65 protein-coding genes (2 of these 65 only partly in view) are annotated in these 56,257 nt (G+C 48.4%); 57 read left to right on the top strand and 8 right to left on the bottom strand.

The window, feature by feature from the left end; all coding sequences use genetic code 11:
* The 32 genes from rpsL to rplQ form a co-directional block, all read left to right on the top strand.
* Positions 1-256 carry the 3' portion of a 30S ribosomal protein S12 gene (gene rpsL / locus ACR64Q_RS16880; RefSeq protein WP_013820393.1) on the top strand. The gene continues 119 nt to the left of window position 1, outside the view, so only the last 256 of its 375 coding nucleotides appear in the window; the start codon falls outside the window, past its left edge; the stop codon is at positions 254-256.
* A gap of 14 nt (positions 257-270) precedes the next feature.
* The gene (rpsG, locus tag ACR64Q_RS16875) at positions 271-741 is read left to right on the top strand and encodes a 30S ribosomal protein S7 (protein ID WP_020484799.1); all 471 of its coding nucleotides are present in this window, start codon (positions 271-273) and stop codon (positions 739-741) included.
* Positions 742-764: 23 nt separating this feature from the next.
* Positions 765-2,858, top strand: a complete 2,094-nt coding sequence (fusA, locus tag ACR64Q_RS16870) for an elongation factor G (protein WP_036275877.1) — start codon at positions 765-767, stop codon at positions 2,856-2,858.
* A 26-nt stretch (positions 2,859-2,884) separates the two neighbouring features.
* On the top strand, positions 2,885-4,075 hold the full coding sequence (gene tuf, locus ACR64Q_RS16865; RefSeq protein ID WP_020484790.1) for an elongation factor Tu: 1,191 nt from the start codon (positions 2,885-2,887) through the stop codon (positions 4,073-4,075).
* 5 nt (positions 4,076-4,080) lie between these two features.
* On the top strand, positions 4,081-4,392 hold the full coding sequence (gene rpsJ, locus ACR64Q_RS16860) for a 30S ribosomal protein S10 (protein ID WP_020484801.1): 312 nt from the start codon (positions 4,081-4,083) through the stop codon (positions 4,390-4,392).
* 30 nt (positions 4,393-4,422) lie between these two features.
* Entirely contained in the window at positions 4,423-5,073 is a 651-nt protein-coding gene (rplC, locus tag ACR64Q_RS16855; protein ID WP_020484802.1) for a 50S ribosomal protein L3, read from the top strand.
* Positions 5,074-5,076: 3 nt separating this feature from the next.
* Positions 5,077-5,697, top strand: a complete 621-nt coding sequence (rplD, locus tag ACR64Q_RS16850; RefSeq protein ID WP_020484803.1) for a 50S ribosomal protein L4 — start codon at positions 5,077-5,079, stop codon at positions 5,695-5,697.
* The gene (gene rplW / locus ACR64Q_RS16845) at positions 5,694-5,993 is read left to right on the top strand and encodes a 50S ribosomal protein L23 (protein WP_020484804.1); all 300 of its coding nucleotides are present in this window, start codon (positions 5,694-5,696) and stop codon (positions 5,991-5,993) included. Before rplD ends, rplW begins: the two co-directional genes overlap by 4 nt.
* Before the next feature lie 33 nt (positions 5,994-6,026).
* Positions 6,027-6,854, top strand: coding sequence for a 50S ribosomal protein L2 (gene rplB / locus ACR64Q_RS16840; protein WP_020484805.1), 828 nt, complete (start codon positions 6,027-6,029; stop codon positions 6,852-6,854).
* Between the two features lie 12 nt (positions 6,855-6,866).
* Positions 6,867-7,139 carry a 30S ribosomal protein S19 gene (rpsS, locus tag ACR64Q_RS16835; RefSeq protein WP_081607975.1) on the top strand — a complete coding sequence of 91 codons (273 nt, stop codon included), beginning with the start codon at positions 6,867-6,869 and terminating at the stop codon, positions 7,137-7,139.
* Between the two features lie 9 nt (positions 7,140-7,148).
* On the top strand, positions 7,149-7,481 hold the full coding sequence (rplV, locus tag ACR64Q_RS16830; RefSeq protein ID WP_036277365.1) for a 50S ribosomal protein L22: 333 nt from the start codon (positions 7,149-7,151) through the stop codon (positions 7,479-7,481).
* 9 nt (positions 7,482-7,490) lie between these two features.
* On the top strand, positions 7,491-8,162 hold the full coding sequence (rpsC, locus tag ACR64Q_RS16825) for a 30S ribosomal protein S3 (protein ID WP_026602119.1): 672 nt from the start codon (positions 7,491-7,493) through the stop codon (positions 8,160-8,162).
* A 19-nt stretch (positions 8,163-8,181) separates the two neighbouring features.
* Positions 8,182-8,595, top strand: coding sequence for a 50S ribosomal protein L16 (gene rplP / locus ACR64Q_RS16820; protein ID WP_026602118.1), 414 nt, complete (start codon positions 8,182-8,184; stop codon positions 8,593-8,595).
* Positions 8,595-8,786 carry a 50S ribosomal protein L29 gene (gene rpmC / locus ACR64Q_RS16815; protein WP_020484809.1) on the top strand — a complete coding sequence of 64 codons (192 nt, stop codon included), beginning with the start codon at positions 8,595-8,597 and terminating at the stop codon, positions 8,784-8,786. Before rplP ends, rpmC begins: the two co-directional genes overlap by 1 nt.
* 2 nt (positions 8,787-8,788) lie before the next feature.
* Positions 8,789-9,052, top strand: coding sequence for a 30S ribosomal protein S17 (rpsQ, locus tag ACR64Q_RS16810; RefSeq protein ID WP_020484810.1), 264 nt, complete (start codon positions 8,789-8,791; stop codon positions 9,050-9,052).
* Between the two features lie 28 nt (positions 9,053-9,080).
* The gene (gene rplN / locus ACR64Q_RS16805) at positions 9,081-9,449 is read left to right on the top strand and encodes a 50S ribosomal protein L14 (RefSeq protein WP_013820378.1); all 369 of its coding nucleotides are present in this window, start codon (positions 9,081-9,083) and stop codon (positions 9,447-9,449) included.
* A 10-nt stretch (positions 9,450-9,459) separates the two neighbouring features.
* Complete coding sequence (rplX, locus tag ACR64Q_RS16800; protein WP_020484811.1) at positions 9,460-9,777, top strand: 50S ribosomal protein L24; 318 nt, start codon at positions 9,460-9,462, stop codon at positions 9,775-9,777.
* Positions 9,778-9,789: 12 nt separating this feature from the next.
* Entirely contained in the window at positions 9,790-10,329 is a 540-nt protein-coding gene (gene rplE / locus ACR64Q_RS16795) for a 50S ribosomal protein L5 (protein WP_026602117.1), read from the top strand.
* A gap of 11 nt (positions 10,330-10,340) precedes the next feature.
* On the top strand, positions 10,341-10,646 hold the full coding sequence (rpsN, locus tag ACR64Q_RS16790) for a 30S ribosomal protein S14 (protein ID WP_026602116.1): 306 nt from the start codon (positions 10,341-10,343) through the stop codon (positions 10,644-10,646).
* Positions 10,647-10,674: 28 nt separating this feature from the next.
* Entirely contained in the window at positions 10,675-11,070 is a 396-nt protein-coding gene (gene rpsH / locus ACR64Q_RS16785; protein WP_020484814.1) for a 30S ribosomal protein S8, read from the top strand.
* Between the two features lie 15 nt (positions 11,071-11,085).
* Positions 11,086-11,619: a 50S ribosomal protein L6 gene (rplF, locus tag ACR64Q_RS16780; protein ID WP_026147172.1), complete on the top strand. Its 534-nt coding sequence runs from the start codon at positions 11,086-11,088 to the stop codon at positions 11,617-11,619.
* Between the two features lie 8 nt (positions 11,620-11,627).
* Complete coding sequence (gene rplR, locus ACR64Q_RS16775) at positions 11,628-11,981, top strand: 50S ribosomal protein L18 (RefSeq protein WP_020484816.1); 354 nt, start codon at positions 11,628-11,630, stop codon at positions 11,979-11,981.
* Between the two features lie 9 nt (positions 11,982-11,990).
* A complete protein-coding gene (gene rpsE / locus ACR64Q_RS16770; RefSeq protein ID WP_020484817.1) occupies positions 11,991-12,497 on the top strand; it encodes a 30S ribosomal protein S5 in 507 nt (168 codons plus the stop codon).
* 6 nt (positions 12,498-12,503) lie between these two features.
* Complete coding sequence (gene rpmD / locus ACR64Q_RS16765; RefSeq protein WP_020484818.1) at positions 12,504-12,689, top strand: 50S ribosomal protein L30; 186 nt, start codon at positions 12,504-12,506, stop codon at positions 12,687-12,689.
* Positions 12,689-13,123: a 50S ribosomal protein L15 gene (rplO, locus tag ACR64Q_RS16760; protein WP_026602114.1), complete on the top strand. Its 435-nt coding sequence runs from the start codon at positions 12,689-12,691 to the stop codon at positions 13,121-13,123. The genes rpmD and rplO overlap by 1 nt, the downstream gene beginning before the upstream one ends.
* Positions 13,124-14,449, top strand: a complete 1,326-nt coding sequence (secY, locus tag ACR64Q_RS16755) for a preprotein translocase subunit SecY (RefSeq protein WP_026602113.1) — start codon at positions 13,124-13,126, stop codon at positions 14,447-14,449. It abuts the gene before it with no gap.
* An 18-nt stretch (positions 14,450-14,467) separates the two neighbouring features.
* Positions 14,468-14,581 (top strand): 50S ribosomal protein L36, encoded by a 114-nt coding sequence (rpmJ, locus tag ACR64Q_RS16750; protein WP_081607976.1) that lies wholly within the window; start codon positions 14,468-14,470, stop codon positions 14,579-14,581.
* Between the two features lie 76 nt (positions 14,582-14,657).
* On the top strand, positions 14,658-15,014 hold the full coding sequence (rpsM, locus tag ACR64Q_RS16745; RefSeq protein ID WP_020484821.1) for a 30S ribosomal protein S13: 357 nt from the start codon (positions 14,658-14,660) through the stop codon (positions 15,012-15,014).
* Between the two features lie 23 nt (positions 15,015-15,037).
* Positions 15,038-15,424 (top strand): 30S ribosomal protein S11, encoded by a 387-nt coding sequence (gene rpsK, locus ACR64Q_RS16740; RefSeq protein ID WP_020484822.1) that lies wholly within the window; start codon positions 15,038-15,040, stop codon positions 15,422-15,424.
* 18 nt (positions 15,425-15,442) lie between these two features.
* Positions 15,443-16,063 (top strand): 30S ribosomal protein S4, encoded by a 621-nt coding sequence (rpsD, locus tag ACR64Q_RS16735; protein WP_026602112.1) that lies wholly within the window; start codon positions 15,443-15,445, stop codon positions 16,061-16,063.
* A gap of 23 nt (positions 16,064-16,086) precedes the next feature.
* Positions 16,087-17,097, top strand: coding sequence for a DNA-directed RNA polymerase subunit alpha (locus tag ACR64Q_RS16730; RefSeq protein ID WP_026602111.1), 1,011 nt, complete (start codon positions 16,087-16,089; stop codon positions 17,095-17,097).
* Between the two features lie 18 nt (positions 17,098-17,115).
* The gene (gene rplQ, locus ACR64Q_RS16725; protein ID WP_020484825.1) at positions 17,116-17,496 is read left to right on the top strand and encodes a 50S ribosomal protein L17; all 381 of its coding nucleotides are present in this window, start codon (positions 17,116-17,118) and stop codon (positions 17,494-17,496) included.
* Positions 17,497-17,645: 149 nt separating this feature from the next.
* Here rplQ and ACR64Q_RS16720 read toward each other — a convergent pair whose 3' ends face one another.
* The 3 genes from ACR64Q_RS16720 to ACR64Q_RS16710 form a co-directional block, all read right to left on the bottom strand.
* Positions 17,646-18,176, bottom strand: coding sequence for a DNA-deoxyinosine glycosylase (locus ACR64Q_RS16720; protein ID WP_081733790.1), 531 nt, complete (start codon positions 18,174-18,176; stop codon positions 17,646-17,648).
* A gap of 51 nt (positions 18,177-18,227) precedes the next feature.
* Positions 18,228-19,268, bottom strand: a complete 1,041-nt coding sequence (locus ACR64Q_RS16715) for a glyceraldehyde 3-phosphate dehydrogenase NAD-binding domain-containing protein (RefSeq protein WP_026602109.1) — start codon at positions 19,266-19,268, stop codon at positions 18,228-18,230.
* A 250-nt stretch (positions 19,269-19,518) separates the two neighbouring features.
* Positions 19,519-20,088 carry a Smr/MutS family protein gene (locus tag ACR64Q_RS16710; RefSeq protein WP_026602108.1) on the bottom strand — a complete coding sequence of 190 codons (570 nt, stop codon included), beginning with the start codon at positions 20,086-20,088 and terminating at the stop codon, positions 19,519-19,521.
* A 64-nt stretch (positions 20,089-20,152) separates the two neighbouring features.
* On the opposite strand from ACR64Q_RS16710, the gene surE reads away from it, so the two are divergent.
* Both surE and ACR64Q_RS16700 read left to right on the top strand, forming a co-directional pair.
* Positions 20,153-20,908: a 5'/3'-nucleotidase SurE gene (surE, locus tag ACR64Q_RS16705; RefSeq protein ID WP_026602107.1), complete on the top strand. Its 756-nt coding sequence runs from the start codon at positions 20,153-20,155 to the stop codon at positions 20,906-20,908.
* A complete protein-coding gene (locus ACR64Q_RS16700; RefSeq protein ID WP_036275871.1) occupies positions 20,905-21,567 on the top strand; it encodes a protein-L-isoaspartate(D-aspartate) O-methyltransferase in 663 nt (220 codons plus the stop codon). Before surE ends, ACR64Q_RS16700 begins: the two co-directional genes overlap by 4 nt.
* A gap of 69 nt (positions 21,568-21,636) precedes the next feature.
* Here ACR64Q_RS16700 and ACR64Q_RS16695 read toward each other — a convergent pair whose 3' ends face one another.
* Positions 21,637-22,563, bottom strand: a complete 927-nt coding sequence (locus tag ACR64Q_RS16695; RefSeq protein WP_026602105.1) for a matrixin family metalloprotease — start codon at positions 22,561-22,563, stop codon at positions 21,637-21,639.
* A 367-nt stretch (positions 22,564-22,930) separates the two neighbouring features.
* Here ACR64Q_RS16695 and ACR64Q_RS16690 point away from each other — a divergent pair, with 367 nt between their 5' ends.
* The 13 genes from ACR64Q_RS16690 to ACR64Q_RS16630 all read left to right on the top strand — a co-directional run bounded on the left by ACR64Q_RS16690 (position 22,931) and on the right by ACR64Q_RS16630 (position 41,833).
* Positions 22,931-25,699, top strand: a complete 2,769-nt coding sequence (locus tag ACR64Q_RS16690; RefSeq protein ID WP_313732485.1) for an Hsp70 family protein — start codon at positions 22,931-22,933, stop codon at positions 25,697-25,699.
* A 130-nt stretch (positions 25,700-25,829) separates the two neighbouring features.
* Positions 25,830-26,930 carry a radical SAM protein gene (locus ACR64Q_RS16685; RefSeq protein ID WP_313732484.1) on the top strand — a complete coding sequence of 367 codons (1,101 nt, stop codon included), beginning with the start codon at positions 25,830-25,832 and terminating at the stop codon, positions 26,928-26,930.
* A gap of 9 nt (positions 26,931-26,939) precedes the next feature.
* Positions 26,940-27,926, top strand: a complete 987-nt coding sequence (locus ACR64Q_RS16680) for an SDR family oxidoreductase (protein WP_313732483.1) — start codon at positions 26,940-26,942, stop codon at positions 27,924-27,926.
* A gap of 10 nt (positions 27,927-27,936) precedes the next feature.
* Entirely contained in the window at positions 27,937-28,500 is a 564-nt protein-coding gene (locus ACR64Q_RS16675; RefSeq protein WP_313732482.1) for an SIS domain-containing protein, read from the top strand.
* A 4-nt stretch (positions 28,501-28,504) separates the two neighbouring features.
* Complete coding sequence (locus ACR64Q_RS16670; RefSeq protein ID WP_313732481.1) at positions 28,505-30,025, top strand: PfkB family carbohydrate kinase; 1,521 nt, start codon at positions 28,505-28,507, stop codon at positions 30,023-30,025.
* 5 nt (positions 30,026-30,030) lie between these two features.
* The gene (locus ACR64Q_RS16665; RefSeq protein WP_313732480.1) at positions 30,031-31,050 is read left to right on the top strand and encodes a thiamine pyrophosphate-dependent dehydrogenase E1 component subunit alpha; all 1,020 of its coding nucleotides are present in this window, start codon (positions 30,031-30,033) and stop codon (positions 31,048-31,050) included.
* Positions 31,043-32,116 (top strand): alpha-ketoacid dehydrogenase subunit beta, encoded by a 1,074-nt coding sequence (locus ACR64Q_RS16660; RefSeq protein ID WP_313732479.1) that lies wholly within the window; start codon positions 31,043-31,045, stop codon positions 32,114-32,116. Before ACR64Q_RS16665 ends, ACR64Q_RS16660 begins: the two co-directional genes overlap by 8 nt.
* A 19-nt stretch (positions 32,117-32,135) precedes the next feature.
* Positions 32,136-33,527, top strand: a complete 1,392-nt coding sequence (locus tag ACR64Q_RS16655) for a radical SAM/SPASM domain-containing protein (protein WP_313732478.1) — start codon at positions 32,136-32,138, stop codon at positions 33,525-33,527.
* Positions 33,528-33,544: 17 nt separating this feature from the next.
* Positions 33,545-37,369 carry a glycosyltransferase family protein gene (locus ACR64Q_RS16650; RefSeq protein WP_313732477.1) on the top strand — a complete coding sequence of 1,275 codons (3,825 nt, stop codon included), beginning with the start codon at positions 33,545-33,547 and terminating at the stop codon, positions 37,367-37,369.
* 35 nt (positions 37,370-37,404) lie between these two features.
* Positions 37,405-38,508 carry a radical SAM protein gene (locus ACR64Q_RS16645; RefSeq protein WP_313732476.1) on the top strand — a complete coding sequence of 368 codons (1,104 nt, stop codon included), beginning with the start codon at positions 37,405-37,407 and terminating at the stop codon, positions 38,506-38,508.
* Positions 38,509-38,572: 64 nt separating this feature from the next.
* Entirely contained in the window at positions 38,573-39,745 is a 1,173-nt protein-coding gene (locus ACR64Q_RS16640; RefSeq protein WP_483823348.1) for a glycosyltransferase family protein, read from the top strand.
* Positions 39,746-39,789: 44 nt separating this feature from the next.
* Entirely contained in the window at positions 39,790-40,938 is a 1,149-nt protein-coding gene (locus ACR64Q_RS16635; RefSeq protein ID WP_313732474.1) for a DegT/DnrJ/EryC1/StrS family aminotransferase, read from the top strand.
* Entirely contained in the window at positions 40,928-41,833 is a 906-nt protein-coding gene (locus ACR64Q_RS16630) for an NAD-dependent epimerase/dehydratase family protein (RefSeq protein ID WP_313732473.1), read from the top strand. Before ACR64Q_RS16635 ends, ACR64Q_RS16630 begins: the two co-directional genes overlap by 11 nt.
* On the opposite strand, the gene ACR64Q_RS16625 is transcribed toward ACR64Q_RS16630, so the two are convergent.
* Genes ACR64Q_RS16625 through ACR64Q_RS16610 form a run of 4 tightly spaced genes read right to left on the bottom strand, consistent with a single transcriptional unit; the run spans position 41,830 to position 46,841 of the window.
* Positions 41,830-42,954 carry a radical SAM/SPASM domain-containing protein gene (locus tag ACR64Q_RS16625; RefSeq protein WP_313732472.1) on the bottom strand — a complete coding sequence of 375 codons (1,125 nt, stop codon included), beginning with the start codon at positions 42,952-42,954 and terminating at the stop codon, positions 41,830-41,832. The two genes, ACR64Q_RS16630 and ACR64Q_RS16625, sit on opposite strands and share 4 nt — an antisense overlap.
* Entirely contained in the window at positions 42,951-44,651 is a 1,701-nt protein-coding gene (locus ACR64Q_RS16620) for a carbamoyltransferase C-terminal domain-containing protein (RefSeq protein ID WP_313732471.1), read from the bottom strand. The genes ACR64Q_RS16625 and ACR64Q_RS16620 overlap by 4 nt, the downstream gene beginning before the upstream one ends.
* Entirely contained in the window at positions 44,648-45,733 is a 1,086-nt protein-coding gene (locus ACR64Q_RS16615; protein WP_313732470.1) for a class I SAM-dependent methyltransferase, read from the bottom strand. The genes ACR64Q_RS16620 and ACR64Q_RS16615 overlap by 4 nt, the downstream gene beginning before the upstream one ends.
* Positions 45,723-46,841 (bottom strand): glycosyltransferase, encoded by a 1,119-nt coding sequence (locus ACR64Q_RS16610; RefSeq protein WP_313732469.1) that lies wholly within the window; start codon positions 46,839-46,841, stop codon positions 45,723-45,725. The genes ACR64Q_RS16615 and ACR64Q_RS16610 overlap by 11 nt, the downstream gene beginning before the upstream one ends.
* A 149-nt stretch (positions 46,842-46,990) precedes the next feature.
* On the opposite strand from ACR64Q_RS16610, the gene ACR64Q_RS16605 reads away from it, so the two are divergent.
* The 10 genes from ACR64Q_RS16605 to fliD form a co-directional block, all read left to right on the top strand.
* Positions 46,991-47,692 (top strand): acylneuraminate cytidylyltransferase family protein, encoded by a 702-nt coding sequence (locus ACR64Q_RS16605; protein WP_026602087.1) that lies wholly within the window; start codon positions 46,991-46,993, stop codon positions 47,690-47,692.
* Positions 47,689-48,669 carry an NAD-dependent 4,6-dehydratase LegB gene (locus tag ACR64Q_RS16600; RefSeq protein ID WP_313732468.1) on the top strand — a complete coding sequence of 327 codons (981 nt, stop codon included), beginning with the start codon at positions 47,689-47,691 and terminating at the stop codon, positions 48,667-48,669. The genes ACR64Q_RS16605 and ACR64Q_RS16600 overlap by 4 nt, the downstream gene beginning before the upstream one ends.
* Positions 48,662-49,801, top strand: coding sequence for a LegC family aminotransferase (locus ACR64Q_RS16595; protein ID WP_026602085.1), 1,140 nt, complete (start codon positions 48,662-48,664; stop codon positions 49,799-49,801). The genes ACR64Q_RS16600 and ACR64Q_RS16595 overlap by 8 nt, the downstream gene beginning before the upstream one ends.
* A complete protein-coding gene (neuC, locus tag ACR64Q_RS16590; RefSeq protein WP_026602084.1) occupies positions 49,801-50,979 on the top strand; it encodes a UDP-N-acetylglucosamine 2-epimerase in 1,179 nt (392 codons plus the stop codon). Before ACR64Q_RS16595 ends, neuC begins: the two co-directional genes overlap by 1 nt.
* Positions 50,976-52,043, top strand: a complete 1,068-nt coding sequence (neuB, locus tag ACR64Q_RS16585; RefSeq protein ID WP_313732467.1) for an N-acetylneuraminate synthase — start codon at positions 50,976-50,978, stop codon at positions 52,041-52,043. Before neuC ends, neuB begins: the two co-directional genes overlap by 4 nt.
* Positions 52,040-52,678 carry an acetyltransferase gene (locus ACR64Q_RS16580; protein ID WP_026602082.1) on the top strand — a complete coding sequence of 213 codons (639 nt, stop codon included), beginning with the start codon at positions 52,040-52,042 and terminating at the stop codon, positions 52,676-52,678. Before neuB ends, ACR64Q_RS16580 begins: the two co-directional genes overlap by 4 nt.
* A gap of 12 nt (positions 52,679-52,690) precedes the next feature.
* Positions 52,691-53,743: a nucleotidyltransferase family protein gene (locus ACR64Q_RS16575; RefSeq protein WP_026602081.1), complete on the top strand. Its 1,053-nt coding sequence runs from the start codon at positions 52,691-52,693 to the stop codon at positions 53,741-53,743.
* A gap of 127 nt (positions 53,744-53,870) precedes the next feature.
* Positions 53,871-54,722: a flagellin domain-containing protein gene (locus tag ACR64Q_RS16570; RefSeq protein ID WP_020484854.1), complete on the top strand. Its 852-nt coding sequence runs from the start codon at positions 53,871-53,873 to the stop codon at positions 54,720-54,722.
* 63 nt (positions 54,723-54,785) lie between these two features.
* Positions 54,786-55,223 carry a flagellar protein FlaG gene (locus ACR64Q_RS16565; protein WP_020484855.1) on the top strand — a complete coding sequence of 146 codons (438 nt, stop codon included), beginning with the start codon at positions 54,786-54,788 and terminating at the stop codon, positions 55,221-55,223.
* A 26-nt stretch (positions 55,224-55,249) separates the two neighbouring features.
* Positions 55,250-56,257 carry the 5' portion of a flagellar filament capping protein FliD gene (gene fliD, locus ACR64Q_RS16560; RefSeq protein WP_026602080.1) on the top strand. The gene runs 390 nt beyond the window's last position, so only the first 1,008 of its 1,398 coding nucleotides appear in the window; its start codon is at positions 55,250-55,252; its stop codon lies beyond the right edge, outside the window.

Raw genomic sequence — 56,257 nt, 5'->3', positions numbered from 1 at the left:
AACCCCTAAAAAGCCGAACTCGGCTCTGCGTAAAGTTGCAAGGGTGAGGTTGACCAATGGTGCCGAGGTAAGTAGTTACATCGGTGGTGAGGGTCATAATCTTCAGGAGCATTCCGTGGTGTTGATCCGGGGTGGTCGTGTAAAAGATTTACCTGGTGTTCGCTATCACGTGGTTCGGGGAAGTCTCGATACTTCTGGTGTTAAGGATAGAAAATGTGGTCGCTCCAAATATGGCGCGAAAAGACCTAAGAAATAAAAGGTTGATAACAGATGTCAAGAAGAAGAGTTGCTGCAAAAAGAGTCATTAATCCGGATCCGCGTTTTGGTAGCGATATGTTGTCAAAATTCATGAATATGATCATGGAGGATGGTAAGAAGTCTGTCGCTGAGAAAATTGTTTACGGTGCGTTGGATGTCATTGAAGGTAAAGGCCATAAAGAGTCTTTAGATTTGGTTGCAAAAGCACTGGAAAATGTCCAGCCACGGGTTGAGGTTAAATCCCGCCGGGTTGGTGGTGCGACTTATCAGGTGCCTGTAGAGGTGCGTCCTGCTAGAAGGTTGGCGTTGTCGATGCGGTGGTTAATTGATGCTGCGCGCAAGCGCAACGAAAGAACAATGGCTGCTAAGTTGGCAGGTGAGTTGTTGGATGCATCGGAAGGTCGTGGAGCGGCAGCAAAGAAACGCGAAGATACGCATAGAATGGCGGAAGCGAATAAAGCGTTTGCTCATTATCGCTGGTAATAAAGTTACATTGGATTGTTGTTGTGGCTCGTAAGACGCCTATAGAGCGTTACCGTAATATAGGCATCATGGCTCATATCGATGCTGGAAAGACAACAACAACCGAGAGAATTCTGTTTTATACGGGTGTTTCTCACAAGATGGGCGAGGTTCATGATGGCGCCGCTACTATGGACTGGATGGAGCAAGAACAAGAAAGAGGGATAACAATCACCTCTGCGGCGACTACGTGCTTTTGGTTGGGTATGGAAAAGCAATATCCAGAGCATCGGATCAACATAATTGATACGCCAGGGCATGTTGATTTCACGATAGAAGTGGAGCGGTCGTTGCGTGTGTTGGACGGTGCGTGCGCTGTTTTTTGTGCTGTAGGTGGGGTAGAGCCGCAGTCGGAAACAGTGTGGCGTCAAGCGAACAAGTATCATGTGCCTAGACTGGCTTTTGTGAACAAAATGGATCGTTCCGGGGCTGATTTTTTGCGCGTCGTTGAGCAAATTAAGGTGCGACTAGGTGGTGTCGTAGTGCCGATGCAGCTGCCGATTGGGGCAGAAGAAGGTTTTAAAGGTGTTGTAGATTTGCTGAAAATGAAGGCTATCTACTGGGAAGATGCCAACATGGGTGTAGGCTTTACGGAAATGGAAATTCCAGCAGAACTGCAAGATCGCGCAAGAGAGTGGCGTGAACGTATGGTTGAGGCCGCCGCTGACGCATCTGAAGAATTGATGGATAAATACCTTGAAAAAGGTGTTTTGACAAACGAAGAAGTAAAGCAGGGTATAAGAGCGCAGGTTCTGCAGAATAAGTTGGTCCCGGCTTATTGCGGGTCGGCGTTTAAGAACAAAGGTGTGCAGTGTATTCTCGATGGCGTGATAGATTTTCTGCCGTCTCCTCTCGATATAAAGCCCGTAGAAGGTCTATCGGATGCGGAGAGTAATGCCGTTCGCAGTGCCTCTGATGATGAGCCTTTCTCAGCCTTGGCATTTAAAATAGCCACAGATCCATTTGTTGGAACACTGACTTTTTTCAGGGTTTATTCCGGATTGGTCAAGTCTGGAGATGTGGTTTTAAATGCTGGTAAGGGTAAAAAGGAAAGGGTTGGACGTATTGTGCAGATGCATGCCAACAGTCGCGTTGAAATCAGTGAAGTAAGGGCGGGTGAAATCGCGGCGTTTATTGGGCTGAAAGACGTAACAACCGGGGATACGCTTTGTGATATTGAAAAGCCGATTTTGCTCGAGAAAATGGAATTCCCTGAGCCGGTTATTGCCGTGGCTGTAGAGCCAAGAACAAAAGCAGATCAAGATAAAATGGGAGCTGCGCTAGCCAAGTTAGCCCAAGAAGATCCGTCCTTTAGAGTCGGTAGTGACCCGGAATCGGGTCAAATAATAATTTCGGGCATGGGTGAATTGCATCTTGAAATTATCGTTGACCGAATGAAAAGAGAGTTTAACGTTGCGGCAAATGTGGGCGCGCCGCAAGTTGCATACAGGGAAACAATTAAGAGCGTCGTAGAGTGTGAAGGGAAGTTTATAAGGCAGTCAGGAGGCAAGGGTCAATATGGACATGTGTGGCTCAGGTTAGAACCAAAGGAGCGTGGTTCGGGCTATGAATTTGTGAGTGAAGTGGTTGGTGGCGCTATTCCAAAGGAATATATTCCAGCTATAGATAAAGGTGTGCAAGAGCAAATGGAGAACGGCGTTTTAGCTGGTTTTCCGGTTGTTGATGTAAAGGTTAGTTTATTCGATGGTTCATATCATGATGTCGATTCGAATGAAATGGCTTTCAAGATAGCAGGATCTATGTGCTTCAGGGATGGGGCTAAGACTGCAAATCCTGCGTTGCTGGAGCCCATTATGAAAGTCGAGGTAGTAACCCCCGAGGACTATATGGGTGAGGTAGTGGGTGACATTAATCGACGGAGAGGTGTTATTCATGGAATGGAAGATGTTCCGGCCGGAAAAGTAATAGAGTGCGAAGTGCCTCTTGCTGAAATGTTCGGTTATGCCACGGATCTAAGGTCGGCGACTCAGGGTAGGGCAACGTACAGTATGCAGTTTGAAAGATATAACGAAGCACCTGCAAATATTGCGGAAGCGATTATTAGAAAAGTATCTTAAATTTTTTACATATCAGGTATTGAATCATGGCTAAAGAAAAATTTGAAAGAAAGAAACCGCACGTAAACGTTGGCACCATTGGTCACGTTGACCATGGTAAAACCACATTGACAGCGGCATTAACAAAAGTAATGGCGGAGCTGCAAGGCGGCGAGGTCAAGGCTTTTGATCAAATCGACAACGCCCCAGAAGAACGTGCGCGCGGTATCACTATTTCTACCTCACACGTAGAGTATGAGTCAGCCAACCGCCACTATGCCCACGTTGACTGCCCTGGTCACGCTGACTACGTTAAAAACATGATTACCGGTGCGGCCCAAATGGACGGAGCCATCTTGGTTTGCTCGGCTGCGGACGGTCCTATGCCGCAAACGCGCGAACACATCCTGTTGTCACGTCAAGTTGGTGTGCCTTACATTGTCGTGTTCTTGAACAAAGCAGATATGGTAGACGACGCCGAGCTGATTGAGCTTGTCGAAATGGAAATTCGTGAGCTGTTGAACCAATATGAATTCCCTGGTGACGATACCCCTATTATTGTGGGTTCTGCATTGAAAGCTTTAGAAGGCGAGCAAAGCGAAATTGGTGTACAATCCGTAGTCCGCTTGGTTGAAGCTCTGGATAGTTACATTCCTGAGCCAGAGCGTGCGATCGACGGCAAGTTCTTGATGCCCATCGAAGACGTGTTCTCAATTTCAGGTCGCGGTACCGTAGTAACCGGTCGTGTTGAGCGTGGCATCATCAAAGTGGGCGAAGCAGTTGAAATCGTCGGCATTAAAGACACCGTTCAAACGACCTGCACCGGTGTGGAAATGTTCCGCAAGCTGCTTGATCAAGGTCAAGCGGGTGATAACGTCGGTGTCCTGTTGCGTGGTACCAAAAGAGAAGATGTTGAACGTGGTCAAGTATTGGCGCATGTTAACTCCATCAAGCCACACGCTCACTTTAAAGCAGAGATTTATGTGCTGTCCAAAGAAGAGGGTGGCCGTCATACCCCGTTCTTCAATGGCTACCGTCCGCAGTTCTACTTTAGAACAACCGACGTAACCGGTGCGGTTGATTTGCCAGAAGGTGTGGAAATGGTGATGCCTGGTGATAACATCGCTGTTACCGTAAAACTAATCTCACCGATTGCGATGGAAGACGGCTTACGTTTTGCGATTCGCGAAGGTGGTCGCACCGTTGGTGCGGGTGTTGTTGCTTCTATTATCGAGTAATCAAGATGGCCAATCAAACTATCAGAATCCAATTAAAAGCGTTTGATCATAAATTGATTGATCAGTCAGCGGGTGAGATAGTAGAAACAGCGAAGAGAACAGGCGCCCAAGTTAAGGGGCCTATTCCTTTGCCTACTAGAAAAGAACGTTTTACTGTATTGATTTCACCGCATGTCAATAAAGATGCTCGTGATCAATATGAACTGAGAACTTACAAAAGGTTGCTTGATATCGTTGAGCCAACCGATAAGACTGTTGACGCCTTGATGAAGTTGGATCTGGCGGCTGGGGTCGATGTTCAAATTAAGCTTAAATAGCAGCAAGTAATAATTTAGAGGGATTGGCAGATGTCAATAGGTCTTATTGGTCGTAAATGTGGTATGACCAGAATTTTTTGCGAAGATGGCTCTTCGGTACCTGTTACCGTACTTCATATAGACTCTAACAGAGTTATACAGGTGAAGAGCATTGAAACTGATGGTTATCGCGCTATTCAGGTAGCGGCGGGTGATGTTAAGTCTTCAAAAGTCAACAAAGCAATGGCTGGGCATTACGCATCTGCCAATGTCACCGCAGGTCGTGGTCTGTGGGAATTTAGGCTAAGTGAGAGCGAGGCTGGCGAGTTTTCTGCAGGGACGGAGTTAAAAGTTAATGTGTTTGAAGCTGGGCAGGTCGTCGATGTGTCCGGTACTAGCATTGGTAAAGGTTTTGCCGGTACAGTTAAGCGCCATAATTTCAGAACGCAAGATGCGACGCACGGTAACTCACGTTCCCATCGGGTTCCCGGTTCTAGCGGTATGAATCAAACTCCGGGCCGAGTATTTAAAGGTAAGAAAATGTGCGGACACATGGGGGCGGTCAAAACTACAATACAGAATTTGACTATCCATGCTGTAGATGCTGAGCGGAGCCTGATTTTAGTCAGAGGCGCTGTGCCTGGTGCCAAGGGTGGTGATGTAGTGATCACCCCTGCAGTAAAAATGTTAAATAAAGGTTAATTTATGACTTTGCAAATACCTGCAATCAATAATCAAGATTCAGCACAGGCGCTCGATGTCTCCGAGGCGGTATTCGGACAGGATTTTAACGAAACGTTGGTGCATCAACTGGTAACCAAATATCTTTCAGCAGCAAGAGCGGGCACTAAAGGCCAAAAAAACCGCGCGGCGGTAAGTGGTGGTGGTGCTAAGCCTTTCCGTCAAAAAGGTACTGGTCGTGCGCGCGCAGGAACAACCAGGAGCCCGGTATGGCGTACAGGCGGTGTTACATTTGCAGCTCAACCAAGATCTTTTGATCAGAAGTTGAACAAGAAGATGTATAAGGTCGGTATTAGGTCTATTTTTTCTGAGTTGTTGAGACAGGGTAGGTTGGCCGTATGCAACGACATAACGCCGGCAACACCAAAAACAAAAGACTTTTTGAGCAAGATAAAAGGTATCGATGCGAAAAGATTGTTAGTGGTTGCGGATGACTTAAATGAAAATTTAATTCTGGCGGCTAGAAACATCCCTTATATAGCCGTAGTTACTCCAAGTAGTGTGGACCCAGTGTCCTTGGTTTCTGCGGATAAGGTAATTGCGACAGCAGCAGCGCTGAAACAGATTGAGGAGCGTTTGGCATGAGCATTGAAAAAATCAAACTAGCAAGCGTTCTGTATGCGCCAATTGTGTCGGAGAAAAGCTCCAACGCTGCTGACCAAAGTAATCAGTTTGTATTCAAAGTAAAAAAGTCTGCAACTAAATTGCAGATTAAAAATGCAGTTGAATTGATGTTTGGTGTTGAAGTAGCTGCCGTTCGTGTTCTGAATGTTAAAGGAAAAATTAAACGATTCGGACGTACATTGGGTAAGCGATCCGACTGGAAAAAAGCTTATGTTAAGCTTCAGCCCGGTCATAACATTGAATTAGCGACAGCATAATACTTTAAAGCAAATAAGGAGCGGTAGAAGAGCATGGCTATTCTAAAATCAAAACCGACATCTCCGGGTTCTCGGTTTGTAGTGCGTGTACAAAATAATGATTTGCATAAGGGTAAGCCATTTGCACAACTACTTGACAAAAAGAACAATACCGGTGGTCGTAACAATCTAGGTAGAATAACGACTCGCCATATTGGCGGTGGACACAAAAAATTCTATCGGATAGTAGACTTTAAACGCGACAAAACCGATATTCCCGCGCTAGTTGAGCGTATTGAATACGATCCGAACAGAACTGCGAATATAGCGCTGATTCTTTTTAAAGATGGCGAGCGCAAATATATAATTGCGCCAAAAGGCATCGAGATAGGCCAAGAGATATTGAGTGCTGAAACGACTCCGGTTAAGCCTGGAAATTGTATGCCTCTGCGGAATATGCCTTTGGGCACCACAATTCATTGTATCGAACTGAAGCCAGGAAAGGGCGCTCAAATTGCAAGAAGCGCAGGAACCTCTGTTCAATTGGTTGCTAAAGATGGCGCATACGTCACCATCCGGCTTCGTTCTGGAGAGATGAGGAAAGTCCCGTCAGATTGCAGAGGTGTAGTTGGCGAAGTCTCCAACTCTGAGCACAATCTTATTTCGTTAGGAAAAGCTGGTGCAAAAAGATGGCGCGGTGTCAGACCTACTGTTAGAGGTGTAGCGATGAACCCTGTAGACCATCCACATGGTGGTGGTGAAGGTAGAACATCGGGTGGTAGACATCCTGTGTCTCCTTGGGGAACGCCGACAAAAGGCTATAAAACTCGAAAAAACAAACGTACTGACAACATGATTGTCAGACGCCGTAAGCAAAAATAAGAGGTATTTGACGTGCCACGTTCAATTAAAAAAGGTCCATTTATAGATCATCACTTGCTTAAGAAAGTAGAGGAAGCGGTGAGAGCGAATAATAGGAAACCGATTAAAACCTGGTCTAGAAGGTCAATGATCAGCCCAGATATGCTGGGATTGACTATTGCCGTGCATAATGGCAAACAGCATGTGCCGGTATTGATTTCAGAAAATATGGTCGGGCATAAGCTGGGTGAGTTCTCGCCTACAAGGACTTATAAAGGTCATATAGCAGACAAGAAATCAAGATAAGGAGTGAATGTGGAAGTTTCGGCTAAATTAAGTAACGCTCCTCTTTCTGCGCAAAAAGCACGGCTTGTAGGGGATCAAATACGCGGGTTACCTGTTGAAAAAGCATTGAATTTGCTGAGTTTCAGCTCTAAGAAAGCTGCTGCGATAATCAAAAAAGTTCTTGAGTCGGCAATAGCTAACGCAGAACATAACGAAAGTGCTGATGTAGATGAATTAAGGGTTTCGACCATATTCGTTAACGAAGGCAGAACGTTAAAGAGAGTTAGCGCAAGGGCGAAAGGGCGTGCGAATCACATCCTAAAAAGAACTTGTCACATAACAATTAAAGTAGCAGAGAAATAGAGGTAGCAAATGGGACAAAAGGTACATCCCACTGGGATTCGTCTCGGGATAGTAAAAGATTGGACTTCGAGATGGTATGCAAATAGCCAGAATTACCCTGTGTTTCTGTTGCAGGATTTGAAGGTTAGAGAATACATCAAACAAAAGTTAGCTCACGCATCTGTCAGCAGGGTGCAAATAAATCGTCCTGCGAATAATGCCAATATTACTGTGCACACCGCTCGTCCTGGGATTGTGATAGGTAAGAAAGGTGAAGATATAGATGTGTTAAGGCAGAGTATATCTGTAATGATGGGAGTTCCTGTCCAATTAAATGTCGAAGAGATTCGCAAGCCAGAACTTGACGCGTATTTAGTGGCTGAAAGCATAGCTCAACAGCTTGAAAAACGGATTATGTACCGTCGTGCGATGAAGCGAGCTGTTACTAACACGATGCGTTTAGGTGCTGAGGGTATAAAAATCACCGTAGCAGGTAGACTGAACGGAGCTGAGATTGCTAGAACGGAATGGTATCGCGAAGGCCGTGTGCCGCTTCATACTTTGCGGGCAGATATTGATTACGGAACTGCTGAAGCCAAAACCACTTATGGAATTATCGGTATAAAGGTTTGGATATTTAAGGGTGAGGTGTTTGATATGGATGCTCATGCAGCGTCATTAAACGCCGACTCAAAAAAATAGTTGAAGGAGTATATAAGAGATGCTTCAGCCAAAAAGAACAAAATTCCGCAAACAACATACCGGTAGAAATAACGGTACGGCGTTGCGCGGTTCGTCAGTAAGCTTCGGCGAGTATGGTTTAAAATCAATTAGCCGTGGTAGAATGACCGCCCGCCAAATTGAGGCGGCCAGGAGAGCTATTAGTCGTCACGTAAAGCGTGGTGGTAAAATCTGGATCAGAATTTTTCCAGACAAGCCTATCACGAAAAAACCATTAGAAGTTCGTATGGGTAAAGGTAAAGGTAGTGTAGAATACTGGGTTGCTCAAATTAAACCCGGCACGATGCTGTTTGAAATTGAGGGTGTTTCTGAGGAATTAGCAAGAGAAGCCTTTGAATTGGCCGCAGCTAAATTGCCTGTGAAAACTACGTTCTCTGCACGGACAATAATGTAATGAAAGCGAAAGATTTAAGAAGCAAAACAAAAGAAGAGTTGAATTCCAGTCTTTTGGAGTTGTCTCGCGAACAATTCAACTTGAGAATGCAAAAGGGAACTGGGCAACTTAGCAAGCCGAGTCAAATTAAGCAGGTGAGGCGAGATATTGCTCGCATTAATACTATTCTAAGTGAAATGGTAAGAGTATAGATATGAGCGAAAATCTAGATACTGTACGTAAGGTAACTGGTCGGGTAGTTAGCAATAAAATGGATAAGACCGCTTCTGTTTTGGTTGAGCGCCTGGTAAAGCACCCTGTATACGGAAAGTATATAAAGCGATCCACCAAGCTTCTCGTTCACGACGAAAACAATATATGCCAAGAGGGCGACGTGGTTTCAATTACCTCTTGCCGTCCTATTTCTAAGAATAAGGCGTTCAAACTGTTGGAAGTATTAGAAACTGCCAATAGATAATCAATAATTTTAGTTGGGATTTTAAAAAATGATTCAGATGCAAACTAGCCTTGACGTCGCCGATAACAGTGGCGCAAAAAAGGTCATGTGTATCAAGGTCCTTGGAGGTTCGCACCGCCGCTATGCTGGCATCGGTGACATCATCAAGGTAAGCGTCAAAGACGCTATGCCGCGTACAAGAGTTAAAAAAGGCGACGTATATAACGCATTAGTTGTAAGGACTCGTAAAGGCGTTCGTAGGGCTGATGGTTCAGTTATACGCTTTGACGGCAATGCCGCGGTAATTTTAAATAACCAACTACAACCAATTGGTACTCGTATCTTTGGGCCGGTTACTCGTGAATTAAGAGGCGATAAATTCATGAAGATTATCTCTCTAGCGCCAGAAGTATTGTAGAGGTCCAAAGATGCAAAAGATTAAACAAGGCGATGAGGTCATCGTAATAGTAGGAAAAGATAAGGGTAAGCTAGGGAAGGTAAGTAAAGTACTTGAAGACCAAAAACTATTAGTCGAAGGTATTAACTTAGTAAAGAAGCATCAAAGAGGTAATCCGAACCTAGGTGTTTCTGGTGGTATTGTTGATAAAAACATGCCAATCGACATTTCGAATGTTGCCTTATTTAACCCAAAAACGAAAAAAGGCGACAGAGTGGGTTTTAGAATTCTAGATGATGGAAAAAAAGTCAGATATTTTAAATCTACTAACGAAAACGTTGGTCTCTAAGGTAATAACGCTATGGCTAGACTACAAAGTAAATACAAAACTGAAATTGTTCCCGCGATGCAGGAGCAATTTGGCTACAAAACAATAATGCAAGTGCCAAAGCTCACAAAAATAACACTTAATATGGGTGTTGGTGGAGCTATTGCAGATAAAAAAGTTCTGCAATCTGCGGTTTCTGATATGGAAAAAATATCAGGGCAGAAAGCTGTGATTACGTTGGCTAGAAAATCAATTGCAGGATTTAAGATTCGCGACGACATGCCGATTGGTTGCAAGGTTACGTTGCGCGCCGATAAAATGTATGAATTTCTGGATAGGCTAATTACCATTTCTATACCTAGAATACGCGATTTTAGGGGTATGAGTTCTAAGGGTTTCGACGGTCGTGGTAACTATTCAATGGGAATTAAAGAGCAAATTATTTTCCCTGAAATAGATTATGACAAGATTGATGCGCTCCGTGGTATGGATATTTGTATCACAACAACTGCTAAAACAGATGAAGAAGGTTTAGCGCTGTTGAAGTTATTCAATTTTCCATTTAAAAACTAGGGCGTATCGACATGGCAAAAAAATCAATGATTGCTCGCGAAGTAAAGCGCGAAGGACTGATAAAAAAATATCAGGCAAAAAGAAGCGAATTGAAGGGAATAATTAGATCTCCGAATGCCTCCTTCGAAGAGAAAGAGAGCGCTCAAATTCAACTTCAAAAATTACCCAGAGACTCCAGTAAATCCCGGTTGCGCAATAGATGTAATCTGACGGGGCGCCCGCATGGATATTACAGAAAATTTGGTCTTAGCAGAAATAAATTGAGGGAGGCCACCATGCGTGGTGACGTTCCAGGTTTATCAAAGGCTAGCTGGTAGTTCTGTTTAAGTTTTGGAGAATTGAAAAATGAGTATGACAGATCCAATAGCAGATATGCTAACCAGAATTAGAAATGGTCAATCTGCTGGCAAAAAAAGTGTAAAAATCCCTTCATCTAAGCTAAAGCTGGCTATCGCGAAGGTTTTGAAAGAAGAGGGATATATTACCGATTTTAAAACTGAAGTTACCGGTTGCCATACAGAAATGACTGTTGAGCTGAAGTATTACAACGGGGTTCCTGTTATCGAGAGCGTTAAGCGAGTTAGCCGTCCAGGTCTTAGAATATACAAGTCTAAAGACGAGTTGCCTAAAGTGCTAGGTGGTTTAGGTATAGCTATAGTGTCAACCTCTAATGGTGTGATGACTGATCGCGCTGCGCGTGCTATAGGGCACGGCGGCGAAGTCATTTGCACTGTCTGCTAATTTAAGAGGTATATCATGTCTAGAGTAGCTAATGCGCCTATAACTTTGCCATCAGGCGTTGATGTAAGAGTTGACGGCAAGCAAATGATAGTTAACGGTAAACTAGGTCAGCTTGCGTTTGATCTTTGTGATGCTGTTGATCTTGAAATCGAATCTAACGTAATTAGAGTTAAATGGGACGATAGTGTGAAAGGTGCTAAGGCTCACGCTGGTACTGCTAGAGCTTCAATTAACAACATGGTGAAAGGAGTCTCTGAGGGCTTCGTAAAAAAAATGTTGTTGGTTGGAGTCGGGTACAGGGCGCAAGTTAAAGATAATCTTTTAACGCTCTCCTTGGGTTATTCAAATCCTGTCGAATATCTAATTCCCGACGGTGTAACTGTTGAAGCGCCAACGCAAACAGAATTGCATGTGAAGAGCAATGATAAACAGAAAGTCGGCCAAGTCGCATCTGAAATCAGAGCTTTTCGTCCGCCCGAGCCTTATAAAGGTAAGGGTGTGAGAATCGCTGACGAATACGTGGCTAGAAAAGAAGCCAAAAAGAAATAGGTGAAGTGATGGATAAGAAGTCTTCAAGATTAAAAAGGGCGTTAAGACTACGCTGCAAAATAAAAAAGTTAAATGTAAATAGACTTACCATACATAGAACTTCCCAGCATATTTATGCGCAGGTTCTTAGTGCTGACGGCACGGCTACTCTTGCGGCGGCGTCTACATTGCAAGCTGACGTAAAGGCTGGTCTTAGTAATACAAGTAATATTAAGGCTGCTACCGAGGTGGGGCGTATTGTTGCTGAAAGAGCTATTGCAGCTGGTGTAACAGAGGTTGCATTTGATCGCTCTGGTTTTAAATATCATGGCCGCGTAAAAGCGTTAGCAGACGCTGCACGTGAAGCTGGCTTGAAGTTTTAGGGGAATAGCATGGCAACAGCACCATCTCAAGGTAGTACAGACGGATTGCAGGAAAAATTGGTTTCAGTAAGACGCGTTGCAAAAGTAGTAAAAGGCGGTCGGGTTTTTGGTTTCGCTGCGCTTACGGTCGTTGGCGATGGCGACGGGCGTGTTGGTTATGGCGTGTCCAAGGCGAGGGAAGTGCCTGTAGCGATTCAAAAGTCGCTTGAGCAAGCTAGAAAAAATATGCGAAAAGTAGCGTTAAAAGAAGGTACTTTACAATATTCAATTATGTCGAATACCGGTGCCGCTAAGGTTTATATGCAGCCTGCTTCAGAGGGTACCGGTATTATCGCGGGTGGCGCTATGCGTGCCGTATTTGAGGTCGTTGGCGTGCATAATGTGCTGGCTAAGTGTATCGGTACAAGTAACCCGATCAATGTTGTGCGTGCCACAATTAACGGTTTGACCGCAATGCATGATGCTAAGAAAATCGCAGCAAAGCGCGGTTTATCTGTTGATCAAATAACAGGGTAAAACGATATGAGTGGCAAAAAATTAAGCGTAATGATGACTAAAAGTAAAAATGGTCGCTTAAAGAGTCATCAGCAATGTTTGAAAGGATTGGGTCTGAGCAGAATAAGGCAGGTCGTTGAGGTTATCGATACGCCTGAAAATCGCGGAATGATCAATAAGATCGCGTACATGCTAAAAGTTGAGGAAGTTTAATGTATCTAAACACAATACAAGCTGCATGCGGCGCACGAAAAAAAGCGAAACGCGTTGGGCGGGGCATAGGATCTACTGATGGTAAAACTTGCGGTAGAGGTCATAAAGGTCAAAAGGCGCGGTCTGGAGGTTTTCATAAAGTCGGCTTTGAGGGTGGTCAGATGCCCTTACAGCGGAGACTTCCTAAAGTGGGCTTTACCTCCAGAACTAAAAAATTTACCGCTGAAGTTCGTCTAGCTGAAATTGATGTTCTTCAGGCTGATGTTGTTGATATTCAATTATTGATTAGTAATAACATCATTCCTGCATTTTCGAAAAAAGTTAAAGTAGTGAATACTGGAACTGTTTCAAGGTCTTTAATTTTAAAAGGACTCGGTGTGACGGCTGGTGCAAAATTAACTATTGAAGCTGCTGGTGGCAAAGTCGAGGCTTAAGTGAGTGCTAAAGGAGTTGATGTTTCTGCAGGCACATTTCGGTTTGGTGAGCTCAAGTCAAGATTGTTGTTTGTTTTAGGCGCATTTGTCGTATATAGAATTGGCGCTCATATCCCTGTTCCAGGGATAGATCCAAAAGCCTTATCAATAATGTTCGAGCAGCAGTCCGGTTCCATCCTAAACATGTTTAACATGTTTTCGGGGGGGGCTTTGATGCGTTTGAGCCTCTTTGCGCTAGGTATAATGCCTTACATTTCGGCTTCTATCATTATGCAGCTTATGACTATAGTCATTCCTGCTATGGAGCAGCTTAAAAAAGAGGGTGAGTCCGGGCGTAGAAAGATTTCTCAGTACACCCGTTACGGTACCGTTGTATTGGCCATGTTCCAATCGATTGGTATTTCAGTGGCCTTGCAAAACCAAACAGCCGGTGGGCTAGCTGTTGTTATCCAGCCAGGTGTTAGTTTTGTCCTTATAACCACCATAACGTTGGTTACCGGGACAATATTCCTAATGTGGCTTGGAGAGCAGGTTACGGAGAGGGGAATTGGTAATGGTATATCGCTAATTATCTTTGCCGGCATCGTGTCCGGGTTGCCTTCCGCAATCGGTGGAACACTGGAGCTTGCTCGTACTGGTGAAATGAATGGTGCGTTTATTGTTGTGTTGTTCGCGTTATCTATAGTTGTAACGGGTATTGTGGTTTTTGTTGAAAGAGGGCAAAGACGGATAACAATTAATTATCCAAAGAGACAGCAAGGCAATAAGGTGTATTCAGGACAGAGTTCGTTTCTGCCCCTTAAGTTAAATATGGCTGGCGTGATTCCACCTATTTTTGCATCGAGCATTATATTATTTCCTGCGACAATAGCGGGATGGTTCGGGAATGTCGATGGCTTTTCATGGCTTCAGGATATTTCGTCTGTGCTTTCCCCAGGTCAGCCAGTGTACGTTTTGTGTTATGCTTTGGCCATTGTGTTCTTTTGTTTCTTTTATACCGCTCTGGTCTTTAACTCAAAAGAAACCGCCGAAAACCTGAAGAAGTCAGGTGCCTATCTGCCTGGTATTAGGCCGGGTGCTCATACCACCAGTTATATCGATAAGGTAATGACTCGGCTGACGTTGATAGGTGCAGTTTACATCACGCTGATCTGTTTGTTGCCCGAGTTTTTAATTGTTTATTGGAACGTGCCGTTTTCTTTTGGTGGTACCTCTTTGCTGATTATTGTGGTTGTTGTGATGGACTTTATTTCGCAAATGCAGACGCATTTGATGTCGCAACAATATGAAGGCTTGATGAAAAAAGCTAATTTGAAAAAATCTTAAAAATTCGAGGAGTTTGCCGTGAAAGTACGAGCTTCAATAAAAGCTATATGCAAAAGTTGTAAAGTAATTAAAAGAAACGGCGTTGTGCGGGTTATCTGCAAAGATGGCAGGCATAAACAGCGTCAAGGCTAACTTGTTTTTGTGATTTATTTTGCAGGGTGATATAATTCCCTGTTTAACCTTATAGTACTGTTTTTGGAGTATTTGAATGGCTCGTATTGCCGGTATAAACGTGGCTGACCATAAGCATGCGGAGATAGCGTTGACTGCTATCTATGGAATTGGCAGGCAAACTGCTAGAAATATCTGCGATGAAGTTGGGGTTCAGCCAACCGTCAAGATTCGAGACCTTTCCGAGGATCAAGTGGAATCGATACGTAAGGTTATTTCAGCGATGACTGTCGAAGGTGATCTTCGCAGAGAAGTTTCGATGAATATAAAAAGATTAATGGATCTGGGTTGCTATCGTGGTATCAGGCACCGTCGTGGCTTGCCATTGAGAGGGCAAAGAACCAGAACAAATGCTCGGACTCGAAAAGGTCCGCGTAAGTCAGTTACTAAATAAATACATCTAGATAGGCATTTTTGATGGCAACCCAGAATCGAGTTAAAAAACGTATTAAGAAAGAAGTGGCGGACGGTATCGTTCACGTCCACGCTTCCTTTAACAATACAATCGTTACTATCACAGACAGAAAAGGTAACGCGTTATCTTGGGCAACATCTGGCGGATCCGGTTTTCGTGGCTCGCGCAAAAGCACGCCTTTCGCAGCTCAGGTAGCTGCTGAGAAAGCTGGAGCCGTGGCCCAGGAATATGGCATGAAGAATCTAGATGTTATGATAAAAGGGCCTGGCCCTGGTAGAGAATCTGCTGTTCGCTCCTTGAACAGTATGGGGTTCAAAATTTCAAATATCGTGGACGTTACTCCCATACCTCATAATGGTTGTCGCCCACCCAAAAAACGTCGTGTTTAGGATAGTGGAGTAAATTTAATGGCAAGATATCTTGGTCCTGCTTGCAAGCTGAGTCGTAGGGAAGGTACTGATTTATTTTTGAAAAGCAGAGGCAAGTCTCTGGAAAGCAAATGTAAATTGGAACAAAGACCTGGTCAACATGGTGCTAAGCGTACAAGGAATTCTGATTATGCTATGCAGCTCCGCGCCAAACAGCGCTTGCGTCGCATATACGGAGTGTTAGAAAAACAGTTCCGAAACTATTACAAAGCTGCAGATCTACAAAAGGGTGCTACCGGCCAGAACCTGCTCGATTTTTTAGAGTCTCGTTTGGATAACGTTGTTTACCGGATGGGCTACGCTGCTACTCGAGCGGAAGCTAGGCAGTTAGTCTCTCACAAAGCGATTTTGGTAAATGATAGGTTAATTAATATCCCTTCTTACCAAGTTGCTGCCGGCGACGTAATTAAGATTAGAGAAAAAGCTAAGAGCCAACAACGCATTAAAGACTCGCTGGTCGTTACTGAACAGTATGGTTTTCCGGTTTGGGTTGAAGTAAATTCGAAAGAGATGAGTGGAACATTCAAGTCTGTTCCTGACCGCGTAGATTTAGGCTCTGACATCAACGAACAGCTGGTTGTTGAGCTTTATTCTAAGTAATAAATAAGTCCAGGATTTAAATTATGCAGAGTTCTATTGTTGGCCTACTAAAGCCTAGACTTGTCGAGGTGATTAACGAATCGGCCAACCACTCGAGAATCGTTATCGAACCTCTGGAGCGCGGCTTTGGGCATTCTTTGGGCAATGCTTTGAGGCGGGTCATGCTGTCTTCAATTCCAGGTTGCGCAGTTACAGAAATTTCTATTGAGGGTGTATTGCATGAATTCACCACGATAGAGGGAGTTCAGGAGGATGTTATAGACATCATACTGAACCTTAAAAAACTAGCTGTTGTCGTTCATTCTAAGGACGAAGTAACTCTTACACTGTCAAAATCTGGCGTCGGTGTGGTAACTGCTCGGGATATTGACCTACCTCATAACGTAGAGTTGGTAAACCCCGATCTGATAATAGCTAACATCAATAATCAAGATTGTTCGCTCAACGTTAAGATTAAAGTCGAGCGAGGTAGAGGATATGTCCCTGCCAGTCTGAGGAAGGAAATGCACGACGACGCTCCTGTAGGAGTGTTAATGGTCGACGCGGCTTTTAGTCCTATAGTAAAAGTTGCTTATCATGTAGAAAGCACACGTGTCGAACAGCGCACTAACCTGGACAGGCTTGTTATCGAATTGGAGACAAACGGCACAGTCGATCCCGAACAGGCAATCAAGCTGGCTGCTTCTATTCTTCATGATCAATTATCAGTTTTTGTTGATTTCGAGAAAGTTAATGAGCAGATACATGAAGAGGTGGCGATTGAAGAAGAGTCTTTCGATCCTGTGTTGTTACGTCCTGTAGACGATTTGGAGTTGACGGTTCGTTCTGCCAACTGCCTAAAGGCAGAAAACATCTTCTATATCGGTGATCTTATTCAGCGGACTGAGGTAGAGTTGTTGAGAACACCGAATCTAGGTAAGAAATCGTTAACGGAAATTAAAGATATTCTTGCAATTAAAGGTCTGTCATTGGGTATGCGGTTGGAAAACTGGCCACCTGAAAATCTGGCTGATCAATCGCAAGCTGGAATTTGAATATAAGGCATTTGAAAAATGAGACACCGTAAATCTGGAAGACAGTTAAATAAAAATAGTAGCCACAGAAAAGCGCTATTTAGTAACATGGCTTGCTCTTTGTTTAGACACGAGTTAATCAAAACTACGTTACCAAAAGCAAAAGAGTTGCGTGTAATCGCTGAACCTTTGATTACACTATCTAAAGTCGATTCTGTTGCGAAACGTCGTCAGGCGTTCTCTAAGTTGCGTGATAGAGATGTTGTAACGAAGTTATTTAACGAGCTTGGTCCAAGATACCAATCCAGAAACGGTGGGTATTTAAGGATTATTAAATGCGGATTTCGATCTGGTGATGACGCACCTATGGCTTACGTTGAGTTGGTAGATAGGCCGGAGCCCGTTAAAACCGAGGAATAAGTACCATTAGGTATTTAAATCTATCGTTTTAGACGGCAGATTAGCTAAACAGCTAATCTGCCGTTTTTGTTTTTGTGCCCTCCGGTGTCATCTAGATTCCTAAAATACATTCCTTGGGCTGATTATTTTGTTTCTTTCTGATGTAGCTCTCATTTTTCGCTGTGCGAGGTTTTTGCTATTATCCTTGTTAATATGCGCCAACTTTCCAGTTTTTTTTGGAATGGCATTGTTGCATGCGCTGGGCTTGTGGACGGTAATCGGTGGTATATTAATCCATCTGTGGAAATATAAGGTTGAACAAGCTTTTGAAAGGTTTTTTCTGCCGTTAACCCGTTAAAGAATAAATGCGTAATACTAGGGTGAGCTAGGAAAAAGTCTGGAAAATCATTCGTAACAATACTGTTTTTGTCTATTTTCGTATCCAGACTGCTATTGTGCCTATGGCATGACTTGACTACATCCCATAGTGCTATGCCAGCTAATTTTAATGATTCGATTCTCGCTGAGTATGGGCTGGCGGGATCGATTGCCAGGAGCTCAGTTATGATAGGCCAAAAATGATTACGTGGATGTGCGTAATATTGACCAGCCTCCAGTGAAGCTTTTCCCGGAATGCTGCCAAGAATCAAAACTGTTGCATCCGGTGATGACTCCGCTGAGAAGCTTGTTATGTGGTTCATTCAGCCGGAATTTGATGGGGTCGCATTAGGCGTTTTGCAAACTTGCTAGCACTAGTTTTGTAAAATGCCCAATACGTCTAATACTCGGCAGCAATATGCGTGCTCATTGTCATGCATCAAAGATAGGCCGAGCTGGCGGCCTTGGCTGACAGTTAGATGATGCATCAATAATATAGAAGAATATTGGGTTTCCATATAATCTATGCTGGCCTTTTGATGTCCCCATGCGCCATAGTCACAATGAATAAGTCCCGCTAATTGTTTGTTGGCGTAATCTTCAAACAGTTCTACGCATTCTTCTAACGACGTTTTCCGCGAAAGATTGGCCGTTAAATCAATGACTGAGACAATTGCTGTTGGCACTCTGTAAGACATAGCTACCAGTTTGCCTTCGAGTCTCGGTAATACCAATGTCGTGGATTTACCTACGTTCGTGCTAGTTGGGATAATGGAAGACGCACATCCGCGGCCAAGTTGGGATGATGCGTGATATCCATCCAATACGCGTTGATCTGAAAGTTGCGGATGGATAGTGATGGCTCTGGCGTAATCGATGCCGATATGCTTATCAAGCACATGACAGATAGGAACCATCGCATTACCCGTGCAAGTACTGGCTGAGATGACATCATGGTGCAATGGATCGTATGCCGAATGATTTACTCCGAATACCACGCTGATGTCGCAACCGCTCACATTCCAGGTACAAAGGACTTTTTTAGCGACTTCCTGCTTTATCAAGGAACGGAAATCATGGATCGTGGCGGTGCCCGTGGCGTCAAATAATACATCAAGATCAAATTGGCGCAATACGCCGAAGCTGTCGTCATCGGGTGAGCTACGGCGCCTGTCTACCTTCTGATAGCGAACTCTTTTGCCGTCTATGATCAGGTCGTTGCCATCACAGTCCACGTTAAACGGTGGGCGGCCATAGGTGCTATCGTTTGCTAATAGGTAAGCAACGTGATCGATAGCCATTACGTCGCAGACTACGCGTATATCGAATCTGCCGCCTTTTTCTTGCGCGAAATTTCCCCTTAATACCCCGCGACCAATTCTGCCTAAACCGACGATCCCTATGTTAAGGCCCATTGTTTAAAGTCTCCGCTTTGATAGTGCTTTGCGTTAAAACGCCAATAGCGCCAGTGGTTTGGAGAGGTCGCAGGTGTTGATTTATGGTCATGGCGTTGGTTTATGTTTTTGTTTGTCAAGATTGGGAATAGCAATGCTTGAAAAACTAGAGCAACAAGCCGCCCAAGTCAAGGCAAAGTAAAATATAACGGAGGGGCTGCTTCTGTTTCGGGTGCGGTAGATTGGAGAGTCTAGCCAAATGGGCTTATTCTTATTGAGGCTCGTCTTCGGATGTCACAAATTTTTCTGATAAGCGTAACAGCACGAACAAGGCACCTGTACCGCCAGCTTTGGGAGGGGCTGAGCAAAACGCCAGGACATCTTTATGTTGGCGTAGCCAGAGATTAATATCATTTTTTAAGACTGGCTGATTGTCCGTAGAGTTGTACCCCTTGCCGTGAATGATTTGTACGCAGCGATAACCGTCTTCAACGCAATAGTGTAAAAATCGTAATAGCTGCTGTTGCGCATCGCGGCTACTTAAGCCATGTAGATCGATATCGGCATCCACGCCGTAATATCCCTTACGAAGCTTTTTGATGACGCTTTTTTGCATGCCTGGTACCAGGAAGGCTATCTTGTCTTCTTGGAACAGGGTCTCCAAACTGCCCTCAACATCTTTTTGTAAAGGATCAACCTGCTCCAGCGGCTTAAATAAGGGTATAGGCCGCGGTTTCTTGTCTGGCTTAAGAATAACGGTATTGGTGTCTATGGTCTGGACTTTACCGATCGAGTTTCGAAACAAGAGGGCATCGTCTGCGGAAGTGGTTTTTTTTGTCACGTAAGCTGCTGGTTTTGCGGTTTTTTTGCTACTATGCGGGAATTTTAAAGCGTTTCACGGCAGTATGCACATACTAATCAGCAACGACGACGGTTATTTAGCGCAAGGCATCAACACACTGGCCGAAGCTCTGCGTCAATACGCCAACGTGTCAGTTGTGGCGCCCGATAAAAACCGGAGTGCCGCAAGCAATTCTTTAACCCTGGATATGCCTTTGCGTGCTACACAATGCGAAAACGGTTTTGTCAGGGTGGATGGTACACCGACGGATTGCGTTCATCTGGCCATTACCGGGCTATTAGCGCACGAGCCCGATATGGTATTCGCCGGTATCAATCATGGCGCCAATCTCGGCGACGATGTGCTTTATTCTGGCACTGTGGCTGCGGCTACAGAAGGGCGTTTTCTTGGACTGCCTGCGGTAGCTATATCTTTGGCATCCAGCGATCCTAAACATTTCGATACGGCGGCACATGTGGCTGTGACATTAATGCAAAAAATCCTCGCTCATCCATTGCCCGAAGACACTTTGTTAAACGTCAACGTGCCTGATTTGCCGATCGCTGAATTAAAAGGTTATCAATCTACCCGACTCGGACAGCGGCACAAGGCGGAAGCAGTGATACGCTCCAAGGATCCGCGCGGGCACATTATTTATTGGGTTGGACCGCCAGGTAGCGAACAAGACGCCGGGCCGGGTACCGATTTTGATGCGATAAGAAACGGGTACGTGTCCGTAACGCCGTTACAGCTGGATTTGACGCGTTACGAACGACTAGAGGGATTGCGCGATTGGCTGGCAATGGAGGCGCGCTTATGAGTAGACGCATCCAGGGTATAGGCATGACTTCTCGGCGGACCAGAGAGCGGATGATTTCTCGGCTACGCGAGCAAGGTATCTATAACAGCAAAGTCTTGGCGGTAATGTCTGACACACCGAGGCATATTTTTGTCGACGAAGCTTTGGAGAGTCGCGCTTATGAAGATACCGCTTTGCCAATCGGCCACAATCAAACTATATCTCAGCCGTATATTGTCGCCAAAATGACGGAATTGCTATTGGAAAAAGGTCCGCTGCATAAGGTACTGGAAATTGGTACGGGTTGCGGATATCAAACCGCAATATTGTCGAAGTTGGTAGAGCAAGTATATTCGGTGGAACGGATTGCGCCGTTGATGAAAAAAGCCCGAGATACCCTATGGGAGTTGGATATTAAGACCGTGGGTTTTAAGCATAGCGATGGCGGTTGGGGTTGGCCGGAGCATGCGCCATACGATGGGATTTTAGCTGCTGCCGCGCCGGTCGAAATTCCGGAAGCCCTACTTGAGCAAATGGCGCTGGGAGGCGTGATGGTGATTCCAGTCGGGCTGGAAGGGATGCAGGAATTGCATCGGGTAACCCGCACAGAGCATGGCTTTGAGGATGAAGTGATTGAGCGCGTCAGTTTTGTGCCGTTTTTATCAGGTGTCAGTCAATAAGTTTTAATCGTTTTATCGCGCCGGTTTTGTTAGCCAATTGGCGTGTCCGGCGCGACGGTGATGAATTTGCTAGAAATTCAAATGCTGCTTACGTTTGCTGGCTATAAATCCTAATAAAGCAGAGCCGAATAACCAAACGGCGGAAGGAACCGGCACCGCGGTTACCGAAACTTGCCAGCCCACATCTTTCAGAGCGGCGAGATCGAGTTGCGTAAACACTTTGCGCGTACCGATGCGTATAGTAGGGTCCATTGCGGTTTCTTGCTCAATGCCGTTTACCGTGCTTTTGGTACCGTCTAACCAATGAACCTTATCTCCTTCCAGCGGCACATTGCTGCCATAAGCCGCTACTGCATTGGCACCGGTAAAGCCGGAGCCAGAGGCTTGATTATCCCAAGAGTCGGAACTGCCTAGACCTAATAAGTGGCCTAACTCATGCAGAGCCACCGAATAAAAATCGTTGCCGCTAAAGGCTTCTGTGGTTGAAAGATCGGCGTCGAAATACCAGTTTGCCGAACTGCTGAAGGTCAATTGGCCGCCCCATGGTGCAAAATCAGTTGCCAATGGGCCGGAGGTAGGATTTGATTGGCCGCGTTGTGCTGCATTGGTCAAAAAATCTTGGGTACCGCTGACGTTGTAACCGCCGTAGCCGCCATAGCCCAAGTTGCCGGCGCCCATGGTCTGTCCGCCGACAAACACCGTGAGTGTGTCGGCTGCTACACTGAAATTGCTTAATGTAGTCTCGGCGCCAGTATCCGGGCGATTAAATACCGCGCTGAAATTATTGGCACCGCCGGATGATATAGCTGTCAAGCTGTCGGTCAAGATGCTTCCCAAAAAGCCGCCGGCGGCGTCCAGGATGTCTCGTCTACTTGTGTTGCTGCCGGAGAAAAAGCCGCCATCGTAGGTATAGTCAAAATTGATGACGACAGCGTCAGCTGATTGGCTGGCGGCCAGCAACAAGACGCCGGCGAATGCGGATGGTTTAATAAGCATGAATTTAACTCGCTCAAGTTGGTTAATAATTGCTGCGGTTAGCTCGGTCTTGATTTAGATTCGAGCACTGTGCAGCGCTAGTTCTTGTTCTCGGTGGGCGCATTCAGTAATGCAATGCACTGATGATTGCCGTAGGCGAAAAGTAACATCGCAAATATTCGCCAGGCAAGCATTTTATTCGAAACACGTCGAAAAATTGTTCTTTGCTGAAATTTATTACACTTGGCAACCGCTGCTTGAATAGTGCTAACTAGAAAAACGAGAGTGTTCGATCAGAAAGCCGACTAAAATAGGCGCGCCGCTAGCTAGCTTGCTTGAATACTTGGCAGGCTGCTCTTCATAATTAGAATAAACATACTAAGTACTTTTGAAAAACAACGCTGCTACTTATTCGGTCGGAATCGACCTAGGCACGACCCATACCGTGGTCGCCTACTCCGACATCCACGATCCTGCGAAAGCAATTCACTTGTTCGAGATTCCTCAGCTGATCGCGCCAGGGGAGGTGAATGCCAAGCCGTTATTACCATCGGTCCGTTACCATCCTGCGCCTGGCGAAATCACGGTCGAGGACGGATTTTTGACTCAGGAAAATGGCGCCGTGCTTGGTGAAGCGGCGCGCTTGCTGGGAGCCAAGTCGCAAGGCCGTTTGGTTACCAGCGCCAAGAGTTGGTTGTCGCACACCGCCGTCGATCACAGTGCGGCTATTTTGCCTTGGGGGAGCGACGAATCGGTTTTTAAAGTCTCGCCGCTGGAAGCCAGTGCTAGTTACTTGCGACATGTCTGTTCCGTTTGGGAGCAGCGTTTTCCCTCTGCGCCACTTGCTCAGCAGGAAGTTGTGATTACGGTGCCGGCGTCCTTCGACGAGTCCGCGCGATCCTTGACCCTGGAAGCTGCAAAGATGGCCGGTTTGAACGGCGTTAGGTTGCTGGAAGAGCCGCAAGCAGTTTGTTACGACTGGCTGCGCCGGCATGCCGGTACCATCAAATCCAGTCTGGCCGATAGTCGGTTATTGCTGGTTTGCGATGTCGGTGGTGGTACTACCGATTTGACGTTGATCAAGATTGAGCAGGGTCTAGATGAGCCGCGGCTGACGCGCATAGGTGTCGGCGACCACTTGATGTTGGGTGGCGACAATATTGATCTGGCTCTGGCGCATTTAGCGGAAAGCCGCTTGCGAGCCGGGGACAAAAAACTCTCTACCGCTGATTTATCGCAATTGCTGGAGCAATGTCGGATTGCCAAGGAATTGCTATTGGCTGAAGATGCACCGGAACACGTTGCTGTAACCTTATTGGGCGGCGGTTCCAGGTTGATTGGCGGCACTAAAAGCACCACGCTAAGCAAAGAGGAGGTTAAGCAAATTGCCTTGGATGGCTTTTTGCCCCTATCCGGTTTGCAAGAACTGCCGGATAGGAAACGTAGCGGCGTAGTGGAGTTTGGTTTGCCATACGCGGCGGAGCCGGCTATCAGTAAGCATATAGCCGCCTTTTTGCAGTTGCATGCGCAAGCGGCACAAACTGCGTTGGGTAGCACGGGCGCAGAGCATCAAATAGTTCCCGATGCATTATTGTTGAACGGCGGCGTGTTTCGTAGTTCGGCCATGGTGCAACGTCTAATCGATTTATTAGCTGGGTGGCGTTGCGGGCAAGCGCCATTATTGCTGGAAAATAGTCATCCGGAATTGGCGGTGGCTTACGGTGCGGTAAGTTATGCAGTTGCCCGCCGCGAGAAGAAGTTGAAAATCGGCGGCGGTGCGGCGCGTAGTTATTTTCTGCTTGTTGATGCCACGGTCAAAAGTAGTGACGGTAAGCAAGGCGGTCGTGGCGTTTGTATCCTGCCGAAAGGTAGCGAGGAAGGCCATGAGATTTTGTTAAGTGATCGGCAATTCGCTCTCCGAGTGGGACAACCGGTACGGTTTCATTTGTTATCCAGTAGCGGAGACGGTACTTACCAGCCAGGCGAAATAGTCGAACTCGATGACGAGCGGTTTCACAGTCTGCCGCCGCTGGCAGTGGCATTCGAAGGCCAGCTGAAAACCGAAATTGCGGTGCAATTGCTGGCGACATATACCGAAGTCGGTACTTTGCAATTGCAGTGCGTCGCGGTGGCAGACTCCAACCAGCGTTGGGATGTAGAGTTTCAAATTCGCAAAAAAAACCAGACATCCATCAATGCCGAATTACCGAGTCAATTGCCACAAGCGCTGGAGAAAGTCCAGGCCGTATTCGGTGCCAAATCCAAACAAGTCGACCCGCATGCGGTAAAAACCTTACGCGCCGAGTTGGAAAAAGTTCTCGCCGCACCGCGCGGCGACTGGCAAACCCCGCTGTTGCGCGAGTTGTTTACGGCCTTATTGGAAGGCAGTAAATATCGGCGGCGGAGCGAACAGCACGAACGCCTCTGGTTAAGTCTGGCCGGCTTTTGCCTGCGGCCCGGTTTCGGTTATCCACTCGACGACTGGCGGGTAGAGCAACTCTGGAAGCTGTATTCGGAAGGGCTGCAATTCGTTAACGAAAAGCAAAACTGGGCCGAGTGGTGGACTTTATGGCGGCGCGTTGCCGGTGGCCTGGGTGCGGATGCTCAACATCGTATCTTTAACGACATCGCCAAATTCATCAATCCGGCTGCCGCGCGCCAGCCGGGTGTCGGCAAGCAACTGGCGACACGCGGTTACGAAGATATGGTGCGACTGGCGGCGGCACTAGAGCGGTTGAGCCTTGTCGATAAAATTCAATTGGGCAATTGGCTGTTAAAGCGCCTGGAAAAAGCCGGAGAGCCTGAGCAGAGTTGGTGGGCGGTCGGACGTATCGGTGGGCGGATTCTGTTTCACGGCAACAATCATCAGGTCATTCCAGCGGAGACTGCCGAAATCTGGCTGAAACAGCTATTGAAAGCTGATTGGAAAAAGCTAACCCAGGCCGGCTTTGCCGCCACCTTGTTGGCTAGACGCTGCGACGACCGGGCTCGGGATATCGACGATAGCCTGAGAGCGCAGGTGATCGACAAGCTAAAACAAGCTAAATCCCCTGTGTCGTGGATAGACATGGTTGCCGAATTCAAACAACTGGATGAACAACAGGAAAAGCAAGTCTTCGGCGAAGCGCTGCCGCCGGGCTTGAAACTAATTGTTTAATGCTAAGCTTTGTGATGCCGATATAACAATCAATAGCGGCACGTTACCTGAACCGGTTATTGGCATAGAAATCGCTTTATCCAGTTCAATAGCGGTTTTTCACTCTGAAAGCACATTAAACGACAAAAACATGGCAGACAAATACGGCATAGACAGTCATAAACTGGTGTATCACCCGCAGCGGGTGGCGCAATGGTTGGATGGCAGGCACGATTGGCAGCAAGCGAAAGCCGTGTATCCTATCTACATGGAGGTCTCTCCGGTAGGTGCCTGTAATCACCGCTGCACGTTTTGCGCAGTGGATTACATCGGTTATAAAGCGCAGCGTCTGGATGTCAAAATTTTGGCGGAGCGTTTGACTGAGATGGGTAGGCTTGGTGTGAAAAGCATCATGTACGCCGGCGAAGGCGAGCCTATGCTGCACAAGGAGATTAATGACATCGTCAAATGGACTTTCGACGCCGGTATCGATGTGTCTTTCACCACCAACGGCACCTTGATGAATCAACGTTTTGTCGAGCAATCCTTGCCGCTGGTGTCATGGATTAAAGTATCGCTAAATGCCGGTAGTGCTGAAAATTACGCGGCCATCCATCAAACCAAGGCATCCGATTTTGACCTGGTGCTCAATAATCTACGCCGCGCGGTCGAACACAAAAAAGCCCAGCAATTATCCTGCGCTCTGGGAGCACAAATTTTATTGTTGCCGGAAAATCAACATGAAGTGACCACGCTGGCAAGCATTTGCCGCGAAATCGGTTTGGATTATCTGGTCGTCAAACCGTACTCCCAGCATTTATTCAGCGAAACCCGCCGCTACGAAAGCCTGCGTTACGACAATCTGTTAGGAATGGCCGAGGAACTGGCCCAATTCAACGGCGACGACTTTAACGTGGTATTTCGGGAACAGACCATGAAAAACTACAGCCAGTCGGAAACCGAGCGTTACAAAACCTGCCACGCCACGCCTTATTTTTGGGGCTATATCATGGCTGACGGCGAAGTCTACGGCTGCAGTGCCTATCTCACCGATCAACGCTTTGCTTACGGCAATATCCATCAGCAGTCCTTCCAGGACATCTGGCAAGGCGACAAACGCCGGCAAAACTGGCAATACATCACCCAGGAACTGGATATCAGCCAATGCCGCAAAAACTGCCGGATGGAATCGGTGAATCAATATTTGGACAAACTCACGGCAAACCAGCCGGCCCACATCAACTTTATCTAGGACAGACGCATGAAAGTATTGGTTACCGGCGGCGCGGGATTCATCGGCAGTCATTTGAGTCGTGAGCTATGGCGGCAAGGCCACCAGGTCAACGTGATCGACAGTCTGGTGGGCGGTCGCAAAGAAACCATCGCTGATTTACTCGGTCAGGAGCGTTTTGAATTTCATCAGGCCGATATTCGTGACGCCGAAACCATCGCGCCATTATTTGCAGGCATCGACTGGGTGTTCCACTTAGCCGGTCTAGCCGACATCGTGCCGTCCATCGAGCAGCCGCGCGCCTACTACGAAACCAATGTCAGCGGCACTTTCAATGTGTTGGAAGCGGCGCGTGCCGCCGGTATCAAGCGATTTATCTATGCGGCTTCGTCGTCCTGTTACGGCATCCCAGATCAATTTCCCACGCCGGAATCCGCGCCAGTTCAGCCACAGTATCCTTACGCTTTAACCAAATACTTGGGTGAGGAGCTAGTGATGCACTGGGCACAGCTCTATGACTTGCCTGCTGTGTCGCTGCGCTTATTCAACGTCTACGGCCCGCATGCTCGCACTACCGGCGCTTACGGCGCTGTGTTCGGGGTGTTTCTGGCGCAAAAGATTAACGGTAAACCCTTTACCGTGGTCGGCGACGGCAGCCAGACCCGTGATTTTACTTATGTCACCGATGTCGCCAACGCCTTTATCGCCGCAGCGGAATCCGAACTGCGCGGTGAGATCATGAATGTTGGTAGCGGCGGTACCTACAGTGTCAATCAATTGGTGGGACTGCTGGGCGGCGTTATCGAATATATTCCCAAACGGCCCGGCGAGCCCGATTGTACCTTTGCCGATACCCGTAAAATCAAGGCAAAACTTGGTTGGCAACCGCTGGTTAGTTTCGAGCAGGGCGTGGCTAATATGCTGGCGCACATCGATTACTGGCAAAACGCGCCACTGTGGACCTCGGCTTCTATCGCTGACGCTACTGCGGGCTGGTTTAAGTACTTGGACAAATAGGGAGAAGCCCATGGCTATCGGACAAGCGGCAGCGGATTTTGCAAACTTGCTGGATCACAGCATATTTACCAGCGCTGACGGTAATTCGTTGGATGGAGAATCGGTGATACAGCAATTGCTTGCCGAGTTTGCCAGAGTCCGCGACCAGCAGGCTAAGATCATGGTGCTGGGCAACGGTGGCAGCGCGGCGATTGCCAGTCATGTGATTACCGACTTGCGGAATGTTGGCGGCTTGTGCGCCTTGACCTTGCACGAAGCCGCGCCTTTGACTTGTTTTACCAATGATTTCGGTTACGAGCAGGCCTTCGCCAAACAAATTACCGCATTCGCGAATCCGGACGATTTATTGATCGCAATCAGCAGTTCCGGGCAATCCTTGAATATCGTCAATGCGGTGCAGGCTGCCAATGCCAAAGGCTTGCCGGTCATGACCCTAAGTGGTTTTAAGGCCGATAATCCTTTGCGTAAGCTTGGCCGCTGGAATTGCTGGCTGGATAGCAGTCATTACGGCATGGTCGAGTTGGGGCATCTCTTCGTGTTGCACCATATTACCGATCATCTGCTCAGGAAATAAGCTCATGTCCACGGAAAAAATTGTCTCCATCGAACAACTGGCAAAACGTGCCGCCGAGTTGAAAGGCCAAGGCAAAACGGTGGCTTTATGTCACGGCACCTTCGATTTATTGCATATCGGCCATATTCGCCACCTGCAAAGTGGCGCGCGGCAGGCTGATGCCTTGCTGGTTAGTGTTACTGCCGACGAATACGTCAATAAAGGCCCTGGGCGGCCGGTGTTCAACCAGTATTTGCGTGCTGAAAACATAGCGGCACTGGCTTGCGTCGATAGTGTGGCGATCAACCATGCGATTACCGCCGTGGAAGTATTGGATCAGGTGAAGCCTGATTTATATGTGAAGGGTAGCGATTACAAAAGCACCAGCGACGATCTGACCGGCAATATCCAGCACGAAAAAGACGCTGTGGAACGGCACGGCGGCAAGATCTACTTTACCGATGAACTGACATCCAGTTCGACGCGATTATTGAACGAATATTTTGAGGTGTTTTCCCCGGAAATCTCCGCGTACCTGGATCAATTCAAGGAAACTGTCGGCGCCAACGAGATTATCGATAAACTCAAGGCCTTGAGCGGATTGAACGTATTGGTGGTGGGCGAAGCGATAGTCGACGAATACCATTACACCTCGCCCCTGGGGCAGACCGGCAAGGGCAATGTGTTTTCGGTGAAATACAACGACTACGAACGCTTTGCCGGTGGCGCGATAGCGGTGGCGAATCACGTCGCGGAATTTGCCCACAACGTCACTTTGCTGTCGGGTTTGGGCGCCACCAAAAGTCACGAAGATTTCATCCGTACCAATCTGAACCCGGCGATTGATCCGGTGTTCTTCTTCAGTCAGGATCGGCCGACGATCGTGAAGCGACGTTATGTCGATGCCGACATCGCTAAGTTATTTGAAGTGTATTTTTATAACGATGCGCCCTTGCCGGAGGAAACCAATCGCAAGATCGTGGCTTGGCTGGAAAAGCATTTGCGCGATTACGATGTGGTGATCGTGCCGGATTTTGGGAATGGCTTCATCTCCAATCAAATGGTGGCGGCCTTGTCCAAAGGCGCTAAATATTTGGCGGTGAACGCGCAGGTCAATAGTGGCAATCGGGGTTACCACTTAATCACGCGTTATCCGAACGCGGATTTCTTGTCGTTAAACGAACCGGAATTACGATTGGCGAGCCACGATAGAGGTGGGGCCATCGAGGAATTGGCCAGCCAGTTGGCCGACAAATTAAACGCCAACCACATCGCCATCACCCGCGGTACTAAAGGCGCGTTAATGCTGGATCACGCTAAAACGGCATACAAGATTCCCGCTTTGTCGTCCAAAGTGGTGGATCGGATCGGTGCCGGCGATGCTTTTCTGTCCGTGGCGGGTTTATGTTTGGGTGGCGGACTGTCGCCGGAGCAAGCCTTGTTTGCCGGCAGTGCCGCCGCCGCGCTGGATGTGCAAATTGTCTGTAACCGCGAACCGGTGCGGGCAGTGGCTTTATTCAAATACATTACCACCTTGTTGAAATGACAGTTATGAGTCCCGCATCGGCCGACTTGAAGCACCTGTATTATCAAATGCTGCGCATCCGCCGCGCTGAGGAAGCGATTGCTCGGCGCTATGCCGAGCAGCAAATGCGTTGTCCCACCCATCTATGTATTGGCGAAGAAGCGATTGCAGTGGGGGTTTGCGCGCATTTGACGGTTCAAGACAAGGTGTTCAGCAATCATCGCGGCCATGGTCACTATTTGGCCAAAGGCGGCGATCTGCCGCGCCTGTTGGCGGAGTTGTACGGTTTTGCCGAAGGCTGCTGTGGTGGCCGGGGTGGCTCCATGCATCTGACCGACCTGGACGCCGGCTTTGTTGCGTCCACGCCTATCGTCGGTGGCACCGTCCCATTGGCCGCCGGTTATGCCTGGGCCGAGCAGATCAAAAAATCCGGCGCCGCACAGGGATGTGCCAGGGTCGCGGGAGGCAGGACGCCGGAAGCGACCAACGTGGTGGTGATTTTCTTCGGCGATGGTTGCTTTGAAGAAGGGGTGATGCACGAAACCCTGAATTTTGCGGTGCTTAAACAACTGCCCTTGCTATTTATCTGCGAGAACAACCAATATTCGGTGATGACGCCATTGGCGGAGCGCCAGCCCAAACGCGATATTTATAAAATAGCCGCTGCCCACGGTTTACACGCAGTTAGCGGCGACGGTAATCGGGTTGATGAGGTCTATGAACTGGCGCAAGCGGCTGTTGCCAACGCCCGAAATGGATTGGGGCCGCAGTTTTTGGAATTGCATACCCATCGCTGGCCGGAACACTGCGGACCTAACGAAGATGACGACTTAGGTTATCGCAACCCAGGCGAATTGGCGGCTTGGAAATTACGCTGCCCGTTATTGCAAACCCGGCAGATGTTAGTTGAAACGCAAGTGAGCAACGACGCCGAGCTAGCGCAAATGGAAACACAGTTGGCCGAAGAAATCGAGCAAGCCTTTGCCTGGGCTTTGCAAGGTACTCGTCCCACTGTAGATAGCATGAGGCGCCATTTGTATGCGTGAAGTAAAGATGATGTCTTACGGCGAGGCGATCCGCGAAGCTTTAGACGATGCTTTGGCCAAATTCCCGGAGATGCTATTGATCGGCGAGGGCGTACCAGATCCAAAAACCATCTTTGGCACCACCCAGGGCTTAAGGGAAAAGTACGGTGCCGAGCGGGTGCTGGATATGCCGCTAGCTGAGAATGGCATGACCGGCATCTGCATCGGCGCAGCCCTGGCGGGTATGCGGCCGGTGCTGGTGCATCAACGTATCGATTTTGCCTTGCTGTCGGTCGATCAGTTGGTCAATAACGCCGCGAAGTGGCATTACATGTTCGACGGCCAACAAAACGTACCCTTGGTGATTCGCGTGATCATCGGCCGCGGCTGGGGGCAGGGGCCGCAGCACTCGCAAAGTCTGCAAGCCATGTTCGCGCAAGTGCCGGGCTTGAAAGTGGTGATGCCGACCACCGCCGGCGATGCCTACCACTTTATGTTGGCGGCAATTGCCGATAACAATCCGGTGCTGTTTATCGAACATCGCTGGTTGCATCACATCATTGGCGAGGTGGATAAACAGGCGCCGGCGGCTGGCTTGGACGGCGCGGCGGTAATGCGCGAAGGCCGGGATGTGACGTTGGCGGCGTTCTCGCACATGAGTATTGAAGCCTTGAAGGCGGCAACGACACTGGCCGAACACGGCATTGATGCCGAAGTATTGGATATGCGATGCGTCAGTGCGTTGGACGTAGAGAGTGTTGCCGCATCGCTGGCTAAAACCGGCGGTAAATTGTTAATAGCGGATTGCGCGCCGGAAATGGCGTCGAGCGGCCATCAGTTGCTATCTAAGCTCGTGTTGGCGCACGGGGATAGCCTGAAGCAAGCGCCGCGCTTGATTGTTTATCCTAATCACCCGGTACCGACCTCGCATTTTGTCGCGAATCACTATTATCCGGGAGCCGAGCAGATCGCCAGTGTCGTACTGGAAATGCTAGGTCGATCAGAATTAACAGCCTCGGTAATCGGCGCTTTGCAGTCCGATTTGCCCAAAGATCAACCCGACCGCAGCTTCGTCGGCCCGTTTTAACGAAAAAGAGCATCAGACCATGGCAAAAATTGAACAAACCAATCGCTTCGGCAACAGCGCCGTGACCGATATACCCGACAACGTGCCCATGTTCAGCCAACCCGGACATAAATTGCGCACGTCCAATAACATCGTGGACCGCAGCGCCTTGTCGAGCGACTATCAGGTGATCGACACCAGCCAGTTGGCTAAATTGCCAGGCCAGAAATTACAAAGCATTTCCCACGACGATCAAGAAGGCATCATCCGCCTGGAAGCGGGCAGTGAGCAGGAACAGCACGTTCCCAACCAGTTTACTGGCCCCAGTTTCCGCACCCAGCGAGAACGGTTTCGTTTCGACGGTCACAAAATGATGCACCATTTAGACAGAGTGCAGGCTTGGCAAAACGGCCAACGTTTTGCGCCGGTGCATATCGATATGGGGTTGACCAAGTTTTGCAATACCGCCTGCCTGTATTGCTACGCCGTGGTACAGAACATGACCAAGGGCACCATGATAGGCCGGGATGCTTTGCTGAATTTTGTCCGTGATTGCGGCAAGTTGGGTGTGCGCTCCTTGGGCTTTATCGGCGATGGCGAACCGACGCTGAATCCAACCCTCTACGATGCCACAGTGCTGGCCGGCGAACTGGGCATAGACACCGCGATGGCCACCAATGGTTTGTTATTGGATATGGATCGGGCTCACGACTTACTGAAAAACATGAGTTACATCCGCTTCAATCTATCCGCCGGTACCCCTGAAGGTTTTCGGCGGGTGCATCAATCCAAAGAAGTCAATTTTCATTTGCTGATCGACAAGATCCGCGAACTGGTGAAAATCAAGAAAGAAAACAATTACAAATGCACGCTGGGCTTGCAGATGGTGCTAATCCCGGAATGCTTTGATGAGGTATTGGCCGAGGCTAAACTGGGTGCCGAATTGGGTGTGGATTATTTCGTGATCAAGCATTGTTCAGATTCAGAATACAAGGAAATCGGTATCGATTACGACGCCTATCTAAAAATCGGCGATACCCTGAAACAAGCTGAGGCGCTGAGTAATGACACCTACGTGGTTCAAGCCAAATGGAACAAGATCAACGCTGCCGGTGAAACAAATCTTTATAAGGACGGCTACCGCAAATACGACCAATGTTTCGGCACGCCGTTTTTATTGCAGATTTCCGGTAACGGCAAAATTTATCCTTGTGGACCGTTTTTCAATAAAGAGCGCTTTTACATCGGCGATCTACATACCGACTCTTTTTACGATTTGGTAGCTACCAGCGAACGCTACTGGCAGGTACATACAGACGTCGCCGAGTCGGTGGATGTGCATAAAGATTGCGCCATCGGTTGCCGGCAGGATTATGTGAACAAGTTTCTGTGGGATTTAAAAAATCCGCCTGAACATATCAATTTTATTTGATCGACCCGGACGCTCTGATGACCTCGGTGTTGGCAGATATATTTTTTCTGGATATCCAGGATGCTTATGCTGAGGCGGCCAAGCAACAATGGCTGCGCGATGTCAATGGTGTTGAGCGCCTGCAATATTGCTATTACGACGGCTTGCTCACCGACATCGTACTACCGAATTTTATTCAGGTCCCCGCCGACAAGTTTGTCGAATTTTTTTCGCACAATCAATTACCGATACCGCAGCTGATCGCCATTTCTCAAGATGGCGACGTACATTTCAACAATATGCCCAGCGATGTTATTGACGAAGTGATGCAGTACCGCAGTCAATATCGCGTGCCGGACTATGTGCATTTCGATACTTATTTTATCGATCCGCTGCAGGCACTGAATGCGGCAAAGCAGCGCAATCGGGTGGTTTGCGATCATCCGACCATAGATGGCTTGCAGGTTTGTTATTACCGGGGCGAGTTACCCTCGCATGGTTTTGAGAATCTGATCCATCTGGAACTACCGGATTTGCAGGATTTTTTTATTCGCTCTCGCATGCGGTTCCCGGAGAATTTAGAGATTCCGGAAGAGTTAGACGAGGACGTTAAAGCCGAGCTCAAACAAGATATTGCCGCCGTCCGTAGTGCGGTCGAACGTCAGCGCCGGATCTTACTTCAGCAGCTATTGAACAAAGCCAAAACCTTAAAACCGCGCTTAGTCGGCAATAAACCGCCCAGGATATTCATTCCTACCAGCCGTTTGACTACGGTCATGCAATACAGCTCACGGGGCGTAGCCAAGGCTTTTGCAGATCTGGGTTGGGATGTGCTGCTTTACGTTCAAGACAATGAAATGGAAGGCAGCAATATGGTGGATATGCTGGAAAAATATATCAGCTTCGATCCGCACGCCTGTTTTTATGTGAATAGTTTAAACAATAGCTTCATGCACGATGACATCGTCAATCTAGTGTGGTGGCAGGATTTGATGCCGCAGCTGAAGAATCGGCAACCGTTAAAATGGCGAGCCCGGGATTTCAATTTGTCGATTTCGCCCTTGTTCGACCGCTATCTGGAGCAATGCGGGGCATCGAAAGTGGAACGTCTACATTTCGTGATCGACGACGAGATATTCCATGGCGACCAGCAAACCGCCCGGACAGACAAAATTGTGTTTGTCGGCAGTTCCTATCTGCCGGTGATAGATTCGGAAAACAGTCAGCATAAACTAGCGTTGGCTGCACTACTCGCGGTTATGGAGCAGGGTGGCCGCTTTGACGAAGCGACGGTTACCCAAATCGCCGCAGCCAGTTCTTTAAGCTATGAGTTCGTATTCTGGAAGCTGCTGCATTACGTAATCCGCGACCATGCCGTGAAATGGCTATGCGCCGCACAGGGATGTGCCGGTTTGCCGGTGGATGTCTATGGCCGCTATTGGGATCAGGACGCCGAGGTGGCGGCGTATTATCGCGGCGAGTTGCAACATGGCGTGGCGGTGGCGGATGTTTATCGTTCGGCGCGCTATGCCTTGGTTTGCCATCCTTTCGAAATCAACTCCCAGCGCCTTGCCGAAGTAGCCGCCTGCGGCTGCATTCCGCTGGTATACGATTGCCGGGATGTCGCCGAGCCGCCGCATTGGGACGAGTATTGCCTGTTCTTCAAAACGGCCGAAGAATTGCAAAACATCTTGCGTCAGCGCTTGCAGCCGGCCAAGCCGCCGGAAGGCTTGGCTCAACAGTTTACCTATAAGGCCGCTGTCCGGCGTCTAATCGATTTAACCGATTTACGCGCGTTGACTAATGGTGAACATACCAAAGCACCGGAGCCGGAACCGGTAGCAGTTTTGCCCGCACTCTGTGGCGAGAACGTATCGCTAATCAGTAGCTTGGAGTCCGCGCGGCAAACCTGTCTTACCAATCTGCAAAACAATCTGTTGTGCCTGGCCGAATATCGCCCTGAGTTAGGCCAAGCCTTATTGGCCGCCTGGCCGCACCAGCAAATAGCCATCACGGTCGATCAAGTTATCGCCGGCGAATACTGGCGGATTTCGGTGGAGACGGATGGCAAAGAAAGCTATCGGCTCGACAATATTGCATTGCTTGAGCATAAAGGCTTGATCGAGAATAACATTGCCGAGATGACCCGTGAAAATACCTGTTGCTATGCTTTGGTGGGCTTGGGTTCTGGTTACGAGTTGTTGGCAACATTTAACGCGACCGCTCTACCCATCACCGAGATGGCAGAATTTGAAGTACCCGTTTATCTGCTCGAATCCAAGCCGGAAATATGGCTATTGAATCTGCTATTGCATGATTTACGGCCTCTATTGCTTGCCCCGCGCTTACGCATTTATCACGATGAACATGTTGAGGCCGATTTATTTGTCGAGTTTTCGAAATTCGAAGCCGCTGTACCTGACGTGTTGTTCAATCTCGATCCGCAAGCGCAGATTGCGGCAGAGCGAGTTTATCAATTATCAATGCTAGCCAAGCAAGATAAAGCCGAGCGGCACCTTGTAAATTTGCAGCAAATTGCCGATTACTATCGCGGTATCACAGCAGATGAGTGGCGACGGAAATTTAGTCCGGAACATGCCGGCCAACTGCGCGTACTGGGGTATATCTCGCGTTTCTCCAGTTTTCTCAAATACTGTATGCGCGACTGGCTGGACGGCTTCGAGCGCTTGGGCGCGACGATCCGCTTTTGTAGCGAAACTGAAAACTATTACTTAAGCAATATCGAGCATTTAATAGACGAGATCAATTGTTTCAAGCCGGACATTATCCTGACCATAGATCATTTTCGGCATGAATTTTCTGGCATTCCCGAGTCCGTGCCATTTGTAAACTGGATACAGGATATGTTGCCCAATATCACCGGTAACACATCGGCGATGACTAAAATGGATTTTACCTTCGTATTTTCTCAACATTGGCTGGCAATGAACGGTGGATCTTTATACAAAGATTTTCCGGTTGAGTATTTGCCTGTGGGATTCAACGATCATTATTATCATCCCGAGCAGAGCAACGTTTTCGAATACGACTTTCTGGTGATCAGTCATTTGGTTGATGCGGAACGGACGTTTCTAGCGTTTGAAAATGTTCCCTCCGAAGATTGGTGTTTCGATCATCATGAAACTGCGCTATTGGATCAGGGAATATTCGAGCGTGCCGAATTAGTCGACATCTACCGATGCGTAATCGCTTATCTGCAAGGATTGTCGGCCAACCAGTTTCATCAACTCAGGGTAGATAGTCAAAGTGACGGCTTTGCCGCCATTGTGACCTTGTTGAAAAGCCAAGGTGTTTTGGTGGACGCTGCGGCAGTTAATTTACTGCTGGCTGGAAGTTCCACCCGGTTTCATTTTGACTATTTGCTGAGAATGAAAACCGCACCGATTGCCACGTTGATCGATGCCGGCTTGAATATTAAATTGGCGCTTTATGGCAGGAATTGGGACAGATTTGACCGGTTTTTGCCTTATGCCAAAGGTATTGCCGACAACGGCGAATTTATTAACCACCTAATGAATTGCTCGAAAATCTGTTTTAACGGCAGTCCGGGGACGACGCTACATATGCATGCTTTGGAAATACTGGCATCCGGAGCCTTCATGCTGTCCCGGGCCACTTACAAAGATGGCGCGCCACTAGCCGATTACTATGACGAGCATGAAGTGGCCTACTACAACGATGAAGCCGATCTCGTCGAGAAGGTTAAGTATTATCTAGCCAACGGCGAAATACGCCGGAAAATGGCCGAGCGAGCTTATCAAAAAACTATCGGGTTATTTTCTTATCAGGCTATTTCAGGGCGGGTTTTGGACTCTATATGTAATAGATTCGGTGGTAATTAGCTTGTTGGTGTATTTCAGGATAGCGGAGTAATGGTATGTTGATGAGTGGTCAAGAGTTTGGCGAGTTATTGGGGGTGAAACCCTTGCCAAACTTACATCTGGAAATATCGTTGGGCTGCAATATCAGTTGTGCCATGTGTACTTTTCACGATAATTTGAAAAAATTCCGAGTGATGTCCGCTGCTCAAGTTAAAAATTTGAAATCGGGTTTCGATTATTTCGGTCAAATTCATATTGGCGACGGTAGTGAACCGTATATCAATCCGGATTTATTCGAAATCGTCCGCTATTTAAGCGATATGGGAGCCAAAGTTTCGGTACAAACTAATGCCAAGTTGATTAGGACCGCTGCCGATGCCGAGAAATTGGTTAAATCCGGATTGATGCTGTTGTCGCTTTCGGTCGACGGCGTCAACGACGCTACGGTGCGTAAAATCCGCGGCGGCCTGGGATTTAGTGAAATTTCCAGGGCTATATATTTAATCAACGAGGCTAAATTGCGTTTGAATTCAAGTACTCCGCATTTGGCAAGTAACGCTGTTGCCATGCGCTGTAATTTGGATGAACTGCCGGACCTGGCGAGCTATCTGCTCGATAACGGTTTTTGCTCATTTCGCATTGGTTTTTTGGAGTTACGGAAACCCAATAACGACTTGGTCGGAGAACTGCTGATTTACGATATTCCGAAGGCGATAGAGACTGTGGCGCGGGTCAGAAAACTTGTGGAGTGCCATCCAAAAGCCATGCATTTTGATGACAGTATTTTTCAAGTCGGCGTCGGTTTGTTACGGCGCGAACAATGCACCGGATATCAGGACAGATTATACGTCAATCATGCTGGCGATCTTTGGACCTGCTATGGCAAACAGAAATTGGGCAATATATTCGAAAACGGCCTGGAAGGACTGATCGTTTCCGATACTTACGCCACCTATAAGCGACAAGTGACCGAGCCAGGAAATCCGATATGTCAGGCCTGTACTTTTTGCCAGATTATGTCCTTGGATAAAGTAACCGATCATTTCGGAAAACCAGCGCTGGAGTATTATTCTCTTGAGAAAATAGATGAATCCATTAGCTATGCTAACTCAGGCGGTGAAGTGAGAGATTTTTGGCGAGATGCGGCTTTAACCGCTTAAGCTATTTTACAAACATAACAAGAAGCAGACTGGATACTCGTTAAATAAGTCAGATATTACAGGAATGATTAAGCATATTTCTATTTTCATGCCCACCGAGAGTGCGTTTCATCGGCGGCTGTTCGGCTTTATAGGTTTAGCGTTTCAAAAGCAGGGCTTATTAGTCAGCGGGGCTTGCAAATTATTGAACGAGACGGAAATAAGGGACTGGGTCAGGGAGAAAAAACCGTGTGCTATTTTTGAAATGAACCGGGTCAAGGATGAAATTCCGATATTGCACGAGCTGAATATTTTGCATATTTCCTGGGTGGTGGATATGCAGGGTCGATGTGAAAGTGACATTACCGGTAGCGATATTACCTATGCCTTAGATCCAGGATGGTTGGAAAGTTTTAATCCTGGCGGGTATCTGGATTGGATGCCGCCCGGTACCTGTGTTGAAACCTATTTTCCTGAAAATATTGCGAGCGATAGCAATACTGAGTTCAGCTTTATTGGTCATATTCCTCAACCGTGGACGACACAAGAGTTATCGCGGGTTTTGCATCCGGATAATCCGCGCGTCACTTTTGAGATGTTGCTCAAACGATATAGCGAATATATGGATATCAATACCTATTGTGAGCAAACTCACGAGTCCTGTGTCGGTATAATTGATCGGATCGCAAGCGAATTGCTGGGGTATTCGTGCGAGTTGAGTGACGATATTTATTACGATCTGCTAATTCGAATAAAACGCATGAGTAATCGTACCGAATTGATTGACTTTGCATTGCGGTATTCCGAGTCAATTGCTATTTACGGTAGTCAGAACTGGCGTGTCTGGAGTAAGTATCGGCAATATTATCGTCGGTTTATAGAGAATCCGTTGGAACTCAACAGAGTTCATCAAAAATCCAATATCAATTTGCACGATGGGATTTCCTTTCATTTTCGCGCCATCGATTGCATGGCCTCGGGCGGATTGTTGATGTGGTATGACTATCGCGATGGCGATAAGTACGATAGCTATAATCCCGGAAGAGCAATTTATACTCGCGGACTTTCCGATTTTTTCACGCCGCAATTTCATTATTACGAGTTTAAATGGCTGGACTTTGACGATGTTTACCAGCAATTGAAAAGTATTCGATATCAAGGCAGTCAGGCGCAAAAACAAACGCTGGAACTTATTAAAAGTCATCATACTTGGGGTGTCCGCGCCGAGCAGATTCTCGAACATATTCAAGCGTTGTAGTACGTCCGGACTAGTTATTAATTTTTAAATTGAATCGCGACCGAGTGTTAATAGATTATTCAAAAAAAACTTTACAGGAATATCACGTTAGTGCTGTTCCCTTCGTCGGGCTTCAGCAGGAGTTTGCCGAACGCCGACAATTGCTGACAGCCGCTTTCGAGTCGGTAGGGCATTCCGCCAGCTATATTTTGCGAGATGACGTAAGAGCGTTCGAGACGGCCATCGCCGATAAACTGGCGGTGAAGTTTGCGATTGGCGTCAACAGCGGTACCGACGCATTGTTTTTGGCGTTGAAAGCCTTGGGTATCGGTGCCGGCGATGAGGTGATAACCGTTGCGCATACGTTTGTGGCAACGCTGGCGGCTATCGTGCATTGCGGCGCCAAGCCGGTGCTTATCGATATCGGCCAGGACTTTAATCTCGCGACCGACGCTTTGCAGGCAGCAATTACGCCAGCTACCAAGGCGATCATTCCTGTGCATATGAATGGTCGTTGCTGCGACATGCCGGGTATATTGGCAATAGCCGAACACTATGGGGTGGCAGTGGTTGAAGACGCTGCCCAAGCGCTGGGAGCGCGCATTGATGGTCGGTATGCCGGTAGTTTCGGCAAATTGGGCGCCTTTAGTTTGCATCCGATGAAAAACCTGCATTGTTACGGAGACGGCGGGTTGGTGACCACTAACGATCCGTTACTGGCGGAGAAAATCCGGATGCTGCGCAACCACGGCCAGAATGAAAACAAGGATTTGATGGGATTTGGTTTCAATTCCCGGCTGGATAATCTGCAAGCCGCCTTGTTGAATGTGAATTTGCGGTATTTTGCGGATGATATCGATAGACGCCGGCATATAGCTGCTCGCTACCATGCCGGGCTTAGCGATTGCCAAAGTGTGCATTTGCCGCTTTCCTGTCAGTCCAGTGGGTGTTTTGATGTGTTCAGCGCTTATCCGGTACTTTGCCAGGACCGGGCTGGATTGATCAGGCATTTGCAATCACGGCACATAGAATGCTTCGTTCATTGGCCGCAGCCCTTACATCTAAATCCGCAGTTGCAGTTGGCACCGGTTTCTCTACCAATGACCGAGCGGGTGGCCCGCGAAGTGTTGTCATTGCCGATACATCCATTTCTGGACGATGCGCAATGCGATTATGTGATTGCGTCAGTCAGGGAGTTTGCCGGTGGCCGTTAATTATTTCATTACCGGAATCTGCGGCTTCGTCGGCAGTGAACTGGCTATCGCGTTGGCGAAAGCAGGCTATCGGGTTGCGGGCGTAGACAGAATGATGCCGCATGCCGACACGGCCGGCGAGTTTGCCACGCTCGGTATTCGGTTTCATCATTTGGATTTACTGGACAGGAGTGGCTTGGCGCCGTTACTGACCGATATAGACATTGTGGTGCATGCTGCCGGCGTATCACGGGTTAGCGATGCACGAGCCAACCCAATGGAATGCGTCAACTCCACGGTTCTGGCGACTACTAACTTAATAGAATTACTCGCCGGAGCGGCTCGCAAGCCTTTGATTATCTATCTTAGCACCCGCGAAGTCAGTTACTACGATACGTTGGACGACACTCAGGTCAATGTCGATCATATCTATGCAATATCCAAAAAATCTGCCGAGCAATTGCTGTTGGCGTTCGCCAATAGCTACGAGATGCCGTTAGCGATTTGCCGGCTGTCGGATGTTTACGGTGGAAAGCGCGATCACGTCAACAAGTTGTTGCCGACGTTTGTAAAGCGCGCCAAGCAAAATCAGGCGGTAAGAGTGTTGAATAACCAAACCCGCTTTCATTTCACTCACATCCAGGATGTCATCGATTCGATTTTGGATATTGTTATGTTGCTGCAAACATCAGGACATAGGCAGCGGTGTTTCGAATTATGGTCGGATGAGTCTTACACCGCCGAAGAGTTGGCGGCCTTGGTCGTATCCAGTTTTAAGTCCAACTCGCGTATCGATTACGCTGTGCACGGGGTGGTGCAGGATATCGGGCGGATTCGGCTTGAGTCTCGGACCTGGCAGTTCTCACCCAAATTCAGTCTGAAGGAAGAATTGAATCGCCTTTCGGAAAGCTATTAGCCGGGCGGCTCTGGAAGGTGTTGTCTTAGCCGGTAACTTAGCCCTGAAAGCCCGTCTACCTGAATGGCTTTGCTGCTGCTGTAAGCCGCCAGGTCGGCAAAACTTTCCAGCAAAGTATCAATATCATGCAACGGATAGCGGAAAATGTTTTCCTCGGGGTAATCGCCTTGCAGCGCAGCAAAATTCAAGTCAACTTTTAAGTCATCCGCCAAATCTATGGCTGTACGCATCTCAGCCAAGGTGCTGTTCATTACCACATAGTTCCAACGGACCAGTTTACGGCTACTCCGGTCCGTCGCTTGAGCCGATGCCAAAAAGTGCAATGTCGCCATCACTTGCCGGTAACTTAGCCCTAGCCTTATTTTTTCGAATGTCGATTGCTGAACGCCATCTATAGAGAGCAGAAAAAATACCGGATTGTCATGCTCGGTCAGTGCGGCAATCCGCTCTTCGGTCAGCAGGCTGCCGTTGGTGATGACATATTTGACGAGATCGGGATTGTCGGTCGTATCGAATTGACGCAGATAATTGAAAAAGCTCTTGCTGCTGAATACCTCGCCACCTTGCCAGCGGAATACCTTGGCCGTTGGTCGCAGTGTTTCCAGTTTTTGCAATATGTCCTCCGAATGCCGCATGTCACTCATGTGTGGTTGCGGACACATGATGCAGTCGGCATTGCAGCGTAATACCGGCTGGGTGTCGACATAGATTGGCAGGCCGGACAGTACTTGCGCCTTGTTGCTGTATTCGGCAATGACCGTGGTGATATTGCGTTGCAGGGCAGACTCCGCGACGGGCAGTTCAAAGTCCAAGTTAATCAATTCGTTCGCTGGTGGCGGCTCATCCGGTGCCTCTTTACGGCCACGCAAATAGGGACATTCGATTTCGCAGCCGGCGGCGATGTAATCCCCCTCAGCTATCAGCCGTCGAACAGTTTGTGCGGCGTCCGAATTCCAGAGTTGCGCAATACTGTGTTCATGAATACTTCCGAAGCGCCTACGGTTTTGCGGACAGCAGGTGACGTGCCCTGCGGCATTGATCCAGAGATCGGCCCAGGGGTGTATGCAATGATGATGCTCTGCGCTATTTTGCAAATCCGAGAATGTCGCCGGTTTGTTCATTTCACAGCCTCTTCTGCATAACTCAGAAACAGATTGGGTGGGCTGAATACCCAATCAACAGCGCCATGTTCGAGCGCTTTGATGATGTCTTCGGCACTGTTGACGATGGGGTCTTCGTGTCTATTGAAAGACGTATTCAATAGACATAATCCACCTGTTTTTTTGTACCAGGCCATCAACAAATCATAAAAAAATGGGTTGGTTTTCCGGGTCACGATCTGTGGTCTGACGGTTTCGTCTACATGAATTGCTGCGGGCGAATTTAATCTGAATTCATCTGTCACTGGAAAACTCAAAGTCATAAATTCAGCGGATAAACAGGTGTTCTGATAATTTTTTAGGCATCGGTCGGCTAAATCTTCCGCTATGCTGGGTGCGAACGGCATGAAATCATCGCGTTGCAAGCGCAGATTGATTTGGGCAGTGATATTTCTATCCCGCGCCGAGGCCAAAATACTTCTATGCCCCAAAGCCCGGGGCCCGAATTCGCTGCGACCCGATACGAGGCCAACGATTGCCTGTTGCTGCAGAATGCTTGTCAGTTTTTCGATTGCATTGACTTCTACCTCTGCGCGAATGCCATGTTTCTCCCAGGCATTGGAATCGGTCGACAATTCGCACTTGGGACCCAGATAGACATGATCAAGCACGGTCCGCGCTTCCGCCTTAGATAACAAATAGTGATAAACGCCGCCTGCACAGATACCACCATCGCTCATGGCTGGATAGACGAATACCTCATCGACACAGTCGAGCTGGCGGATTTTCTGGTTTAATTTGACGTTGGCAAAGACGCCGCCTGCCAAGCAGATTTGCTTCAAGCCGGAGGATTTGACATGTTTTTCGATCAAGCGGCAGACGATATTTTCCAGCTGTTGCTGCGCGGCGGCGGCCAAATCGTCGCGTTTGAAGCGCGCTGCCTGTTCGGTCAATGCCGCAGAATAATTGCTGAAAAACGGCGTGTAGAGTTCGCCGAACGCCGGACAAATTACCTCATCCTCCAAACGAATGATCTGCCCGATAAAGTCTTGCGCGGCTTGTGGATCGCCTAAAGCGGCCAAGCCGGTGACTTTGCCCTCATGGCGATTGGCGCTGAAGCCGCACAAATGGGTGATACGCCCGTAAAAATAACCCAGGCTGCGCCAACTGGGGCTGACATAGAGCTCTTCGATACCGTTGCTGCGGTCGGCGCGGCTAATGGTCAGCGATTTAAAGTCGCCGCGGCCGTCGGCGGTAATCACGAGCGCCTGGACAAATGGCGACGGTGCAAAAGCCGCTGCCTGATGGGATTGGTGGTGGCTGCAATTGTAAATCGGCGTATCCGGAAACAGGTCGCGGATTGCCGCGAAAAATGCCCGACGTTTGGTTTTGTCGATTTGCCGCTCGGTTTCGACGCGTTGCCTGATTATTGAACGAGTGGTTTCGTCTGAAATGGTTTCCGCTGACAGTAAGCTGTCGATATAGGCTTGTTCGGCATCGCTATCAATAAAGTCTTGACTGAAGCCGTAACAGATCAAGTCAATATCGCTGCACGTCAAGCCACTTTCTTGCTGGATCCAGGCTATTGAGCGCGCGGGGAAACTATCGTCAAATTTTTTGCGAGTTAAACGTTCTTCACTCACTGCCAGTACTATTCGACCATTCTGAAACAGGCAAACGCCGCTTTCGCTGCCGGAGGTAATGCCCAGTATATTCATTGATTAAGCCAGTCGCGGAAATAGGTTAACGAGGCGTGTAATTGCTCGATACGCCAATCCGCCAGGTTGGGATTGGGTGTGGCATCGGCGATTTGCCCGCGATAGGCATCGACGCCACTGTGTGTTCTGACCAAAAAATATAATGCTACGAGTACGGTGGCCGCGTCGCGCTTGGGGTAATGGCTAAGGCTTGCCATAAGATCGGTCAATTTGCCGGCCAGATCAGCGATTTGTGGTGAGGCTATAGCGTTCTCGGTGTGGGCTTGGCCGGTTGCGATCACCCCGTTGCTTAGGTTGAAGGCGGCAGGGTGGTCTATATGCCATTTCACGCGAAAGTTTTCGTCTTGGTCCGAGAAGTCGAAGTCAAATGCCGGTGCCGAACAGTGCCACTGTAACTGTAGTCGTTCAGCATCGGCGACGAATTGCTGTGGCCGAAATGCTAGCCATTGTGGGGTTAGCAGGTCATCAATTAAGTCACCGACAAACTGATTGTCCATTGCATAGGGATGTAACAGCCGGTAAGCGCGTAGCAGCTGTTCGGGTGTCAATCTGCCGACGCTGGCGGTCCTTAACATCGCCACCAGCCAGCGACTCCAGGTTCCGGCGCGGTAAACCCTGAATAAAATGTCGCTGTTTGCGGCCATGTTCGGCAATAGTTTACCTAGAAAGCCTTCGCGATCGGCTAGGTGATGATAAACCCCGGCGACGAAGGCCAGATCAATATCGTGCGCGGACCCCAACGAGTGGCTGATATCAGCTTGTTCACTAATAATATTTTTTATGCCGTTTTCAGCGACGTACCGATTTAGAAAATCGACATGTTTGGAATTGATGTCCAGGTGGTAAACCTGCCGGCAACCCAACTCCTGGAAGACGATGGCCTGCCAGCCGGAACCAATATCGAGTATGGTTTTATCGCGGAGTTGTTCTATTGATATCCCGAATTTGGCCAGTTCGGCGCAAATTCTGCGTCGATACTTTTGCAAGGTCTGCTGCGGATCGGTATGGATATGGCTGTGTACATGTTCGGCGTAAAACTCGGTCATGGCCAACTGTGCCGGTAGTTCGGGATCAGACCACATGGTAATAGTCCTTGATGATCTTGGCGGCACGCTGAGTCCAGGTATGTTTGGCCTGGATTTGTTGGGCGGCGTTGCTGACGATTGTTTGTCGAGCCTGTGCGTCGTGCAGGTATCTTTCGGCGTGTTCGGCAAAATCGTGTTCCGAAAACGGCACGTAATGCACGAAAGGTTCGAAGATTTCCAGGATGCCGCCCTCCGCTTTATCGTCCGGTGTCCGCTTTACGAACATCAGGCCACCGGCCGACATGGCATCAAATACCCGAAAATGCGGCCCAACACCTTCGTGCAGATTCAATTTGGTGGACTGATAAATCTGCTTTAACTCATGACTGTGATCGACAAAATGGTGATAGTGCGGGCGGTATTGCGGCCAGTCCATCCAATTTTCCGAGCCGTAAATCCTCACTGACGCCGAGTTTTCCAGGACTAGCGACATCAACTGATGACGATTTCGTAGTCTAATCATGCGACAGCCCAGATCGTAACGCAGCCTTTGGTCGGCGATCTCCACCGCATGGCCGTAACGTTCTTCGATCAATTGGTAGGCAGAATTAAGATAGGTTACGTTTTCAAAGTTTTCGAAACTTATGTTTTGCCAATAATCGATCAGTTCGTCGTGCAGCCTGCCGAAGTTGATGGGTTCTTGCTGATGTCGGCAAATTTCTCGCGACAACTCTTCCTCGGTCCAGGGTTTGGGAATATGGCCGACAAACGAAAAATCCGAGAGCGGTTGTTGCGGCTGAAAGTTATAGCTAATTTCACATGTGCCAGGCGGTAACCAGTCAACCAAGCCGCCGTCAGCCGTAAACGCGCGCTTCCAATTGCCGCCGAAAAAATAGGTTATATCGCTGCCATGGTAGTAATCTACGGTATGGCCCAGGGTGTCGACAATCCAGGCGATATGCTTGATGTGGGCCGGCAGATTGGGTAAGGCACTGCGGGCACGGTTCATTTCAAAGATCAGATCGGGTTTGAACTGATGGCAAAATTCCAGCAGACAGGGTTCGTCATAATGGCTGACGGAGGCAAATACCTCCACGTCGTGTTGTTCCAGGCCTCTTTTTAAACCGAATAGTAAAGATAAGTAGAATGTGTTGGCGCGAGGCATGAATATTGCCGCGCGTAAGCGTCGCGAAGTCATAATTGCAGCGTATCAAATCCAATTTTGATGGGGCCGTTAGCGGACCCGAAAGCTAAAGCAGATTGGTCTATTCTTATGTTGAGTTCCAATTTTTCAGGACAAATTAAACCACGGGAATGCAAATTAACACACTCGTTGTCATTCCGGCTCGGAGCGGCTCTAAGGGCTTGCCGGATAAAAATATCAAGTTACTCGGCGGCAAACCATTGCTTGCCTGGACCGCGCAAGCTATAGCGCAAGCTGGTTTGACCGGTTGTCTGAGCATCTTATCGACCGATTCGCAGAAATATGTAGAGGAGGCCGAGCAAATCGGCCTGCAGGCGCCATTTATTCGTCCTGATGATTACGCTACGGATACCGCATCGGCCCTTCAGGTTGCAGAACATGCTTTACATTGGTTTCAACAAGCGCATGGCTATTTACCGGACCAGCTAATGTGGTTACAACCGACGTCCCCTTTCCGTTCCCCGGCTATAATTCATCAGGCGTGGACTATGCTGGTGTCAGGAAAGGCCGATGCGGCGATAGGCTGTAAGGAAATCCATCGCGACTTGACCACGCTGTTTCGTTGCGATGACGGCTTTTTATCGCCCTTGAACAAAACCAAGCCGACTCAGACCGCTCGCCAGCAGATTCAGCCGCTGTTGACGCCCAATGGCGCGATGTATTGCTGTAAAACGGCATATCTGTTGGAACATAAATCGTTATATCCCGAAAGAACAATGCCGCTGATCATGAATGCAATCCAAAGTCTGGATATAGACACCGAAGAAGACTGGGCTATTGCCGAGGCTTTTATTAAACAAGGACTGGTATGAACAAGGTTTTAGTCACTGGCGCCGACGGTTTTATCGGCTCGCATTTGACGGAAATGTTGGTAGCGCGCGGCTTTCAGGTGCGGGCGCTGGCGCAATATAACTCCTTCAACAACTGGGGTTGGCTCGAAGATGTGGTCCGTAAAGACCAAATTGAGGTAATTTGTGGTGATGTACGCGACCCGCAGTTTTGCCGGCTTGCCTGCCGTGATGTTGATACGGTGTTCCATCTGGCGGCATTAATTGCCATCCCGTATTCCTACCAGGCCCCGGACAGTTATGTCGATACCAATATCCGCGGCACGCTGAATATATGCCAGGCGGCGCGCGATAATGGCGTCGGGCGAGTGATTCATACCTCCACCAGCGAAGTTTACGGCACCGCGCAATATGTGCCGATAGACGAGAAGCATCCGTTACAGCCCCAGTCGCCTTATAGCGCCTCGAAAATCGCCGCCGATGCGATGGCGATGAGTTTTTTCAACGCCTTCAATCTGCCGCTGACGATCGCTCGGCCTTTTAATACCTATGGCCCCAGGCAATCTGCGCGGGCGGTGATTCCGACCATCATCACGCAGATTGCCAACGGTAAAAAACAGATCCAACTAGGCGATGTGTCGCCGACTCGCGATTTCAATTATGTGGAAGATACCTGCCGCGGCTTTATCGCCTTAGCCGAAGCGGAGCAAGCTATCGGCGAAACGGTCAATATCGGCTCCAATTTCGAAATCTCGGTCGGTGATACTTTAAATATAATCAAAAGCATCATGGCCAGCGATGTCGAGTTTTTGGTCGATAAGCAAAGGCTGCGGCCGGAAAAGTCGGAAGTGAACCGTTTGTGGTGCGACAACAGCAAAATCAAGCAACTGACGGATTTTGCGCCGCAAGTGAGTTTGGAAGAAGGTTTGCGCCGCACCGTGGCTTGGTTCGGCAACGCAGACAATCTGAAAAGATACAAAGCGGATATTTACAATGTTTGACAGTTTTATCCGCCTGGTCCGCGAGATTTATCAAACTAATGATTTTATTCCGCTACACGAACCGCGCTTTGCCGGCAACGAGAAGCAGTATCTGTTTGATGTGATCGACAGTACTTTCGTATCCAGCGTTGGCCCTTACGTCAGCCAATTTGAAATCAAAATCGCCGAATACACAGGCGCCAAACACGCCATAGCGACCGTCAACGGCACGGCTGCGCTACATATTGCCATATTGCTTGCCGGCGTTCAGCCTGGCGAGGAAGTGCTTACCCAGGCGGTGACTTTCGTTGCCACGTGCAACGCCATTCATTACTGCGGTGCAGAGCCGGTGTTTGTGGATATTGAGGCTGGGACGCTGGGTTTGTCGCCGCTAGCCCTGGCGGAATTTTTAGAGCAATACTGCGAGCGCCGTGACGATGGCGTTTACAACAAAAGCAGTGGTAAGCGCATCGCCGCCTGTTTGCCGATGCATACCTTCGGTCATCCGTGCGATATGGCTGGATTGTTACGAGTATGCGACGACTACGGCATACCGTTGGTGGAAGACGCCGCCGAAGCCTTGGGCAGCCGACTTGACGGCCGGCATTGTGGGAAGTTCGGTAAACTGGGCGTGCTCAGTTTCAACGGCAACAAAATCATCACCACGGGTGGTGGTGGGATGATCTTGACCGACCATGATGATCTCGCGCGGCGGGCCAAACATCTCACAACCACCGCAAAGCTGCCGCACGCCTGGAAATTTACGCACGATCAAATCGGTTTTAACTATCGGATGCCAAACCTCAATGCGGCGTTGGGGCTGGCTCAACTTGAGCAATTGCCGATTTTTGTCGAACGCAAACGCGTGTTGGCGCAGAGTTACCTGGAATGGGCTGCGGGCGCTGGTGTGGAAATCGTCTCGGAACCGAGCGATGCTTGTTCTAATTACTGGCTGAATGCCTTGTTACTGGATGATGTGGTGCAACGCGATGCCTTCCTTGAATACAGCAACGCTCAAGGCGTCATGACGCGCCCGCTATGGGATTTGATGGTGGACCTGCCGATGTATAAAGATTGCCAACACCACAGCTTGGTGCAATCAAGGCGTTTGGCAGAGCGACTGGTCAATGTCCCCAGTAGCGTGGTCTTGTGATGGCTAATGTGCCGCGCAAAATTTGCGTTATCACGGGCTCCAGGGCTGAGTACGGTTTGTTGTACTGGTTGTTACGAGACATTCAGGATGATAGTGAATTGGCGTTGCAATTAATCGTAACCGGCATGCACCTGTCGCCGGAGTTTGGTTTGACCTGGCAACAGATTGCCGCCGACGGTTTTGCTATCAATCGCAAGGTCGAAATGCTGTTATCTTCGGATACGCCGGTGGGTATCAGTAAGGCCATGGGTTTGGGCTTGATTGGATTTGCCGACGCCTTAAATGAATTGCAACCGGATATCGTAGTTGTCTTGGGGGATCGATTTGAAATATTCGCAGCTGCGCAGGCGGCGATGAATTTACGCTTGCCCCTTGCCCATATCCACGGTGGCGAACTGACCGAAGGTGCGGTGGACGATGCCATCCGTCACGCCATTACCAAAATGGCTCACTTACATTTCACCTCAACCGAGGTTTATCGGCAGCGGGTGGTTCAACTCGGCGAGCAGCCTGATCGGGTATTCAATGTGGGTGCGCCGGGACTGGATAATGTTTATCGCTTGCCGTTGCTCGACAAAGAACAGTTGGAGCAGGTGCTTGGTTTTAAGTTTGGCAAGCGCAATCTATTGGTTACCTTCCATCCGGTTACCTTGGAAACGGCAACCGCTACCAAGCAGTTTGATCAGTTATTGCGGGCCTTGGATGAGTTCGATGACGTTCATATCATATTTACCCACGCCAATGCCGATGCCGATGGCAGGGCCATAGCTGGGATGATAGAAGATTATCGGCAACGTCATGCGGATCGGGTGACCAGCTTTGTTTCCATGGGCTCTCAGCGTTATCTATCTGCATTGAAGCTGGTCGACGCTGTGGTTGGCAATTCTTCCAGCGGTATTTTAGAAGCGCCGGCATTTAAGGTTGCCACCGTCAATATTGGTGATCGCCAGCGAGGACGGATCTGTGCCAGTAGCGTAATCCACTGCGCGCCGCAAACCGATGCGATCCGCGCCGCCCTGCTAAAAATATTTTCCGGCGAATTTGCGAATACCCTGAAGTGTGTCGAAAACCCCTACGGTCAGGGCGGCGCTTCGGCGCAGATTAAAGAGCTTCTGAAACACACGCCTGTGGATGGGCTGCTGAAGAAGCGTTTTTACGATTTGAAGGTGGTTGTATGAGTGTTTTCATCATTGCTGAGGCAGGTGTCAATCATAACGGCAGTTTGCAAACCGCCATGCAACTGGTCGATGCGGCGGTAGCTGCCGGTGCCGATGCGGTGAAGTTCCAGACCTTTAAAGCCGAGAAATTAGTGACTTGGGCTGCGAGCAAAGCCGAGTATCAGAAACAAAGCACTGGTGTAGCCGAGAGCCAATTGGACATGTTGCGCAAGCTGGAGCTGAAATACGAATTTCATTTTCAGTTGCGTGACTATTGCCAACGCCAAGGTATTGAGTTTCTTTCGACCGCGTTTGATTTCGATAGTTTAGCGTTTTTGGTGGACGAACTCGGTCTATCCAGATTGAAAATTCCGTCGGGTGAGATTACCAACGGGCCGTTTTTGCTGGCCCATGCCCAAACCGGGAAGGATATTATTGTCTCTACCGGCATGGCCACTCTCGGTGAAGTGGAAGCGGCGCTGGGTGTATTGGCGTTTGGCTTTCTAGGTTGGGAGCAACCGTCTCTGGCTGCATTTCAGCAAGCCTACGGCTCGGAAGCGGGGCAAGCGGTTTTACATGAAAAAGTCACCTTGCTGCATTGCACCAGCGAATATCCGACGCCGATGACGGATGTGAATTTGCGGGCGATGGACGTGTTGCAGCAGGCTTTTTGCCTGCCGGTCGGCTATTCAGATCACACCGAGGGGCTGGTCGTGCCGATTGCCGCTGTGGCGCGAGGTGCAATATTGATCGAAAAGCATTTCACCTTGGATCGTAGTCAAAAAGGTCCCGATCACCAAGTATCACTGGAACCGACTGAATTAAAACACATGGTGCGGGATATTCGCGCCGTCGAACAGGCGCTTGGTCGTCCGGGCAAGATGCCGCAAGCCTTGGAATTACAAAATCGTACGGTCGCCCGCAAAAGTTTGGTGGCGCATACATCAATAGCCGCGGGTGAAATTTTTAGTGCCGAAAATTTGACGACCAAGCGGCCCGGAACCGGTCTGAATCCGATGGAATATTGGCGATTACTTGGTCAAACCAGTCATCGTAGCTATGACGTGGATGATTTGATCGAATGAGTAAACCGGTCATTTTACTGGGAGGCGGTGGGCATGCGCGGGTGTTGCTCGACATGTTACGGCGGTTGGAAATCGAAATACTGGGCATGGCCGATCCGCACCGACTGCCAGGAAGCGAGCATTTTGGGGTCAAAATACTGGGCGATGATTCGGCAATACGGGCTTACGCAGCAAACGATATCGCGTTAGTCAACGGCATAGGCTCTCTGCCACGCGGCGCTGGCTTGCGCGGAAACCTATATGAACAATTTGTGAAGCAAGGGTATGTGTTTCAAACGTTAGTTGATCCGCGCGCGTTTACAGCCGGTGGCGTGCAACTCGCACAGGGCGTACAGGTCATGGCCGGCGCCATTATTCAGGCAGGCACAAAAATTGCTGAAAACTGCATAGTCAATAGCGGAGCCATTGTAGAGCATGATTGCCGCATTGGTCGTGATGTGCATATAGCGCCGGGTGCGGTGCTGAGTGGCGGGGTGGAGTTGGGCAATAACGTGCACATTGGCACCGGCGCCACCATCATTCAAGGCCTAAGAATCGGTTCCGGCAGCGTGGTGGGCGCGGGCAGCGTGGTGACGCGCGATATCGGTTGTAAGCAGATTGTCTATCCACCGCGTTCGCATATACAGGATTTGTAACTGGATTAATAAATGAAACAGCATTGGCAGCAGGTTTTGATTCGACCAGAAGCGACGTTGCGAGCGACTATCGAGGTGATTGATCGTGCCGCCTTGCAGATTGCTCTAGTCGTAGACGACCAAGAAAAATTGCTGGGTGTCGTCACGGATGGTGATATTCGTCGGGCCTTGATTCGCGGATTGTCCTTGGAGCATCCGGTTTTTGAAGTGATGAATAAGCGGCCGAAAGTTGCCGCTTTAAATGACAGCAAGACCCAATTGATAGCCATTATGGAAGGCCATCATCTCTACCAATTGCCGGTTGTCGATGAACATGGCAGGGTGGTGCGGCTGGAGTCGTTGCAAGCGTTGTACAAGCAGCCGGCATACCCAAACCCGGTTTTTTTGATGGCGGGTGGGTTTGGTACGCGTTTGCGGCCCTATACGGACGAATGCCCCAAACCACTCTTAGAAATCGGCGGCAAGCCGATTTTGGAAACCATTATTGAGAATTTCGTTAAGTCGGGTTTTCGGCAGTTTTACATCGCCGTGCATTATCGCGCGCAGCAGATCAAAGACTATTTTGGTGACGGGGGGCGGTGGGGCATCAAAATCGATTATATCGACGAGAGCGAGCCTATGGGTACGGCTGGCGCGATTGGTTTAATGCCGGACAATTTGCCGGACGTACCCTTGATTGTGATGAACGGCGATATTCTGACTCAGATCGACTTTTCCAGGTTATTGGCCTATCACAACGAGCAACAAGCTATCGCTACCTTATGCGTACGCCAATACGAATACCAAATTCCCTACGGCGTCGTGAGATTGGAGCAGCAAAGAGTCGTAGGGATAGAAGAAAAGCCCTTGCAAAGCTGCTTGGCCAACGCGGGAATTTATGTGCTGGATCACAGTTTGATCAACAGCATCGCAATGCAGCAAAAGCTGGATATGCCGACCTTATTAAACCAACAAGTGGCTGCAGGCGAGATAGTCTCTATGTTCCCGGTCAATGACTATTGGTTGGATATAGGTCGCGAAGCCGATTTTCTAAGAGCACAGGGCGAATTCGCCAAGTATTTCTGAATTAGAGGGTTAAAGTTCTCCAAACCCGGGCCGATACATCATTCGAGTTTGAAACAAATCTTTTTAATTCAACACAACACAAAATCTTCGAAGCGCTGAACGTTCTCGAAATTTGGAGGGTAACATCATGGCAATGGTAATCAACACAAACGTCAATTCGTTGAACAGTCAACGTTTTTTGAATAAAACCAATGATTCGCTAGCAACCTCAATGGAGCGTTTGTCTTCTGGTTTGCGGATTAACTCAGCAAAAGACGACGCGGCGGGTTTAGCCATCAGCGATAAAATGACATCGCAAATTCGCGGTATGACCGTAGCAGTGAGAAACGCCAACGACGGTATTTCGATGGCGCAAACAGCGGAATCCGGTATGGGTGCTATTACCGATACGTTGCAACGTATGCGTGACCTTGCGGTTCAAGCGGCCAACAGGGCGGCGGTAAGTGGTTCCGACCGGGACAAACTGCAAACCGAGTTTAAACAGCTGGGTCTTGAGATCAAAAGGATTATTCAGAACACCGAATTTAACGGTAAAAAAATCTTGAACGGCTCATTGGCGGGTGCTAACTTCCAAGTAGGTGCCAATACCACGACAGACAACCAAGTTTCTGTTACTGTTTCGAACTTGGAAAAAGTTAACAGTCTTAGTGCCTTGTTTGGCGCTGCGGGATATTCGATCGGTTCGGGTGCGGCTTCCGCCAAAGTTAGATCGGCAATTTCAGCTATTGATAGTGCGATCAAAAAGATCGATACTTTCCGTTCAACATTGGGTGCTATTCAAAACAGGTTTACTACTACTGTAGCCAACCTGCAGTCTTCGATAGAAAACCAAAGCGCCGCGAGATCCCGTATCCTGGATGCCGATTTTGCTACAGAAACATCCAATTTGAGCAAAACGCAAATATTGCAACAGGCCGGTACAGCGATGCTGGCGCAGGCTAATCAGTCCGGTCAATCCGTGTTGAGTTTGCTAAGGTAGTTTTGATAGGGGGGTTGCGGACCGTAACCTCCCGTTTAATACGAAAAGCATAAGGTGAATGTCATGAACAGTGAGATTTCAAATGTGTTAAAGCTATCTCCCGTGACTGTTGCTAAAGCTGATAAGCAAACGGATGAAAAATCATTTGCGGGAGCCAGGGTCGATGCTGACAAGCGTAACCCTGGTGTTTCCGCGTTGCAAAATGACTCGACTGTATCCTCTTCAGTTTCGAACCAAGATCAGGACAAACAGAATGAAGTTAAGCCTTCTTTCGATTCGGTAAAAAAAGCGGCGGATAAAGGAAATTCGTTGCTTCAATCGGTTAACCGTAATCTCCAATTCAAAGTAGATGATTCAACCAAGGAATTAGTGGTGAAAGTCGTTGATAGTGAAACGGGTGATGTCGTGCGGCAAATTCCGTCCGAAGAAATGCTGGCGTTTATCAGAAGAATGCAGGAGTTGGATGGCCAGCAAGGCTCTATGATTCAGGATCGTGCTTAGCAAGTTAGTCGGGTGAGGAGAGTGTCATGAGCATCGTGTCGTCAACGGGTATTGGTAGCGGTATCGATATTGGCACACTGGTTAGTCAATTAGTGACCGCTGAAGGTCAGCCGGCACTAAATGCGATTCAGCGGCAAGAAGACGCGGCAAATACCAGATTAAGCGGAATCGGCAGCTTGAAAAGTGCGTTGTCGGATTTTCAGACTGCGGTCAATAAACTGAAAGATGGAAATCTATTCAAAACGCATAAAGCCGCATCTGCCGACGAATCAATCTTAAAGGTTGCCGCGGGCGCGGGGTCCGTGGCGGGTTCTTATGCCTTGGAGGTTACCCAGTTGGCAAAGGCGCAAAAATCCATTTCGGCCGAGTTTGCCAGCTCAGCTGCCACTGTAGGCACAGGATCTTTGACTATTGCTACTACGGCAGGTGCCTCGTTCAACGTGACGATTGGTTCCGGTAGTAATTCGTTAACAGGTATAAGGGATGCTATCAACAACGCTTCCGGTAATACCGCCGTTACCGCGAGTATCGTTAACGTCGACAACTCTACCGGCACCGGTACAATTTCCAAGCTGGTCCTCACAGCCAAAAATTCCGGACTTGCAAACGCATTTACCGTGACGGGTACTGATGATGATGGAAACAACACCGATACCTCGGGATTATCCCAAATTTTTTCGTCTAATTTGAGTGCTCAGGCGACTGCTACCGACGCTATTATCAAAGTCGATGGTCAGACCGCAACGCGCAGCACCAATTCGATAACAGACGTAGTACAGGGGCTGACTTTAGACTTGAAATCTGCTCAAGTGGGTACCAAGGTGAACGTTGATGTCAGTTTGGACAATGAAGCCATCAACAAAACTCTGACAAGTTTCGTAACCGCATACAACAAGCTGCACACTACCGCCAAAGACTTGGGTAAATACGGTGGCGGTTCCAGCGGTAGTAGTTCCGGAAATGGCGCGTTAATCGGCGACGCTACGTTGCGTTATGTGACTTCCCAAGTCAGACAGGATTCGGCAAATCCAGTT

The organism is Methylomonas sp. 2F7 (assembly GCF_057126975.1).
Note: the sequence above shows the minus strand (reverse complement) of the source record. Positions and strands in the feature narration are given on the sequence as shown.

Bases quoted from the DNA above. Each gene is read 5' to 3' on its own strand.
- rpsG (WP_020484799.1), top strand. From the start codon at position 271: ATGTCAAGAAGAAGAGTTGCTGCAAAAAGAGTCATTAATCCGGATCCG.
- tuf (WP_020484790.1), top strand. From the start codon at position 2,885: ATGGCTAAAGAAAAATTTGAAAGAAAGAAACCGCACGTAAACGTTGGC.
- rpsJ (WP_020484801.1), top strand. From the start codon at position 4,081: ATGGCCAATCAAACTATCAGAATCCAATTAAAAGCGTTTGATCATAAA.
- rplC (WP_020484802.1), top strand. From the start codon at position 4,423: ATGTCAATAGGTCTTATTGGTCGTAAATGTGGTATGACCAGAATTTTT.
- rplD (WP_020484803.1), top strand. From the start codon at position 5,077: ATGACTTTGCAAATACCTGCAATCAATAATCAAGATTCAGCACAGGCG.
- rplW (WP_020484804.1), top strand. From the start codon at position 5,694: ATGAGCATTGAAAAAATCAAACTAGCAAGCGTTCTGTATGCGCCAATT.
- rplB (WP_020484805.1), top strand. From the start codon at position 6,027: ATGGCTATTCTAAAATCAAAACCGACATCTCCGGGTTCTCGGTTTGTA.
- rpsC (WP_026602119.1), top strand. From the start codon at position 7,491: ATGGGACAAAAGGTACATCCCACTGGGATTCGTCTCGGGATAGTAAAA.
- rplP (WP_026602118.1), top strand. From the start codon at position 8,182: ATGCTTCAGCCAAAAAGAACAAAATTCCGCAAACAACATACCGGTAGA.
- rpmC (WP_020484809.1), top strand. From the start codon at position 8,595: ATGAAAGCGAAAGATTTAAGAAGCAAAACAAAAGAAGAGTTGAATTCC.
- rpsQ (WP_020484810.1), top strand. From the start codon at position 8,789: ATGAGCGAAAATCTAGATACTGTACGTAAGGTAACTGGTCGGGTAGTT.
- rplN (WP_013820378.1), top strand. From the start codon at position 9,081: ATGATTCAGATGCAAACTAGCCTTGACGTCGCCGATAACAGTGGCGCA.
- rplX (WP_020484811.1), top strand. From the start codon at position 9,460: ATGCAAAAGATTAAACAAGGCGATGAGGTCATCGTAATAGTAGGAAAA.
- rplE (WP_026602117.1), top strand. From the start codon at position 9,790: ATGGCTAGACTACAAAGTAAATACAAAACTGAAATTGTTCCCGCGATG.
- rpsN (WP_026602116.1), top strand. From the start codon at position 10,341: ATGGCAAAAAAATCAATGATTGCTCGCGAAGTAAAGCGCGAAGGACTG.
- rpsH (WP_020484814.1), top strand. From the start codon at position 10,675: ATGAGTATGACAGATCCAATAGCAGATATGCTAACCAGAATTAGAAAT.
- rplF (WP_026147172.1), top strand. From the start codon at position 11,086: ATGTCTAGAGTAGCTAATGCGCCTATAACTTTGCCATCAGGCGTTGAT.
- rplR (WP_020484816.1), top strand. From the start codon at position 11,628: ATGGATAAGAAGTCTTCAAGATTAAAAAGGGCGTTAAGACTACGCTGC.
- rpsE (WP_020484817.1), top strand. From the start codon at position 11,991: ATGGCAACAGCACCATCTCAAGGTAGTACAGACGGATTGCAGGAAAAA.
- rpmD (WP_020484818.1), top strand. From the start codon at position 12,504: ATGAGTGGCAAAAAATTAAGCGTAATGATGACTAAAAGTAAAAATGGT.
- rplO (WP_026602114.1), top strand. From the start codon at position 12,689: ATGTATCTAAACACAATACAAGCTGCATGCGGCGCACGAAAAAAAGCG.
- rpsM (WP_020484821.1), top strand. From the start codon at position 14,658: ATGGCTCGTATTGCCGGTATAAACGTGGCTGACCATAAGCATGCGGAG.
- rpsK (WP_020484822.1), top strand. From the start codon at position 15,038: ATGGCAACCCAGAATCGAGTTAAAAAACGTATTAAGAAAGAAGTGGCG.
- rpsD (WP_026602112.1), top strand. From the start codon at position 15,443: ATGGCAAGATATCTTGGTCCTGCTTGCAAGCTGAGTCGTAGGGAAGGT.
- ACR64Q_RS16730 (WP_026602111.1), top strand. From the start codon at position 16,087: ATGCAGAGTTCTATTGTTGGCCTACTAAAGCCTAGACTTGTCGAGGTG.
- rplQ (WP_020484825.1), top strand. From the start codon at position 17,116: ATGAGACACCGTAAATCTGGAAGACAGTTAAATAAAAATAGTAGCCAC.
- ACR64Q_RS16720 (WP_081733790.1), bottom strand. From the start codon at position 18,176: ATGAACCACATAACAAGCTTCTCAGCGGAGTCATCACCGGATGCAACA.
- ACR64Q_RS16715 (WP_026602109.1), bottom strand. From the start codon at position 19,268: ATGGGCCTTAACATAGGGATCGTCGGTTTAGGCAGAATTGGTCGCGGG.
- surE (WP_026602107.1), top strand. From the start codon at position 20,153: ATGCACATACTAATCAGCAACGACGACGGTTATTTAGCGCAAGGCATC.
- ACR64Q_RS16700 (WP_036275871.1), top strand. From the start codon at position 20,905: ATGAGTAGACGCATCCAGGGTATAGGCATGACTTCTCGGCGGACCAGA.
- ACR64Q_RS16695 (WP_026602105.1), bottom strand. From the start codon at position 22,563: ATGCTTATTAAACCATCCGCATTCGCCGGCGTCTTGTTGCTGGCCGCC.
- ACR64Q_RS16685 (WP_313732484.1), top strand. From the start codon at position 25,830: ATGGCAGACAAATACGGCATAGACAGTCATAAACTGGTGTATCACCCG.
- ACR64Q_RS16680 (WP_313732483.1), top strand. From the start codon at position 26,940: ATGAAAGTATTGGTTACCGGCGGCGCGGGATTCATCGGCAGTCATTTG.
- ACR64Q_RS16675 (WP_313732482.1), top strand. From the start codon at position 27,937: ATGGCTATCGGACAAGCGGCAGCGGATTTTGCAAACTTGCTGGATCAC.
- ACR64Q_RS16670 (WP_313732481.1), top strand. From the start codon at position 28,505: ATGTCCACGGAAAAAATTGTCTCCATCGAACAACTGGCAAAACGTGCC.
- ACR64Q_RS16665 (WP_313732480.1), top strand. From the start codon at position 30,031: ATGAGTCCCGCATCGGCCGACTTGAAGCACCTGTATTATCAAATGCTG.
- ACR64Q_RS16660 (WP_313732479.1), top strand. From the start codon at position 31,043: ATGCGTGAAGTAAAGATGATGTCTTACGGCGAGGCGATCCGCGAAGCT.
- ACR64Q_RS16655 (WP_313732478.1), top strand. From the start codon at position 32,136: ATGGCAAAAATTGAACAAACCAATCGCTTCGGCAACAGCGCCGTGACC.
- ACR64Q_RS16650 (WP_313732477.1), top strand. From the start codon at position 33,545: ATGACCTCGGTGTTGGCAGATATATTTTTTCTGGATATCCAGGATGCT.
- ACR64Q_RS16645 (WP_313732476.1), top strand. From the start codon at position 37,405: ATGTTGATGAGTGGTCAAGAGTTTGGCGAGTTATTGGGGGTGAAACCC.
- ACR64Q_RS16640 (WP_483823348.1), top strand. From the start codon at position 38,573: ATGATTAAGCATATTTCTATTTTCATGCCCACCGAGAGTGCGTTTCAT.
- ACR64Q_RS16625 (WP_313732472.1), bottom strand. From the start codon at position 42,954: ATGAACAAACCGGCGACATTCTCGGATTTGCAAAATAGCGCAGAGCAT.
- ACR64Q_RS16620 (WP_313732471.1), bottom strand. From the start codon at position 44,651: ATGAATATACTGGGCATTACCTCCGGCAGCGAAAGCGGCGTTTGCCTG.
- ACR64Q_RS16615 (WP_313732470.1), bottom strand. From the start codon at position 45,733: ATGTGGTCTGATCCCGAACTACCGGCACAGTTGGCCATGACCGAGTTT.
- ACR64Q_RS16610 (WP_313732469.1), bottom strand. From the start codon at position 46,841: ATGCCTCGCGCCAACACATTCTACTTATCTTTACTATTCGGTTTAAAA.
- ACR64Q_RS16605 (WP_026602087.1), top strand. From the start codon at position 46,991: ATGCAAATTAACACACTCGTTGTCATTCCGGCTCGGAGCGGCTCTAAG.
- ACR64Q_RS16600 (WP_313732468.1), top strand. From the start codon at position 47,689: ATGAACAAGGTTTTAGTCACTGGCGCCGACGGTTTTATCGGCTCGCAT.
- ACR64Q_RS16595 (WP_026602085.1), top strand. From the start codon at position 48,662: ATGTTTGACAGTTTTATCCGCCTGGTCCGCGAGATTTATCAAACTAAT.
- neuC (WP_026602084.1), top strand. From the start codon at position 49,801: ATGGCTAATGTGCCGCGCAAAATTTGCGTTATCACGGGCTCCAGGGCT.
- neuB (WP_313732467.1), top strand. From the start codon at position 50,976: ATGAGTGTTTTCATCATTGCTGAGGCAGGTGTCAATCATAACGGCAGT.
- ACR64Q_RS16580 (WP_026602082.1), top strand. From the start codon at position 52,040: ATGAGTAAACCGGTCATTTTACTGGGAGGCGGTGGGCATGCGCGGGTG.
- ACR64Q_RS16575 (WP_026602081.1), top strand. From the start codon at position 52,691: ATGAAACAGCATTGGCAGCAGGTTTTGATTCGACCAGAAGCGACGTTG.
- ACR64Q_RS16570 (WP_020484854.1), top strand. From the start codon at position 53,871: ATGGCAATGGTAATCAACACAAACGTCAATTCGTTGAACAGTCAACGT.
- ACR64Q_RS16565 (WP_020484855.1), top strand. From the start codon at position 54,786: ATGAACAGTGAGATTTCAAATGTGTTAAAGCTATCTCCCGTGACTGTT.